The sequence below is a fragment of the Deltaproteobacteria bacterium genome, assembly GCA_021737785.1.
Lineage (GTDB): Bacteria > Desulfobacterota > DSM-4660 > Desulfatiglandales > Desulfatiglandaceae > AUK324.
In genome coordinates, this window is sequence record JAIPDI010000001.1 from 115,344 (window position 1) to 171,502 (window position 56,159).

63 protein-coding genes, 1 tRNA gene, 1 pseudogene and 1 CRISPR repeat array (3 of these 66 running past the window's edge) are annotated in these 56,159 nt (G+C 53.8%); of the genes and pseudogenes, 14 read left to right on the forward strand and 51 right to left on the reverse strand.

All coding sequences use genetic code 11. The features are described 5' to 3' along the window. Window positions 1-17, reverse strand: the beginning of a protein-coding gene (locus tag K9N21_00555) for a KamA family radical SAM protein (GenBank protein ID MCF8142387.1). 1,129 nt of this gene lie to the left of the window's left edge; only the first 17 of its 1,146 coding nucleotides appear in the window; it begins with the start codon at window positions 15-17; its stop codon lies off the left edge, out of view. Between K9N21_00555 and K9N21_00560 the strand changes: the two genes are divergently transcribed. Next, window positions 1-258: the 3' portion of a hypothetical protein gene (locus K9N21_00560; GenBank protein ID MCF8142388.1), read on the forward strand. It extends 90 nt beyond the left edge of the window; only the last 258 of its 348 coding nucleotides appear in the window; its start codon lies off the left edge, out of view; its stop codon occupies window positions 256-258. The genes K9N21_00555 and K9N21_00560 overlap by 107 nt on opposite strands. Window positions 259-342: 84 nt before the next feature. On the opposite strand, the gene K9N21_00565 is transcribed toward K9N21_00560, so the two are convergent. Further along, a complete protein-coding gene (locus K9N21_00565) occupies window positions 343-1,485 on the reverse strand; it encodes a cyclic nucleotide-binding domain-containing protein (protein MCF8142389.1) in 1,143 nt (380 codons plus the stop codon). Window positions 1,486-1,899: 414 nt separating this feature from the next. Between K9N21_00565 and K9N21_00570 the strand changes: the two genes are divergently transcribed. The 5 genes from K9N21_00570 (at window position 1,900) to K9N21_00590 (ending at window position 6,535) form a co-directional block, all read left to right on the forward strand. Next, window positions 1,900-2,934 (forward strand): potassium channel protein, encoded by a 1,035-nt coding sequence (locus K9N21_00570; protein ID MCF8142390.1) that lies wholly within the window; start codon window positions 1,900-1,902, stop codon window positions 2,932-2,934. A 119-nt stretch (window positions 2,935-3,053) separates the two neighbouring features. Beyond that, window positions 3,054-3,950, forward strand: a complete 897-nt coding sequence (locus K9N21_00575; protein ID MCF8142391.1) for a DUF3124 domain-containing protein — start codon at window positions 3,054-3,056, stop codon at window positions 3,948-3,950. A 59-nt stretch (window positions 3,951-4,009) separates the two neighbouring features. After that, window positions 4,010-5,374, forward strand: a complete 1,365-nt coding sequence (locus K9N21_00580; protein ID MCF8142392.1) for a TrkH family potassium uptake protein — start codon at window positions 4,010-4,012, stop codon at window positions 5,372-5,374. Window positions 5,375-5,493: 119 nt separating this feature from the next. Then, on the forward strand, window positions 5,494-6,150 hold the full coding sequence (locus K9N21_00585; protein ID MCF8142393.1) for a TrkA family potassium uptake protein: 657 nt from the start codon (window positions 5,494-5,496) through the stop codon (window positions 6,148-6,150). A 67-nt stretch (window positions 6,151-6,217) separates the two neighbouring features. Continuing rightward, a complete protein-coding gene (locus tag K9N21_00590) occupies window positions 6,218-6,535 on the forward strand; it encodes a hypothetical protein (GenBank protein ID MCF8142394.1) in 318 nt (105 codons plus the stop codon). 51 nt (window positions 6,536-6,586) lie between these two features. Here the strand turns inward: K9N21_00590 and arsB are convergent, their stop codons facing one another. From arsB to K9N21_00665, 15 genes are all read right to left on the reverse strand, one after another. After that, window positions 6,587-7,684, reverse strand: a complete 1,098-nt coding sequence (arsB, locus tag K9N21_00595; GenBank protein MCF8142395.1) for an ACR3 family arsenite efflux transporter — start codon at window positions 7,682-7,684, stop codon at window positions 6,587-6,589. Window positions 7,685-7,840: 156 nt separating this feature from the next. Next, a complete protein-coding gene (locus tag K9N21_00600; GenBank protein MCF8142396.1) occupies window positions 7,841-8,023 on the reverse strand; it encodes a hypothetical protein in 183 nt (60 codons plus the stop codon). Between the two features lie 267 nt (window positions 8,024-8,290). Next, entirely contained in the window at window positions 8,291-8,821 is a 531-nt protein-coding gene (locus tag K9N21_00605) for a SoxR reducing system RseC family protein (GenBank protein ID MCF8142397.1), read from the reverse strand. 117 nt (window positions 8,822-8,938) lie between these two features. After that, on the reverse strand, window positions 8,939-9,421 hold the full coding sequence (locus K9N21_00610; protein MCF8142398.1) for a DoxX family membrane protein: 483 nt from the start codon (window positions 9,419-9,421) through the stop codon (window positions 8,939-8,941). Further along, window positions 9,414-10,421: a cation diffusion facilitator family transporter gene (locus K9N21_00615; GenBank protein MCF8142399.1), complete on the reverse strand. Its 1,008-nt coding sequence runs from the start codon at window positions 10,419-10,421 to the stop codon at window positions 9,414-9,416. Before K9N21_00615 ends, K9N21_00610 begins: the two co-directional genes overlap by 8 nt. Beyond that, window positions 10,421-10,954 carry a rhodanese-like domain-containing protein gene (locus K9N21_00620; GenBank protein MCF8142400.1) on the reverse strand — a complete coding sequence of 178 codons (534 nt, stop codon included), beginning with the start codon at window positions 10,952-10,954 and terminating at the stop codon, window positions 10,421-10,423. Before K9N21_00620 ends, K9N21_00615 begins: the two co-directional genes overlap by 1 nt. Beyond that, window positions 10,951-11,178 (reverse strand): hypothetical protein, encoded by a 228-nt coding sequence (locus K9N21_00625; GenBank protein MCF8142401.1) that lies wholly within the window; start codon window positions 11,176-11,178, stop codon window positions 10,951-10,953. Before K9N21_00625 ends, K9N21_00620 begins: the two co-directional genes overlap by 4 nt. 15 nt (window positions 11,179-11,193) lie before the next feature. Beyond that, window positions 11,194-11,904: a sulfite exporter TauE/SafE family protein gene (locus tag K9N21_00630; protein ID MCF8142402.1), complete on the reverse strand. Its 711-nt coding sequence runs from the start codon at window positions 11,902-11,904 to the stop codon at window positions 11,194-11,196. Window positions 11,905-11,925: 21 nt separating this feature from the next. Beyond that, window positions 11,926-12,345, reverse strand: coding sequence for a thioredoxin family protein (locus tag K9N21_00635; GenBank protein MCF8142403.1), 420 nt, complete (start codon window positions 12,343-12,345; stop codon window positions 11,926-11,928). Beyond that, window positions 12,346-13,281 carry a thioredoxin family protein gene (locus tag K9N21_00640; protein MCF8142404.1) on the reverse strand — a complete coding sequence of 312 codons (936 nt, stop codon included), beginning with the start codon at window positions 13,279-13,281 and terminating at the stop codon, window positions 12,346-12,348. It lies immediately after the preceding gene. 19 nt (window positions 13,282-13,300) lie between these two features. Then, window positions 13,301-14,095: an arsenite methyltransferase gene (gene arsM, locus K9N21_00645; GenBank protein ID MCF8142405.1), complete on the reverse strand. Its 795-nt coding sequence runs from the start codon at window positions 14,093-14,095 to the stop codon at window positions 13,301-13,303. A 35-nt stretch (window positions 14,096-14,130) separates the two neighbouring features. Continuing rightward, entirely contained in the window at window positions 14,131-14,364 is a 234-nt protein-coding gene (locus tag K9N21_00650) for a thioredoxin family protein (protein ID MCF8142406.1), read from the reverse strand. A 58-nt stretch (window positions 14,365-14,422) separates the two neighbouring features. Continuing rightward, entirely contained in the window at window positions 14,423-14,680 is a 258-nt protein-coding gene (locus K9N21_00655; protein MCF8142407.1) for a thioredoxin family protein, read from the reverse strand. A gap of 440 nt (window positions 14,681-15,120) precedes the next feature. Continuing rightward, a complete protein-coding gene (locus K9N21_00660; GenBank protein ID MCF8142408.1) occupies window positions 15,121-16,293 on the reverse strand; it encodes a permease in 1,173 nt (390 codons plus the stop codon). 96 nt (window positions 16,294-16,389) lie between these two features. Beyond that, window positions 16,390-16,734 carry a metalloregulator ArsR/SmtB family transcription factor gene (locus K9N21_00665; GenBank protein MCF8142409.1) on the reverse strand — a complete coding sequence of 115 codons (345 nt, stop codon included), beginning with the start codon at window positions 16,732-16,734 and terminating at the stop codon, window positions 16,390-16,392. A 444-nt stretch (window positions 16,735-17,178) separates the two neighbouring features. Between K9N21_00665 and K9N21_00670 the strand changes: the two genes are divergently transcribed. Next, window positions 17,179-17,838: an MBL fold metallo-hydrolase gene (locus tag K9N21_00670; GenBank protein ID MCF8142410.1), complete on the forward strand. Its 660-nt coding sequence runs from the start codon at window positions 17,179-17,181 to the stop codon at window positions 17,836-17,838. A gap of 121 nt (window positions 17,839-17,959) precedes the next feature. Next, window positions 17,960-18,874, forward strand: a complete 915-nt coding sequence (locus K9N21_00675; protein ID MCF8142411.1) for a LysR family transcriptional regulator — start codon at window positions 17,960-17,962, stop codon at window positions 18,872-18,874. Window positions 18,875-19,358: 484 nt separating this feature from the next. Here K9N21_00675 and metG read toward each other — a convergent pair whose 3' ends face one another. From metG to K9N21_00700, 5 genes are all read right to left on the reverse strand, one after another. Continuing rightward, the gene (metG, locus tag K9N21_00680) at window positions 19,359-21,296 is read right to left on the reverse strand and encodes a methionine--tRNA ligase (GenBank protein MCF8142412.1); all 1,938 of its coding nucleotides are present in this window, start codon (window positions 21,294-21,296) and stop codon (window positions 19,359-19,361) included. An 11-nt stretch (window positions 21,297-21,307) separates the two neighbouring features. After that, a complete protein-coding gene (locus K9N21_00685) occupies window positions 21,308-22,156 on the reverse strand; it encodes a stage 0 sporulation family protein (GenBank protein MCF8142413.1) in 849 nt (282 codons plus the stop codon). 118 nt (window positions 22,157-22,274) lie between these two features. After that, window positions 22,275-23,249, reverse strand: a complete 975-nt coding sequence (gene holB / locus K9N21_00690; GenBank protein MCF8142414.1) for a DNA polymerase III subunit delta' — start codon at window positions 23,247-23,249, stop codon at window positions 22,275-22,277. A gap of 359 nt (window positions 23,250-23,608) precedes the next feature. Continuing rightward, a complete protein-coding gene (gene tmk / locus K9N21_00695) occupies window positions 23,609-24,250 on the reverse strand; it encodes a dTMP kinase (protein MCF8142415.1) in 642 nt (213 codons plus the stop codon). Between the two features lie 78 nt (window positions 24,251-24,328). Continuing rightward, window positions 24,329-25,822 (reverse strand): pyruvate carboxylase subunit B, encoded by a 1,494-nt coding sequence (locus K9N21_00700; protein ID MCF8142416.1) that lies wholly within the window; start codon window positions 25,820-25,822, stop codon window positions 24,329-24,331. Between the two features lie 135 nt (window positions 25,823-25,957). Between K9N21_00700 and xseA the strand changes: the two genes are divergently transcribed. Then, complete coding sequence (gene xseA, locus K9N21_00705; GenBank protein ID MCF8142417.1) at window positions 25,958-27,490, forward strand: exodeoxyribonuclease VII large subunit; 1,533 nt, start codon at window positions 25,958-25,960, stop codon at window positions 27,488-27,490. A gap of 92 nt (window positions 27,491-27,582) precedes the next feature. On the opposite strand, the gene K9N21_00710 is transcribed toward xseA, so the two are convergent. After that, window positions 27,583-27,840 (reverse strand): type II toxin-antitoxin system prevent-host-death family antitoxin, encoded by a 258-nt coding sequence (locus K9N21_00710; protein ID MCF8142418.1) that lies wholly within the window; start codon window positions 27,838-27,840, stop codon window positions 27,583-27,585. Window positions 27,841-28,062: 222 nt separating this feature from the next. After that, window positions 28,063-28,138, reverse strand: a tRNA-Thr gene (locus K9N21_00715). Between the two features lie 192 nt (window positions 28,139-28,330). Between K9N21_00715 and pyrF the strand changes: the two genes are divergently transcribed. Next, window positions 28,331-29,050, forward strand: a complete 720-nt coding sequence (gene pyrF / locus K9N21_00720; protein MCF8142419.1) for an orotidine-5'-phosphate decarboxylase — start codon at window positions 28,331-28,333, stop codon at window positions 29,048-29,050. Here the strand turns inward: pyrF and K9N21_00725 are convergent. Continuing rightward, window positions 29,039-29,488, reverse strand: coding sequence for a PaaI family thioesterase (locus K9N21_00725; protein ID MCF8142420.1), 450 nt, complete (start codon window positions 29,486-29,488; stop codon window positions 29,039-29,041). The genes pyrF and K9N21_00725 overlap by 12 nt on opposite strands. Window positions 29,489-30,158: 670 nt before the next feature. Between K9N21_00725 and amrA the strand changes: the two genes are divergently transcribed. The 3 genes from amrA (at window position 30,159) to amrS (ending at window position 34,431) form a co-directional block, all read left to right on the forward strand. Next, entirely contained in the window at window positions 30,159-30,734 is a 576-nt protein-coding gene (amrA, locus tag K9N21_00730) for an AmmeMemoRadiSam system protein A (GenBank protein ID MCF8142421.1), read from the forward strand. 84 nt (window positions 30,735-30,818) lie between these two features. Further along, window positions 30,819-32,918, forward strand: coding sequence for a hypothetical protein (locus K9N21_00735; protein ID MCF8142422.1), 2,100 nt, complete (start codon window positions 30,819-30,821; stop codon window positions 32,916-32,918). Window positions 32,919-33,198: 280 nt separating this feature from the next. Continuing rightward, window positions 33,199-34,431: an AmmeMemoRadiSam system radical SAM enzyme gene (gene amrS / locus K9N21_00740; protein MCF8142423.1), complete on the forward strand. Its 1,233-nt coding sequence runs from the start codon at window positions 33,199-33,201 to the stop codon at window positions 34,429-34,431. Window positions 34,432-34,663: 232 nt separating this feature from the next. On the opposite strand, the gene K9N21_00745 is transcribed toward amrS, so the two are convergent. From K9N21_00745 to K9N21_00830, 18 genes and pseudogenes are all read right to left on the reverse strand, one after another. Next, complete coding sequence (locus K9N21_00745) at window positions 34,664-35,149, reverse strand: DUF3368 domain-containing protein (protein MCF8142424.1); 486 nt, start codon at window positions 35,147-35,149, stop codon at window positions 34,664-34,666. Further along, on the reverse strand, window positions 35,139-35,393 hold the full coding sequence (locus tag K9N21_00750; protein MCF8142425.1) for a UPF0175 family protein: 255 nt from the start codon (window positions 35,391-35,393) through the stop codon (window positions 35,139-35,141). The genes K9N21_00745 and K9N21_00750 overlap by 11 nt, the downstream gene beginning before the upstream one ends. Before the next feature lie 91 nt (window positions 35,394-35,484). After that, complete coding sequence (locus K9N21_00755; protein ID MCF8142426.1) at window positions 35,485-35,688, reverse strand: ribbon-helix-helix domain-containing protein; 204 nt, start codon at window positions 35,686-35,688, stop codon at window positions 35,485-35,487. Between the two features lie 106 nt (window positions 35,689-35,794). Continuing rightward, window positions 35,795-36,076, reverse strand: a pseudogene (locus K9N21_00760) (UPF0175 family protein). Window positions 36,077-36,415: 339 nt separating this feature from the next. Continuing rightward, on the reverse strand, window positions 36,416-36,739 hold the full coding sequence (locus K9N21_00765; protein ID MCF8142427.1) for a DUF2442 domain-containing protein: 324 nt from the start codon (window positions 36,737-36,739) through the stop codon (window positions 36,416-36,418). Window positions 36,740-36,750: 11 nt separating this feature from the next. After that, window positions 36,751-36,936, reverse strand: a complete 186-nt coding sequence (locus K9N21_00770) for a DUF4160 domain-containing protein (GenBank protein ID MCF8142428.1) — start codon at window positions 36,934-36,936, stop codon at window positions 36,751-36,753. Window positions 36,937-37,030: 94 nt separating this feature from the next. Next, complete coding sequence (locus tag K9N21_00775) at window positions 37,031-37,432, reverse strand: HEPN domain-containing protein (GenBank protein MCF8142429.1); 402 nt, start codon at window positions 37,430-37,432, stop codon at window positions 37,031-37,033. Continuing rightward, a complete protein-coding gene (locus K9N21_00780; GenBank protein ID MCF8142430.1) occupies window positions 37,429-37,764 on the reverse strand; it encodes a nucleotidyltransferase domain-containing protein in 336 nt (111 codons plus the stop codon). Before K9N21_00780 ends, K9N21_00775 begins: the two co-directional genes overlap by 4 nt. Before the next feature lie 452 nt (window positions 37,765-38,216). Then, window positions 38,217-39,029 carry a DUF4065 domain-containing protein gene (locus K9N21_00785; GenBank protein ID MCF8142431.1) on the reverse strand — a complete coding sequence of 271 codons (813 nt, stop codon included), beginning with the start codon at window positions 39,027-39,029 and terminating at the stop codon, window positions 38,217-38,219. Between the two features lie 121 nt (window positions 39,030-39,150). Continuing rightward, the gene (locus K9N21_00790) at window positions 39,151-39,360 is read right to left on the reverse strand and encodes a hypothetical protein (GenBank protein MCF8142432.1); all 210 of its coding nucleotides are present in this window, start codon (window positions 39,358-39,360) and stop codon (window positions 39,151-39,153) included. Window positions 39,361-39,428: 68 nt separating this feature from the next. Beyond that, window positions 39,429-41,960: a CRISPR direct-repeat array (repeat unit 28 nt; unit sequence CTCATAACCCCTCATGGGGATAGATAAC). 123 nt (window positions 41,961-42,083) lie between these two features. Continuing rightward, window positions 42,084-42,386 carry a CRISPR-associated endonuclease Cas2 gene (gene cas2, locus K9N21_00795; protein ID MCF8142433.1) on the reverse strand — a complete coding sequence of 101 codons (303 nt, stop codon included), beginning with the start codon at window positions 42,384-42,386 and terminating at the stop codon, window positions 42,084-42,086. Window positions 42,387-42,388: 2 nt separating this feature from the next. Beyond that, window positions 42,389-43,357 carry a CRISPR-associated endonuclease Cas1 gene (gene cas1 / locus K9N21_00800; protein ID MCF8142434.1) on the reverse strand — a complete coding sequence of 323 codons (969 nt, stop codon included), beginning with the start codon at window positions 43,355-43,357 and terminating at the stop codon, window positions 42,389-42,391. A 17-nt stretch (window positions 43,358-43,374) separates the two neighbouring features. Next, window positions 43,375-43,917, reverse strand: coding sequence for a CRISPR-associated protein Cas4 (locus K9N21_00805; protein MCF8142435.1), 543 nt, complete (start codon window positions 43,915-43,917; stop codon window positions 43,375-43,377). Then, window positions 43,880-45,850: a DEAD/DEAH box helicase gene (locus K9N21_00810; GenBank protein ID MCF8142436.1), complete on the reverse strand. Its 1,971-nt coding sequence runs from the start codon at window positions 45,848-45,850 to the stop codon at window positions 43,880-43,882. Before K9N21_00810 ends, K9N21_00805 begins: the two co-directional genes overlap by 38 nt. Beyond that, complete coding sequence (locus tag K9N21_00815; GenBank protein MCF8142437.1) at window positions 45,841-46,419, reverse strand: hypothetical protein; 579 nt, start codon at window positions 46,417-46,419, stop codon at window positions 45,841-45,843. Before K9N21_00815 ends, K9N21_00810 begins: the two co-directional genes overlap by 10 nt. Before the next feature lie 59 nt (window positions 46,420-46,478). Further along, window positions 46,479-47,492: a type I-D CRISPR-associated protein Csc2 gene (locus tag K9N21_00820; protein ID MCF8142438.1), complete on the reverse strand. Its 1,014-nt coding sequence runs from the start codon at window positions 47,490-47,492 to the stop codon at window positions 46,479-46,481. Beyond that, a complete protein-coding gene (locus tag K9N21_00825) occupies window positions 47,489-50,356 on the reverse strand; it encodes a hypothetical protein (protein MCF8142439.1) in 2,868 nt (955 codons plus the stop codon). Before K9N21_00825 ends, K9N21_00820 begins: the two co-directional genes overlap by 4 nt. Next, on the reverse strand, window positions 50,353-51,081 hold the full coding sequence (locus tag K9N21_00830; protein ID MCF8142440.1) for a CRISPR-associated protein Cas6: 729 nt from the start codon (window positions 51,079-51,081) through the stop codon (window positions 50,353-50,355). Before K9N21_00830 ends, K9N21_00825 begins: the two co-directional genes overlap by 4 nt. 52 nt (window positions 51,082-51,133) lie before the next feature. Here K9N21_00830 and K9N21_00835 point away from each other — a divergent pair, with 52 nt between their 5' ends. Beyond that, complete coding sequence (locus K9N21_00835; protein ID MCF8142441.1) at window positions 51,134-51,985, forward strand: WYL domain-containing protein; 852 nt, start codon at window positions 51,134-51,136, stop codon at window positions 51,983-51,985. Between the two features lie 113 nt (window positions 51,986-52,098). Here K9N21_00835 and K9N21_00840 read toward each other — a convergent pair whose 3' ends face one another. The 8 genes from K9N21_00840 to K9N21_00875 all read right to left on the reverse strand — a co-directional run. After that, window positions 52,099-52,674: an ORF6N domain-containing protein gene (locus tag K9N21_00840; protein MCF8142442.1), complete on the reverse strand. Its 576-nt coding sequence runs from the start codon at window positions 52,672-52,674 to the stop codon at window positions 52,099-52,101. Window positions 52,675-52,756: 82 nt separating this feature from the next. Then, the gene (locus tag K9N21_00845; protein MCF8142443.1) at window positions 52,757-52,981 is read right to left on the reverse strand and encodes a hypothetical protein; all 225 of its coding nucleotides are present in this window, start codon (window positions 52,979-52,981) and stop codon (window positions 52,757-52,759) included. 284 nt (window positions 52,982-53,265) lie between these two features. Beyond that, window positions 53,266-53,724, reverse strand: coding sequence for a DUF1016 N-terminal domain-containing protein (locus K9N21_00850; protein MCF8142444.1), 459 nt, complete (start codon window positions 53,722-53,724; stop codon window positions 53,266-53,268). Further along, on the reverse strand, window positions 53,675-53,869 hold the full coding sequence (locus tag K9N21_00855) for a hypothetical protein (GenBank protein ID MCF8142445.1): 195 nt from the start codon (window positions 53,867-53,869) through the stop codon (window positions 53,675-53,677). The genes K9N21_00850 and K9N21_00855 overlap by 50 nt, the downstream gene beginning before the upstream one ends. Window positions 53,870-54,271: 402 nt before the next feature. After that, window positions 54,272-54,664, reverse strand: coding sequence for a hypothetical protein (locus K9N21_00860; protein MCF8142446.1), 393 nt, complete (start codon window positions 54,662-54,664; stop codon window positions 54,272-54,274). A gap of 312 nt (window positions 54,665-54,976) precedes the next feature. Next, window positions 54,977-55,327 carry a helix-turn-helix transcriptional regulator gene (locus K9N21_00865; GenBank protein ID MCF8142447.1) on the reverse strand — a complete coding sequence of 117 codons (351 nt, stop codon included), beginning with the start codon at window positions 55,325-55,327 and terminating at the stop codon, window positions 54,977-54,979. Continuing rightward, window positions 55,324-55,677: a type II toxin-antitoxin system RelE/ParE family toxin gene (locus K9N21_00870; GenBank protein MCF8142448.1), complete on the reverse strand. Its 354-nt coding sequence runs from the start codon at window positions 55,675-55,677 to the stop codon at window positions 55,324-55,326. Before K9N21_00870 ends, K9N21_00865 begins: the two co-directional genes overlap by 4 nt. A gap of 144 nt (window positions 55,678-55,821) precedes the next feature. Beyond that, window positions 55,822-56,159, reverse strand: the 3' portion of a protein-coding gene (locus tag K9N21_00875; GenBank protein ID MCF8142449.1) for a radical SAM protein. 598 nt of this gene lie beyond the right edge of the window; 338 of the gene's 936 nt are visible here — the last part of the coding sequence; its start codon lies beyond the right edge, outside the window; it ends in the stop codon at window positions 55,822-55,824.

A 56,159-nucleotide genomic window follows, 5' to 3' on the forward strand; every position in this document is an offset into this window, starting at 1 on the left:
ATCTCTTTATATGCCATTGAAGATTCTCCTTTGTATTCCTTGGGAACAGGCAGTCTGGGACCCGGGGGAAAAATGTCCCTGGCCAAAGGGGTCGCTCCGGTTTCCAGTTTTACCACTCGATTAATCGACGTACCAGCGGTTTTCTTGCGTTTTATGTCAAAAAACCAGCAAATACGGCACGACGCTTTTTCCTTGACCGCGCTCGGAAAAAATGGGGCCTTTGGGGCAGTCAAGGCACCGAACCCGTTGGGCGCGTAACAGTTGTCAGTCCCGCGAGCCGGCGGGAAAACCTGGCGCTCTTCGTTTCTTGCAACATGTCGTAAGTTGCGGGACACCAGGTGCCTAAGAGTAGGCGGCGAGGCGGGACTCGGCCACCCGGGTGATGTTTTCTCTAATTTGCGGGTTTTCCTCGATGAGCCGCCTGAAATCCTTTACGCCCAGGACAAGGAGATGGACCTCGGTGATGGAGATGACGGTGGCGGTCCGTTCCACGTCCTTCAACAAGGCGATCTCGCCGAAATACTGGCCTGCCGTAAGCCGCACCGGTCTGGGACTGATTTCCACCTCCACGTCTCCCTCCAGGATAAAGAACATGGCCTGTGCAGCATCCCCCTTGCGGACAATGACCGTATCGGCGGGGATGATCTGTGAGGTAAGGAGTCGCGAGATATCGCCAATGGCGTTCGCATCGAGGCCGGAGAAAAGCGGCAAGCGGGAGACCGTTTTCCATGTCACGAGAAAATCCCGTTTCCGTAATTCCTTGGCAAAGCCCGTGGCAAGTATCCCGGCAGGGACTGCAAAGACCGCAATGCCTAAAAGCATCAGAAAACCGGACAGGAGTCGCGCCATCGGCGTGATGGGGATCATATCCCCATAACCCACGCTCGCAATGGTCACGATGGCCCACCAAAGGGTGTGAGGGACAGAGCTGAAGACCAATGGCTGATATGGGTATTCCAGCGCATATATCAATCCCGATGCGAGGATGAGAAGCACCACCAGGACAATCAAGGCGGTCAGCAGGGAATGGCCTTCGTTGCGAAACACCGAGATGAAAATGCCAAGCCCGGGCACAAAACGGGCCAGCTTGATCAGGGAGAGAAAGGAGGCCATCATGATCCACCCATGGGGAACGCCAAAGAAAAAGCTGAGCCAGTAGGGAAAAATCACGGCAAAATCCACCAGACCGAGAAAAGAAAAGGCATAATCGCAAAGAGCCCTGAACGGGTTCTTATGGGATCCCGCAGGGGAGGCCCACAGCCTCACCGCATACTCCAGGGTGAAGGCAGAGAACGCCCCAAACGAGATGACCTTGAAGATCCGGCCGCAGGATGGCGCCAGATCGGGGACCGTGGAAAGGATGGCCTCAAAAACGATGAGGATAATGGCCACGAGTATGAGGATATAGGCCGGGTGACGGGCCAGTGAAGGATCGCCCACAGGGGCAATGGCTTTATACGTCTCTTCTTTTAAATCCAGACTCATAACCAGATGCCCCTCCGACATTACAAAGCCCGGCCGATCGCATGAGGCCGGCCCCTGTTTTTCCACCCCCCATCTCAGAATGGAGAGAATGCCCGATTGCAGGGACCGAGTCAAGGAAGACTTTCGCGTTTTCGCTATGATAGGCACCCCCCCCCCCGCTCCTTTTTGAACGCGCGTTATATTCTGAATAATCAGCAGCGCTGCCGAAACTGGAGGGCACCTACCAAAGGGGGAAACTCAGCTTTCTGGTGGTGTACAGATCACATCCTGTGCTATAAACATATTGTTTCGCCTCAACCATCAAGAAATGCTATCAAATCTTCCGGTTCGGCAGCTCAAGACCTGCCTTACGGAGAAAGAACATCACCGGCGCTTCCTGCGGGAGGGCGGCGCCGAGACCTGATTCCTGCAACCATGACGATGAACCGGCAACGAAAATCCTCGCGCCAGTCAAAAGCACTGGGGCATGCCCTTCGCGGGGCCATGCTGCTTGTGCTGATTCTCCTGGTCGGCACCATGGGATATGTTCTCCTGGAGGGCTGGCCGGTTCTCGATGCCCTGTACATGACCATCATCACCATCACCACTGTGGGTTTTGGAGAGGTGAACGTTGTTTCAAGTCCAGGCCGGGTCTTCACCATCTGCATCATCTTCATGGGTATGGGCATCATGGCCTACAGTCTCGGCATGGTTGCCCAGATCATGGTGGAGACACAGGTGCGAACCATCCTGGGGAGGAGAAAATTGGGAAAAGAACTTCGGTCCATCAAAAATCATTATATCGTTTGCGGATTCGGGCGTATCGGGAAGATTATTGCCCAGGGCCTGAAAAGCCAAAGGGTTCCTTTGGTGGTAATTGACCAATCCCTGGACTCGAAAGAAATTTTGGAGGAGCAGGATATCCCTTATATTATCGGTGATGCCACCAGTGATGACATCCTCATCGAAGCGGGGATAGAGAGGGCCAAAGGACTGATCACCGTTGTACTTTCCGATGCGGACAATCTCTTTATCACCATGACGGCCCGGGGCCTCAACCCGAATCTGTTCATCTTGTCCCGGGCCGATGATGGCGCAACAGAGAAGAAGTTGATGAGAGCGGGGGCCAATAAGGTAGTCCTTCCGTATCTTATCGGCGGCATGAGGATGGTCCAGACCATTCTGAGACCCGTGGTGATGGATTTTATCGATTTCACCATGCATGAAAAGAATATTGAACTGAAGCTCGAAGAACTCCTGGTAGGGGAACGGTCCAGGCTGAATGGTACAAGCCTGCTCAATTCGGGCATTCGGAAGGAAATGAACGTGATCATCGTGGCCATCCGCAAAAAGGGGGGCGAGATGATTTTCAACCCCTCGTCAGAGACGGTAATCGAGGCCGGAAATACCCTCATTGCCCTGGGTCCTGCAAAGGATCTGGATCAGCTCTCCAAGATGCTGCTCCATTGAACGGGGTCTCCGGTCTTTTCCGCGGTGAGCAGACACGGGGATTTAATCTTTGGCATCCTGAAATCTCCACGATAATGCCCAGACCCGACTACGTGGTCCGGAAAACAGGGAGGCAAGCAATGGAAAAAACGAGGAACAATCTGAATGTGTGGCTGTGGATCCTGATCGTCTCGGGGCTTCTTTTTATTCAGGCAGCCGATGCACGCGCCAATGGGGTCCTCAGTACGGGCCAGACCGTATATGTTCCGGTGTATTCCCACATCTACCAGGGAGATCGGGAAAGCCCTGTCTATCTTGCGGTCACCCTCAGCATCCGGAATGTGGACCCAAAAAAGCCGATTGCGGTCCTATCGGCTGATTATTTTGACTCCAAGGGCAATCTGCTTAAAAAACACCAGGAAGGGTCAGTTCACGTCCCCCCTGGCTCCTCCATTCGCTACGTGGTTCCGGAATCGGACAAGACCGGAGGGTCAGGGGCCTTTTTTATGGTCGCCTGGCGATCGGACGGACCGGTTAACCCACCCATCCTGGAGTCCATCATGATCGGGACCAAATCCCAACAGGGCATCTCGTTTACCTCCCGAGGGGAGGTAGTCGTGGAAGGCACGCCGGAGCAGGCCCCCATGGCCGAACATGAGAAGATTCTCCGAATGGCCGAACAATGGGCGCCTGCCCTGACATCCGGAAATATAGAGAAGGGGATGTCTTTTTATGCGGAAGACGCACTCGTGGCAGGGGCCGGAAAAGACGTGGTCTACGTCGGGCCGAAGAAGGTTCGCGAACTACTTACGCACCACCTGGACAATTACAATGTAACGGACTGTTCCTTCCGGGTGCGGTCCGTCACTGTTGCGAAGGACTGGGCCGAACTTAGGGGAGAGTTCAAGGCCGTCTGGAAACCCAAAAAGGAGGGCGTGGCCGAAGAAAAGGAGTTCAGCAACTATATCTGGGTCCTGAAAAAGCAGACGGACGGTTCGTGGAAGATCGCCCGCTTTTTATTCTATCCGGCAGAGTGAATCTGCACAGACTGTGATAACTTCTTTCCAATTTTAGTATTCACGGAGATCGCAACGAGATGCCGTCCTGGCTCAAAAGCCGATTCCACCACGCCCACCCAACCAGCTTGCTGCTGATGAGCTATTTGGCGGCAATTGCCTTCGGAACGTCTGTCCTGATGCTGCCGATCTCTACGGTGAACGGCCATATCAGACTTATCGACGCCCTGTTTACGGCCACCTCCGCCGTGTGCGTCACCGGGCTGATCGTGGTGGATACCGGCGCCTATTTCACGGCCTTTGGTCAGGCGGTAATCCTTTGTCTGATCCAGATCGGCGGATTGGGGATCATGACCATTTCAGTGGCCCTGTTCCGGATCATCGGCAAAAAGGTCGTTTTCCAACAGCGCATGGCCATGCAGGAGGTCTTCTCCCATACGCCCCGGGAGGACATTTATTACCTGATCCGCTCAGTGCTGTTTTTTTCATTTTTGATCGAGACTGTTGGCGCGATCATTCTTTTTTTATATTGGCGACCCGCGTATCCTTTTTCCGAGGCCCTTTACAAGGCCGTTTTTCACTCGGTTTCCGCCTTCTGCAATGCCGGTTTTTCTCAATTCAGCAACAGCCTTATGGATGCCCGGGGCTCCGTGATGTTGAATGCGACCGTGTGCGGACTGATCGTTCTGGGCGGCATCGGGTTTCCGGTGGTCTATGAACTCTATCGCCGCGGCCTCTTGCGGGAAAAGGGCAAGGTATCGATCCAAACCAAGAGCGTGGTGCTCACAACCGTCGGTTTGACTGTGGCGGGTGTCCTGGTCATACTGGTTTCCGAACGAACATTGGTTCCCTCCCTCGGCTGGGGCAAGGGCCTGTTGACGGCGGTTTTTCAATCGGTGACCTGTCGTACGGCCGGGTTCAATACGCTGGATATCGCATCGCTCAATACGGCCACCCTGCTGTTCATGATGTTTCTCATGCTGGTGGGGGCTTCTCCGGGATCGTGCGGGGGCGGCGTCAAAACCACCACTTTTGCCGTGCTGACCGCCTTTTCATGGAGCCGGCTGATGCGCTACAAATGCGTGAATCTGTTCGGCAAAACCGTGCCCGAAGATACGGTCACCAAAAGTATTTCCGTCCTGGTGTTTTCGGTGGCGGCCATCTGCATCGCCGTCTTTTTAATTCTGTTCATCGACCCGGATCATGGTGCGCGCGTCCAGGGAGATCGTCAGTTCTTAGGCTTTCTCTTCGAAACGGTCTCGGCATTCGGTACGGTCGGTCTTTCCATGGGCGTTACCCCGGCCCTCACCTTTTCTGGAAAACTGGTGATCATCGTGCTCATGATCATCGGTCGCGTAGGCGTCCCGGCCTTTACCTATATTATCGCCGGAGGCGGTTCGACCAAGGGGATTCAGTACGCCGAAGAAAACATGATGATCGGCTGAGAGGTAGCAGAGCGCGTGGAGCAGGGAGCAGGGGGTAGGGAGTTGTCGGTGATCTGTTTATCGGACCGGGTACTCCGAATCCAACATCCAGTATTCATCATCCAGACAGGAGCGTAAAAATGAAACGATTCGCCGTGATCGGCACGGGGAGCTTCGGCTACCATGTGGCCAAGGCCCTTTATGAGAACAAGAACGAGGTGATCGCCATCGATCGGAACAAGGATCGCGTGCAGGCCATCGAACCCTTTTGCACCAGCGCCATGGTTCAGGATGTTACCGACATGGAGGGCCTCAAAGGCCTGGGACTCGAGGAGATGGATGCCGTTATTGTGAGCACGGGCGCCAATATCAAGCCCAGCATTCTGATCTGCTTTTACCTGAGCCGCCTCGGGATCAAGCGCATCATTGCCAAGGCCGAGGACGATGATCACGGAGAGATCCTTATGCAATTAGGGGCCACGGAAATTATCCGGCCCGGCGTGGATATGGCGCATCGTCTGGCCATGCGCCTGACATCGCCGAACATCTTGGAATTTTTGCCTTTGGGAGAGGATTATACCATCGCCCATGTCGAGCCGCCGACGTCCTTCATCGGCAAATCGCTCAAGGACCTGGACCTGCGCAAGCGTTATGAGGTCAACATCATCGCTGTCAAGGAATCGGACCCGGAACGGTTTGTCATAGTCCCTAATGCCGATTTCACCGTAGAAGAGAACGATATTCTCATTATCCTGGGCAAGGAGACGGACCTGACCAAGATCAGGGAACTGAAATGAAACGCATCGGCTGCGGCGCCGGCCGAACCGATAACCATCAACCCCAAACCCAAAGGAGTACCCCATCATGACTGGAGAAAGAGACGCCTATGTGCAAAAACTGAAGGCCAAACTGGAAGAATGGAACGCCGAGATCGACATGCTGGCGGCCAAGGCCGATCAGGCCGAGGCAGACGCAAAAATTGAATATTATAGACGGTTGGAGGACCTGCGTGCAAAGCGCTCGGAACTTGAAGGAAAGATTGCAGAACTGCAACAGGCAGGTGAAGGGGCCTGGGAAGATCTTAAGGAAGGCCTTGAAAACTCCTGGGAGATTCTCAAGACAAGCTTCAGCAGGGCCAAGTCCGAGTTCGAGCGGGGCTACAGGGAAGGCCGGGAAGAGTAGACAGGTGTGCAGACAATCATAGCATGTCGGATCAGGTTTCAGGCCTGGCAATCAGGGCTCGCATTTCACGTAACAGACGCCTGTGGGCGTTTCCACGGCGTACGGGAAATACTTCTTCCGGATCCACAGGGAGAGATGGACCAGGTTGATAAGCACGGGCACTTCCACAAGGGGTCCGATGACCGCGGCAAAGGCCTGGCCTGAGTTGATGCCGAAAACCGCAACGGCAACCGCTATGGCAAGCTCAAAATTATTGGAGGCGGCCGTAAACGAAAGGGTTGCGGATTGACCGTAGTGAGCCCCCATCTTCCTGCTCAGGTAAAAGGAAATCACAAACATGAGAACGAAATAGATGAGAAGCGGTATGGCGATTCGTACCACATCCAGAGGGATCTTGACAATATACTCACCCTTCAGGGAAAACATCACCAGTATGGTGAACAAGAGCGCAATTAGGGTAATGGGGCTGATCTTGGGGATGAACATTTTTTCGTACCACTCTTTTCCCTTTGTCTTCAGACCGATGATCCGGGAAATGACGCCGGCAATGAAGGGGATGCCGAGATAGATGAAGACGCTCTCTGCGATCTGCCCGATGGTGATATCCACGACCCCCCCTTTGAGCCCGAAAAGCGGGGGGAGGACCGTGATGAAAATATAGGCGTAAACAGAGAAGAAGAGGACCTGAAAGATGGAATTGAAGGCCACAAGCCCTGCGCAATATTCCGTATCCGCCTTGGCCAGATCATTCCAGACGATCACCATGGCAATGCACCGGGCAAGACCGATCATGATAAGTCCTACCATATACTCGGGGTAGTTGCGCAGGAAGATGATGGCCAGGGTAAACATGAGAATGGGGCCGATCACCCAGTTCTGGACCAGGGAAAGGCCGAGGATCCTGTAATTGCGGAACACTTCCCCCAATTGCTCGTACTTGACCTTGGCCAGCGGCGGGTACATCATGAGGATGAGTCCGATGGCGATGGGGATGTTGGTGGTGCCCACCTGGAATTGGTGCCAGAAATCGACGACTCCGGGGAAACCATATCCCCAGCCGACCCCGATGAACATGGCCAGAAAGATCCACAAGGTCAAAAATCGATCAAGGAATGAAAGTTGTTTGGTGACGGTCCGGTCGTTGGGCATTTCCTTTCCTCCTCCTTGAATACCCCCCCCGGCAGTTCCCCGGTGAGGTGTTTTACCACCATGAGGGGCTCTTTACAGGTGATGAACCTGTATTCGATGAGAGTTTCGAGTCCTCGAATCAGAAGATTGCCCTCCCCTCTCAGAGAACAGGGTCTGCTACCGGCCGCTGCCGGATCGCTCCGTTAGGTACTTCCTGTATTCCTTCAGCAGGGCATACGCATACTGTCTGCGGACACGTTCGGACGAAGGGATAAAATTCTTTTCTTCTTCCAGCCGATGGATGATCTCTTGGGCGGTCTCATCAACCGGCTTTCTGTCTTCGGCGTAGAGTTCAGCCATGATACGGCCCAAACCCACAACGCCGACCTGTGAATCATCAGGGAATTTCAGCAGGTGCCGGCCAACTGCCGGTTGAGGGAAGTCTCATCCATCTTTTCACCCGTTCCCCTGGCTTTGTAAAATGATGTGGGTGTCTTGGAATATATCCTCAGGGTTCTTCGGTATGTGCTTCTCATGCCGCGTCATATTCCATCTCCTTATTTGAGGGGCCTCTTTTCCTTTCAGGCGCAAACGATAGGGTGAAAATTGAGGCCTCTCGATCCGGCTTTATGGGAAAGGGCCGGAACACCCATTGCAGGCCCTCTGGTCCGGTCCAATACAGAACGCGTTTTCGTCATGGCCTGAAGCCGCTTCAACGCGTGTCCTGACAATGCGGTCGATAACGGGCAGGTTATCGGTCGCCATCCGCCTGAACAATAGAACACCCAGGAAAATCCCGATCAGGAGGCAGAGGGCGGCAACCCCCACGCCGCCGATCATCGGAAATACAAAGACATGGTACAGGATGGTTGCAAGGGTGATGCCTATCATCAGGCATATTCCGGGAATGCCCAATAGCACCGCCGCATTCTTTACCAGCCCGGAAGTATCCCGACTGACAGAAACAACATCGCCGATATCGGCGCCCACCCTGTTCAGGGCCTCAAATGTGATGGTGGAGCCGTTGGTGGCGCAGTGGCACACGTGACGATTCACCCGGCGAGATGCTCCCGGGATACCGGAGCTGACCGGCTGAATAACCACTTCCGCTTTGCCATCTCCTTTGAGGGTGGTTACAAGACCTTCATTTTGTGGCATCCGAACGACTCCTTTTGCTTGGCATGATAATGGCGCCTGGCCCGACAGTGCGTATGCAAGGGACAGCGATACATCACTTGAAAAGCATTCATATCGGCCCGACCCGTGAGGAAATGCTCACATCCCCGCCTTCTGTCTCCTTCCCCGAAAGGTGCGAAAAAACAGGTAGAGTGCCGTCAGGAGGAAAAGGCTGTCCCTGAAAACATACCATGACATCGACGTGCTGTCCGTGAGTTGGGTGCTTGTGTGAAAGCACCCGCAGTGAATATCCAGGCCCCGTGCCAAATTGAAGATCACCGCGCCAAAAAAAATGGTCAGGAGCAGCGTCACTATGGATACGGTTCCTTCCCGGAACAGACCGATCACCAGGAAAGCACCTGTGACAAGCTCCAGCCAGGGAAGAACGATCGCCGTGAGATTGACCAGGGCGTCCGGAAGGATCTGGTAATTATGGACGACCTCTGCAAAGGCCTCGGGATGGGCGATCTTGTCCATGCTTGCGTAAATGAAAACGGCCCCCAGGATCAGACGGGCAACCAGAACAAGAAGGCCGTCCCGTTTGCACTGGGCCTTGAAAAAATGTGGTTTATCTTCATCCATTTCCAGCGACTCCGCAAGAATTTTCACAAAGGATCCCGCCATTTCCACATTCCGTGGTCTCGAACTGAAGTACGGGATGGTCGATTCCGAATTCATGAGAGAGTTCATGACGGATAGCCTCAAACAGCCCCCGGGTCTCACTTACGGGTTGATCACTGACCAGCACATGGCATGAAAACGCAGTGCTGTTGGATGAGATCCGCCAGGCATGCAGGTAATGGACCCCCAGGACACCCGGAATCTTTTCCAGCCGCGCCTTGACCTCGGAAAGATGGAGGTCTTCCGGCGTGGCGTTCATCAGGATATTGCTTGCCCCTTTGACGATGGACCAGCAATTCTTGAGAATAAACAGAACAATGAAGATCGAGAGGAGGGGGTCCAGCCAGTACCAGGGCCTGACCAGAAATATCGCCCCGCTGATCAGCACCATGACGGAGGTCAGGAGGTCGCCCATCATGTGGAGGAAGGCCCCCCGGACGTTGAGGCTGTGCTTTGAATCCCGATGGAGAAGCCAGGCGGAAAGGCCGTTTCCCGCAATGCCCACGCCGGCCAGGAGAATGACCACATTCCCAAGTACGGGCTGCGGGCGATAAAACCGTTCCACTGCCCCGTAGACGATGAAGGCCGACGCACCCAGGAGGATGGCTACGTTTATCAATGCGGCCAGGACCTCCGCACGCTTGTAACCAAAGGTATTTCGGGGCGATGCCCCTTTCTTTCCTATGAGATGTGCAAAATATGCGATGAGGATGGCCACGAAATCGCTGAAGTTGTGAGCGGCATCGGAGATAAGGGCCATGCTGTTGGCAACCACGCCCCCGATAATCTGGACAACGGGGATAATAAAGTTCAGGAGGAGCGTAATCAGCAACCGGGAGCCGCTCGTGTCATCCGCTTCTACTGCCACATGATTGGAGGTCTCGCCAGGGGGGCGGCCATGGTCCTCTCTTGAAATCTCTTCGAATTTCATGTCCTCTTGGGGACCTGGTTTCTTTTTCATCAGGAGGTTCTTTCTTTATCGGAAAGTGCATGCCGGACCCCATCGGTGGGAAATCCGGCTTCCTTCCATCTCGTCCAGCCGTTCACAAGGACCCTCACGTCTTGATAGCCCAGGGAAATGAGCTCTCTGGCCAGATCTGCGCTCAGGGAACACTCCTCCCCATCGCAATAGGTTACGATCCGGGCATCCTCGGGGATAACACCCCAGACGCGGTCCAGCCATGCGTCAAAGGACTGCCAGGGTATGTTTTGCGCGCACCGGATATGTCCGCGGGCATACGCCTCCGGTGATCGCGCATCCAGGAATACCGCCTCGTCATCCAGGCAAAGCCGCCTGGCCTCGTCCAGAGATACGATCATGCTGTCGCCCGTATCCGTAGTTAACCGGGCCTCCGGCGACCCGCCGGCCACCAGAGGAAGTCTATCCGATCGGCCTTGATTCGTCAAAAGGCCCACCGCAGCGGCCAGAAAAATAATGATGAGGGATTGCCGGACGGTCTTCCATATCTTCTTGGAAATTGGTTTGGTTTTCATGGAGTATCTTTTTTGCCTGACTGAAGTACCACGGTTTTCTGATGGATGGGATACACGTCGCCCGCCGGCGGGTCCCTGAAATATTCAAAGCGCCCCAGCTCGGCGTTCTGACAAGGAAGCGCCTCGGCGATATCCTGGTCCAGGTGCGCGATGCAGTGGAGAGGCTTAAAACTGGGATTGCACTCGGACCGAGAAATCTCTTTGGTATACCCTTCCAACAACATGACCTCTATCCCCCTCTATAAGGAGGAGAAGAACGGATTGATGACAAAATAGGCGCCCAGCAATGCAATCACCGCGCCCGCCCCCTTTCGGAACCAGTTTCCGGCCCCCTGCCAGGCGCTGTTCTCCATGACCCTTTTCACCGCGGCCGTTGAACTACCCGCCACGACAATGGGCAGACAGTGGCCGATGGCGAACAGGAGGATGAACAGGATGCCCGTGGCAATCTGCTTTTGAACCGTGATGATGGCCAGGATGGGGGCGATGAATCCGAAGGTGCAGGATCCCGAAAGGACCCCATAGGCCAGTCCGAGGACGAATGCGCCCAAGAGACCTTTCAAGTTCAGGCGATAAAGAAGACTTCCGGACATGGAGCACTTTTCAACGCCCAGCATGCCGAGGGCCACCCAGATCAGGATCAGCCCGATCAGGATCTGCCAGTAGTCCCCCACGTCGCCCAGCATGCGGCCCAGGAGGGCGCAGATAATACCGATGAGGGCGATGGTAATAAAAAGGCCCGATGTAAAGGCCACAGAATAGAACCCGGCCTCCCTCGGCTTCAGAAGCGTCTGCTGCCCGCCCACGTACGCCACCATAAGCGGGATGGAGGCCAGGTGGCAGGGGCTGAAGACCACGCTGATCATGCCCCACAAAAAACAGCCCAGGGCGGCGATCATGACACCGCCTGCAATCCATTCATTCACGGTCAGGAAGATGCTTTCGAGCATTCACGCCCCTCTCTGCATCGGCTAGCTCACGCCCATTTTCTTGAAGATTCGGTCGATGTCCGCCTCGCCCATGAATCCTTCATGGCGGTGGACCTCTTTCCCCTCTTTATCAAAAAAAATCTGAGTGGGGATGGCCCGGATGCCGAACCGTTTGGCCGGTGCTTTGTCTTTCCAGACATCGATAAAGACGATGGCGGCCTTTCCCCGGTATTTCTTCTCCACCTTTGCCAGGACCGGCACCATCATCTTGCAGGGGACGCATTCGTCGGCGCCCAGATCCACCATGGTGGGCATCCCCTTGATCGGAACATCGCCGGCCGTCGGCGAATGGGATGCCGGGGATTCGTCGGATGAACACCCGGAGAGTTGAAGACTCAGCACGCCGATGAAGGCTGCAAGGGCCGCAATACCCAGCACAACGGTCTTGATTCGCTTCTCCATCTACTTGACCCCCAGTCGCGCCAGTTGCTTCAAGACCTCTTCTTCTGCATAGAATCCCACATGTCGAAAGACCTCTTTCCCGTTCCTGTCAAAAAATGCCTGAACCGGAATCGAACGGATTCCGAACCGGGCACCCAGGAGCTGGTTCTCCCGCACGTGCACAAAAACCACGTTGAGCGTGTCGTGAAATTTCTTTCTAAGTTTGTCGAGTATGGGCTGCATCATATCACATGGGACGCACCCCGCAGCCCCGAATTCGACCAGGGTAGGTTTTCCGGACATGCGTGCCTTGTCCACCGGGTTGTCCCTGGCCGATTCCGCCTGTTTCTTCACCCAATCCCGGTTGACGCGGATATCCGTCCTCTTGCCCAGGCCCTCAATGCGGGCATCGAGGGCCGCCACCTTTTTCTGCTCGAGCAGAAAGGGTTCGATGCTCTCCTTGACCTGATCAAAGGGCATGCCGCCGACCATCGCTTTGTTGGTCTCATAAAATGCCTTCATTTCCGCCTCGTTTACCGTAATGCCGTCCGTGAGACGCTCCACGTACGCCTTCAACATCTCCTCTTTGGGCTGATCAGCAGAAATGCCCATGGACACTGCATCCTGTTTGATGAGCATTTCCATGGCCTTCTGTTCCAGCAAAAAGAAGAGATTCTTCTCCAATTCCTTTCGCATCTCAGGAGGCGCTTCTCCAAGTATTTTCCCGGCAAAATCCTCCCGGATTTCAACCTGGTAGGCTTGAAGAAGTACATCCTTTTCCATGTCCGTCAGCCTGGCCGATTTTAAGATCCCTGTTGCCAGGCCCGGATAGGCCTCTTCCACGGTTACGGGAACCGGTTCATCGGCCCCCGCCAATCCTCCCAGGCCTACCATGAGGGGGAAAACCGCCGTCAACACCATAGCCGGCATCCACACGCTTTTTTTCCGTATTTTCATCCAGTTTCCTTTCTTACCGTTAAGATGGCTTGACCGCCAGAATATAGGCGGAAAAAACCACCTTTTCCGCATTGTCCGCGACGTTCCAGCCTCGAATGATCTCCTCGCTCTGCTCCTTTTGCCGGATGGCGATTGCCTGAAACCCCAGGTCCGACAGAATCCCTTCCACCTCCCCGGGTGAAATGGCCCCGGCCACTCACCCGGTATAGGCGAGGGGGTTGTCTTGAAGCGCCTTTGGGATTTCTCCGGAGCGGAGGATATCGGAAATAACGATCCGGCCCCCCGGCTTCAAAACCCGATGAATTTCGCCGAAAACCGCGGTCTTGTCCGGGGAAAGGTTGACGACGCAATTGGAAATGACCACATCCACGGAATTGTCCTCAACAGGCAGGGCCTCGATCTTTCCCATGCGGAAGTCTACATTGTGGATATTCAGACTTTCGGCGTTGGCCCTGGCTTTCTCAACCATTTCCCCGGTCATATCCATACCGATCACTTTCCCTGCCGCACCCACCTGCCTGGCCGCCAGAAAGGCATCGAATCCCGCACCGCTGCCGAGGTCCAGCACGATCTCGCCCGGCTTCAGATCCGCTTTGCCGATGGGATTGCCGCAACCCAGTCCCAGGTTTGCCTCTCCGGGCGCCAGCAGGAGATCCTCATCCTGATAGTCAAGGATCCTTCCCATGGCCTGGATGTCTGTGATGAGCGTGGGACCGCCGCAACACGACGAGGCGCCCATGCCGCGCTTCCCTTCTGCGATGGCGGCATATTTTTCTTTGACCAGCCCATGTATCTCGTTGTCTTCTGGTTTCATGGAATGCACCCTCCGTTGTGCCGGGGACAGGTTGTCTAGCTGGTTATCCATGCCTTGATCTCTTCTTTGGAAGGGACCTTGCCCACACACTTAACCTCCCCGTCCACCACCACCGCCGGCGTCATGAAGACGCCGTGTTTGGCAATGTCCATGACGTCTTTGACCTTGCTCACCGTGACATCGACCCCTGCCTCATGTATTGCCTCTTTAACGCGTTTTTCCGTCTGCTCGCATTTGGGACACCCAGGCCCCAATACCTTGATTTCCATAATCCTTCTCCTTTCCGTTTCCCCGTGGCCTTGCGCCTTGGGCCTTACGCCTTGCGCCTTATTCCTTATGCCTTACGCCCTGCGCCTCCATGATCCATTCAACCATTTTTGATTTCAGCGGCACCTTGCCCACTGACTTGACCCGGCCGTTGATGAGCAGGGCCGGCGTTCCCATGACCCCGTAACGACCGATCTCCTTGATATCCCGAACGTGCTCGATGTCGGCCATGACCCCGGTTTCAGACATGACCTGCATGAGGTCCTGCTCAAGGCGATCGCACTGCACGCACCCCGGCCCCAAGACCTTGATCTGAATCCCCTCCGGCGTCTCCTCTTGTTCAAAGGGCTTCCCCACATATTTTTTAAATTCTCTGAGAAAGGCCTTACCGTACTGCCCCCTGACCTTATCAGGAAAATAATTCCGTTTTGCCAGGCGTTGGAGGAGTTCTGCTTCGGCTTCCGGGTCCGGCCTGTCAGCATGCGTCTCGGCCATCTCTTCCATGACCGCTTTGAGCCCTATGATGCCCACGCCCGAGCTCCCTACCCTGATCTGCGTCACATCATCCTGTGACATACACGTCCTCTCTTTCATTCACCGCAAAGTGGCAAAGTACGGTAAGGTTTTATCATGTTCAATCCTCTGAAATCTAATCGCGCGCCAGCGCTTGAGTATTTTGATCCTTGCTCTCTCTTCAAGGATCAAAATCAACCAACAAAAAACTCCCCTTCGCGTTCTTCGCGCCTTCGCGGTGAATCTTACCCAGAGATCCAGCCGTAAGTCATGCCCGCGATGGTACTTAAAATAACAATAATCACGCAAAAGACAGCTGTCTTCTTGACCCCCATGACCCCGCCGATTACCAGCATGTTGGGAAGGGAGAGGGCCGGTCCCGCAAGAAGGAGACTGAGGGCCGGCCCCTTGCCCATGCCGGATCCGATGAGACCCTGGAGAATGGGCACCTCCGTCAGTGTGGCGAAATACATCAAGGCCCCGGATACCGACGCAAACAGATTGGCCCACAGGGAATTGCCCCCCACCAGGGATGCCACATAGTGCTCCGGGATCAGAGCCGGATGCCCGGGTCTGCCCAGCATAAAGCCCGCCACCAGGACCCCGGCGCCCAGAAGGGGAAAGATCTGTTTCATGAATCCCCAGGTGGACTGGACCCAGGTGGTTCTCTCTTCTTTTACAAACCAGCGCTTCAGCATAAAGCCGAGAATAATGAGAAGCCCGGCCGTGATAATCCATTTGGCGGCAAAAACAGCCGGCCAGAACCCGGTGGACCCCGGGGCAGGTCTTGCAAAGGCGGCAAAAATAAGGATCAGCACCAAGGTCAGCATGAACAGCGCATCCTGGGCCAGGGTGCGGCCTTTCCCCTCTTCCTCCGGGAGGTAGATCTGCCCGGCTGCCCGCGCCGCATCGTCCTTTCTGAAGATGAAGGCCATGAGAAGGCCGGTGATGACGGCAAACAGGACTGCTCCGATGGCCCTGGCCAGACCCAGTTCCCACCCTAAAATCCTGGCCGTGAGCACGATGGCCAGCACGTTGATGGCAGGGCCGGAATAGAGGAAGGCCGTTGCCGGGCCGATGCCCGCTCCCCGCGTATAGATTCCCGCAAACAGGGGCAGCACCGTGCACGAACAGACCGCGAGGACCGTCCCGGATACGGAAGCAACCGAATAAGAAAGGATTTTCCCGGCCGTGGCCCCGAAATACTTCAGGACCGATGCCTGGGACACAAACACGGCAATGGCGCCGGCAATAAAAAAGGCGGGAATGAGGCAGGTCAGGACATGCTCGCGGGCATACTCCTGGAGCATCATGAAGGCCTCGAGGCCCGATCGCCGCACCGTCTCATTCGCCCAGGGGATATAATAGGCGGCCGCAAAAATCAGGATGATGTAAATGAGTTTTGTTCTCTCTTTCAATGTTCCGATTCTCCCTTCCTTAGCCGGAACCCGTTGTTTTCCGGCAAGACACCTATAGCCGCATTCTTATTCAGCTATATTAAAACCACACCGAAGCTATCTTCTGCAGATCTCCTCGCGACAAATGGACGGCAGTTTTTCCAAAAGGGGCGCCACCTGCTCATCCTTCTCCAGCCAGTGACGGAGGTTTCCCAAAAGCGCCGCTGCATAAGGGCTGCGGCCCCCGTCTGTCAGGTGATAATTCACCCAAAGACCGTCCTTCCTGTAATCAACCAGCCCGGCGTCCTCCAGCAATTTCAGGTGTTTTGACACGGTAGGCTGGGCAACCCCCAGGGCGGCCTGCACCTCGCAGACACACATGGATTTGTGCTGCAGCATCTTGATGATCTTGACCCGGTTGGGATCGGAAAGCGCCTTCATCACCTTGACAAATGATTTCATACCATATCCTCGGTAAATGTAATAGCTGATGGCCACATGTCTGGTAATAAAACCAACTTGTAAAAGCGTCCGCTGCCACAAAGGTCGAGGCTGAGAGCCTCTCTCACAGAGACCTCATGAACTCTCACTTTCGCCCTTTGGCATTCACTTGCAGTTCGGGTGCCAGACGATATATTCTATTTTAGGAATATAGTCGTTTGACGAGCGCCTGTCAAGGATTTATTTTCTTAGAAGCCGGCGGCCGCTTCAAGATGGGTATGGAGAAGCCTGCCTTCCACGGCGAGAGACTCCGGATCGAGGCCTTCCCCGGTGACGCGTTCAAATAACATATGATGAGAGACCCGAATCCCTTGACATCACAGACCCACCCTTCTATCTTGATTTCCAAGGGAAATTCGAATGAATCTTTCCGGGGGGTTTTATTTTCGACAAAACGGAGGAGTTATGGAGCTATTGGATAATCTGCACGTCTTTTCGTGGAACAGCATGACGGCCAACAACTGCAACGCTTATTTCATCGATAATGGAAAGAGGATACTGATAGACCCGGGCCATTATCATCTGTTCGATCACGTGCGGGATGAGCTTGACAGGCTTTCCCTCTCCCCTGAAGACATGGATATGGTCATTATCACCCACGGCCATCCCGATCATATGGAGGGAGTCAGGATATTTCAAGATACAGATGCGGTGGTGGCTGTCTCATCCCGGGAAATGGAATTCATCCAGACCGTCGCCCCCCACTATGGCGCGGCCCTTGGGATCCCCGATTTCGAACCGCAGATTCTGCTCCAGGAAGGGGACCTGAAGGTGGGGGATCTGGTTTTTGAGGTCATCCATACACCAGGACATTCTCCGGGTTCCATATGCCTCTATTGGCCTGAACGAAAGGTCCTTTTTACAGGCGATGTGGTATTTAACAACGGAATCGGGAGGACCGATCTCCCGGGCGGTAACGGCGAGGCTCTCAAGGAGAGCATCCAAAAGATCTCCCGGCTTGATGTGGAGTACCTGCTGACAGGCCACGGCGATATCGTGTCGGGCAAGGAGGCCGTCCGGGAAAATTTCAAGGCCATCGAGGCCTACTGGTTTGCGTACCTATAGGTCCCTGGAGAGGAAGTGCCTAAGGAGAGCGGGGAGCGAGGAGGGGGAAGCTGAAAGCTCAAAGGTGAAAGTAACCATCAACCAGTAACCCGCCAAAGCCATGTCCCATCAAACATCATCCATGGATTTTGATCTGCGCCAGCTGGAAATATTCCGGAAGGTGGTGGACCTGAAGAGCTTTTCAAAGGCTGCGGACGCCGTGTTTCTGGTTCAGGCCTCGGTGAGCGAACGGATCAGCACCCTTGAAAACATGGTCGGGACCCGGCTCCTGGATCGTCTGGGCCGGGAGGTGGTCCCCACCAGGGCCGGTGAACTCCTCTACAAACACGCGGTCCTCCTTCTGGATATGAAGCGGACAGCGGCCCTGGAGATGGCCGATTTTCTGGGCATCAGACGGGGCGAAATACGTCTTGGCGGGAGCACCATCCCCGGCGAGTACATCCTGCCCAGGGTGATCGGCCGGTTCTGCCGGGATTACGCTTCTTTGTGGGTAACCTTGACGGTGGGAGATTCCGTCGGTATCGAAAGCCGGGTCCTGGCCGGGGGCCTTGAGTTGGGCGTGGTGGGTTCCAAAGGGTCCCACAAGAGCCTTATTCAGCATGAACTCTGGAGAGACGAACTGGTTCTGGCAGTCCCTGCCGGACACCGCTGGGCCCAAAAAAAGGAGGTCCCTGTGAATGCCCTGAATGAGGAGCCTTTTATCTTCAGGGAACCCGGATCAGGCACCTTCAAGATTCTTGACGGCTATCTCCAGTCCGCCGGATCAGCCGGCCTGAGCGCCCTCAAACCGGTTGCATGCTTTGGAACATCGACCGCGATAAAGGAAGGGATAAAGGGGGGGCTCGGGATTTCGGTGCTCTCATCAAGGGCCGTGGATACCGAACTCGAGACCGGCATCCTCAAGGCCCTCAGAATCCAGGGGCTTCCCATGTACCGGAATTTTTTTATGATCAGGGACAGGCGGAGGATCGTATCCCCCCTGTGTCAGGCCTTGATCGACTTCCTGTTAACGACCACTCGGACGGAAAGAGAATAACCGCCATTATGCCATTTGACATCATGGACTACAGGGGAGACTGCTGAAAGGCCTATCTGGACATAGGCCTATGTCTCAGGATACTCCCCCCGGATAAAACCTTCGAGTTTATTATCGAGAGCGAAAAGCTGGAAAAGGTCAAAAAAGTAATCTCCCACAATCACGGCGAGGTTATCGCAGAGATCCCCGCGGATAACGACGTCCGGGTGGAAATTAGAAAAAAGGATTGACGGATTAAGGAATTGAGGCATGCCGGAATGCTGAACTGACAGGATGGCGGCGAAATTTATGTATCCTGCGCCCAACGCCTTGAGCCTTGCACCCATCTTCAGATTGGGTATTCGCTGCTGAGTGGTGGGTTTCTTTTTTTGTCTCTTTGTGTCCCTGTGTCTTTGTTTACCCCGTAGCTTCGGAAAATGGTACTGGGGTGTGAGTCGTTTTTTGGAGGTAGTTGTATTGCTTCAGCTCACTTCAGTGAATTCCCCTATTTGACCCGGCTTCCCGCAACCGTCTCGGTGTCCGGGACCAGGAGGTGGAGACCGGACCTGTCCGTGGCGGCCAGGACCATGCCGCGGGACTCCACGCCCATCAAGGTCGCCGGCTTCAGGTTGGCCACCAGCAGGACCTCTTTCCCGATCAGGGCCTCTTCGGTATAGTGGCCCTTGAGACCCGCCACCACGGTTCGTTCTTCGCCGATATCGACGGTCAGCTGTATGAGTTTTTTGGATTCCGGAATCGCCTCGGCCGCCCGTATGACGCCGATCCTCAGATCCATCTTCTGGAAGTCCTCATAAGAAATCAGGGACGGCTCTCCGGACGATCCCCCGTCTCGGTCCTTGGACGGAGAGGATTTTTTCTCACGCGTTATCGGCGTTGCCGAGGGTTCCTCCTTCTGCTTCTCTATACGGGGGAAGAGGGAAGACGCCTTTGTCATTGTCCGGGCAGGTCTTTCAGCCCCCCACGTTCTGAGGTCTTGAAGGGTGACCTCCTTCCCCTGCTTGGGAAGTCCCAGCTGGCTCTGGATTTTTTCAGCGGATTCGGGGATAAAGGGCCACAGGAGACCGGCGACTATCCTCAGGGTCTCAAAGATGTGGCAGATCACGGTGGAAAGGCGCTCCTTATCGGACTTTGCCAGAACCCAGGGCGCCATCTCGTCGATGTACTTATTGACCCTGGCAATCACCTCCCATACGGCCATGAGGGCCTTGTGCAGGCCCAGGTCCTTCATCAGGTCTTCGTAAGTATCCACCAGTTCGAGAGCGCTTTGTTTCAGGGCCTCATCCGGTGCATGGGACTTCCCCGAATCCGGCAGGTTTCCCTTGAAATATTTCTGGACCATGGTGAGACTTCGGCTCACAAGGTTGCCCAGGTCATTGGCCAGATCCGCATTCAGCCTGGACACCAACGCCTCTTCACTGAACTCGGAATCGAGTCCGAAAACCATCTCCCTCAGGAGAAAATACCGGAACGCATCCAGACCGTAGATATCCACCAGTTCGAGGGGTCGAACCACGTTTCCCAGGCTCTTGGACATCTTGTCCCGGCTGATATTCCAATACCCGTGCACATTGAGGTGCCGGTAAGGTTCGATGCCGGCGGACTTGAGCATGCAGGGCCAGTAGATGCCGTGGGGTTTCAGGATGTCCTTGGCAATAACGTGCTGGGCCCACGGCCAGTATGTCTTAAACCGGCTGCCTGAGGGATACCCCAGCGCCGAAACATAGTTGATGAGCGCGTCAAACCATACGTAAGTCACAAAATTTTCATCAAAGGGAAGGGTAATCCCCCATGTCAGGCGCGACTTGGGCCGCGAGATGCAGAGGTCCTCAAGGGGCTCGGACAAGAAAGAGAGGACCTCGTTTTTGTATCGCTCGGGCCGGATGAAATCCGGATTCGACCGGATGTGATCGATGAGCCATTGCTGATACCGGCTCATCCGGAAAAAGTAATTGGCCTCCTTGATCACCTCGGGCTCGGTCTGATGATCAGGACACTTCCCGTCCACCAGTTCCTTTTCCGTGTAGAACCGTTCACAGCCAAAGCAGTAGAGGCCCTCGTACTCGCTGAAATAGATGTCGCCCTTTTCCTTGACGCGATTCAGGATCAGCCTTACGGTTTCCTGGTGATCCGAGTCCGTGGTCCGGATGAACCGGTTGTATGAGATGTTCAACCTGGGCCAGAGGTCCCTGAACATCCGGCTGATCCGGTCCACATACGCCTTTGGAGACTGGCCCGATTGTTCAGCGGCCGAAACGATCTTATCCCCATGTTCATCCGTGCCCGTCAGGAAAAACGTATCCATGCCCGACACCATGTGGAAACGATTCAAGACATCTGCCACAATGGTGGAGTAGGCATGGCCGATATGGGGTTCTGCATTCACATAATAGATGGGGGTGGTGACATAAAATCGTTCGGACACGGGTTTGTTGGTTACTCCTTTTTTGATTTTTTTCGCTTGAACAGCCCCTCTTTCGGCGCGCCTGAACCGGTCCCAAGCTCCTTGACCGGGATCTCGAGTTCCGTGCCCGAGTCCAGGGTCACGGTCACCGTCTCCTTCATGACGTTTTGCCGGATGACCTTTCCTTCCCCCTCTTTGGTCATGATCCGTTTCCCGATCTTGGGGAAGTTCTTCTTGATCTTTTCGTAGTACTCATGCTCAAAAGTGAGGCAACACATAAGTCTCCCGCACATCCCTGATATCTTGTTGGGATTGAGAGAGATGTTCTGTTTCTTGGCCATCTTTATGGTTACCGGATCAAAGGTACTGAGGAAAGAGGTGCAGCACAAGGGACGGCCGCAGGTCCCCAGTCCACCCACCATCTTGGCCTGATGGCGGACCCCGATCTGTCTCATCTCGATCCGGGTCCTGAATTTTCCCACCAGATCCTTGACCAATTGTCTGAAATCGACCCTTCCATCCGCGGTGAAATAGACCACGATCTTACCACCGTCAAAGCGTCTTTCCACCGAGACAAGACGCATGGGGAGGGATCGTTCCTTCACCTTCAGGTGGCAGTATTCATATACTTCCTTCTCCAGGCTGCAATCGCTTTCGTACCGTTCAATCTCCTCCCGTGTCGCCAGGCGAAAGATCTTTTTGAGGTTTTGATCGGCGTCCCCGCCGGTCAGGGTCTGAGGCATGGTGCAGACACAGCCGATGGCAGGGCCTTCTTCGGTGACAACCATCACCCTGTCCCCTTTGTTGAGGACAAAGTGACCCGACTCGAAATCATACACCTTTCCATGGGGTCTGAACTGTACACCGACGATTTTATTCATAGTTCATTCAAGTGACTAAAGCGAGCTGAAGTGACTAAAATTTAAAGTTCTAAAAGATCGATCGCGCCTTCTTGCCTGTCCGGTCCAATTGACGTCATTACTTGACAGGGCGGTCATATCATGTTTCGTTGCTGCAAAGGCTTAGAAGCCTCAGGATTGCGTGTCCCATCACCAGCTGGGCATTTCCCATCCTGCGAAGATCCCGGACCGCCTGATCCACGGTCATCAGGCTGGCCGTCAGGTTTTCTATGGTAACGTATCGGGCAGCATCTTTCAAGTGTTCCCGAAAGTCCACATTTGTGAGCAGATGCTCCGAACCCCCGATTTTGATGATCAAAAGATCCCTGTACCAGCTCCCCCACAGGGCCAGCATTTCCAGCAGCCCCGGTTCGCCGGCCTCCCCCTTGTCCGATCCCCTCCCCTTTTCTCTGGTGGCCGATTCCATGGCCATTTCCAGGGCGTCTCCTTTGGACAGGCAGGGCAGTTTCAGAAGACGGGAGATCCACGCCTCCCTTTTCTCAAAAAACTGATGGTTACTTATCCGAAGGGCGCTTCCCAGGCTTCCGCCCGATGCCTTGGCCGCGATGGTTGCCTTCTGCCGATCCAGCTTCTTTTCCGTGACAAGCCAGTCAATCATCGCCTCAACAGGAAGCGGCTGAAAAGGGATCCTCTGGCAACGGGATACGATCGTGGGCAGCAGATTCAAAGGTTCGACCGCATTGAGCACCAGGATATTGCCGGGCGGAGGTTCCTCCAGGGTCTTCAGAAAACTATTGGCCGCTTCGCTTGTCACGGCATCGGCCTGCTGAATAACGCAGACCCTGTATTTTGCCGATACCGGGGCGTAACTGAGCCTCCGGTTGAGTTCTCGTATCTGTTCGATCTTGATATTTTTTCCATCCGGTGTGATGGAAATAAAGTCCGGGAAATTGCCCCCCGCCATCTGACGGCATGGGGGGCAAATCCCGCAGGCCTCGATGGCTGTCGGCCTCCGGCAGTTCAGGGCCATGGTCAAGGCTATGGCCGTGCTCGTCTTTCCGATTCCCGGAATCCCGGTAAACAGATAGGCATGGGGAATCCTCTCCTCAGCCATCACCCGCCTGAAATAGCGTTTGGCCTTTTCCTGGCCTATAATCTCGGAAAACCGCATCGCAAATAAGTGTTTGAAATGAGCTAAAATACCTGATGATCACACAGAGCCGCAGAGTCCGCAAAGAAAAGCATCAACATCTATGCCCTTAGGGGCCTCGCAATCGACAACATGCTGTAAGAAAACAAAAGCCGATTTTTCATGGCGCGGTCCCTGAAAATAGTCCCTGTAGTTAAGAAATTTTCCAAAAAATCAGAAAACCGGTCCTCTTTGTGTCTTTGCCTGCCCTGTGAAACCTTTCTTTGCCGTTGTTTCACCGGGGTGCCTTTGTGTAAGATATTTATGGCTGTGGCGGTGCCGCGTCAGGAACTGCTTTCTCTCAGATGGGGGCGAACGTGCTCCAAAATGATCTCCTCCAGCTCGTTTTCCCCGAGCGCGCCGTCCACCACCACAAACCGATCCGGCTCCTTTTCCGCCATTAGGAGATATCCCTTTCGAACGGCCGCATGAAACTCTGTGTTTTCCTTTTCAAACCGGTCCTGGCCAGGGTCCTCAAGGGAGGCATTTCTCTTCAACGCCCTTGCAATGCCCACCTCCACCGGGCAGTCGATGAGCAACGTCAGATCGGGCGTGATCCCGAAGGAGGCCTTTTGGTTCAGGAATCGGATCATCTCGAGGTCCTGGCCCCTGGCATAACCTTGATAAACCGTGGTGGCATCGAAAAACCGATCGCATATCACCCACTGTCCTCGGACCAGGGCGGGCCGGATCACCAGTTCCATGTGCAAGGCCCTGTCCGCCTCATAGAGAAACAGCTCGGAAAGGGGGGGCAGGTCCTGATGGTCCTGGTCCAGAAGTATATGCCTGATCTTCTGGCCGATGGCCGTCCCTCCAGGTTCCCGCGTAAGAATGCATGCCGTCCCCAGATGTTGCAGCCGGGCTGCAAGGCGTCTGGCCTGGGTGGACTTCCCGCACCCCTCTATCCCTTCAAAGGTTATAAACAAGCCTGCTCTCCAGGGGCCATTAAAAAACTGTCCCGCCTGCCGGCGGGACAGAACGGACGCTCCCCATGCTTCGTCCTATTATGCGGTCTTGCACACCTGCTCGATGGCCGCGGCCATGGCCGCATCCTCTTTCCGGATATCTTCCAGGGTCTTGGGTTTGACCGAGGCCGGCCTTTCCTCCAAACCATATTTCCATTTCAGGAACTTCTCCCCGGTATTGGGATAGAGGGCATAGATAAGGAGATCAAAATCGTCTTTAGCCAGGTCCCCGATCTTTTTTCGATCCCCTTCCAGTTCAGGCTCCAGGTAATCGGCCGCGCGGCCGGTGACAGGGGTCTGGCCCCGCTTATATCCCTTCAGAACCTTTTCCTGGATCTCGGGATCCACCGGTATGGGGGTCTTGCCGTAAAGCCCGTAAACCAGGTCTTTCACCTCATTGGTGACCATCTTGTATCTCCCGAACAGGACATTCAATACCGCCTGCACGCCCACAATCTGGCTGGTTGGGGTCACCAGGGGGGGCATACCCAATTCCTTCCGGGTCACCGCCACCTCTTTATACACCTCCGGCAGGCGGTCCAGGGCCTTGGCCTCGGAAAGCTGACTCACCAGATTTGAGATCATCCCGCCGGGCACCTGGTGCGCCAGGACGCCTGTATCGATCACCGACATCCGATTTTTCGCCAGGTAATCCCGGTATTTGGGTGCTATGCTCTCTATATAGTCGCCCAACTCCAGCAGGAGGCTCAAATCAAGTCCCGTATCCCTGACCGTTTCGTAAAGGGTTGCAGCGATCGGCTCGACAGCCGGCTGCGATGTCCTCAGGGCAAAGGGGGCCAGGCATGTATCCACGATATCCACCCCCGCCTTGATGGCCTCCAGATAGACCATGGAGGCCATTCCGCTGGTATAATGGGTGTGGAGGTGAATGGGGATGGAGACCACCTTTTTGAGTTCCGTAATGATCTTGGCGATATCAAAGGGCGCCATAATGCCGGCCATATCTTTCAGACAGAGGGTATCGGCCCCCATCTCCTGGATCTCTTTTCCCTTGCTGACGTAGTATTCCAGATTGAACACCTCGCCGCCCATCCGCCTCTGGGTCAGCGAATAGCAGATGGTGCCCTGAAAGTGCTTGCCGTTGGCCTTGATCCGCTCCACAACGGTCTGGAAGTTACGGAAATCATTAAGGGCGTCGAAGACCCGGAAGACATCCATGCCGGCCTCGCAGGCCTTGTCCACGAACAATCTGGCCACATCGTCCGCGTAATTCCGGTACCCCACCAGGTTCTGGCCCCTCAGGAGCATGGAAAAAGGGGTTTTCCTGATATGTTTTTTCAAGGTCCGGATCCGGTCAAAGGGGTCCTCGCCCAGAAACCGGTGCATGGTGTCAAAGGTCGCTCCCCCCCATACCTCCATGGCCCAGAAGCCCACGCTGTCCATCTTCTCGGCAATGGGAATCATGTCCTCGGTCCGCATTCGGGTGGCCAGGAGGGATTGATGACCGTCCCTGAAGGTGTTGTCCTGAATCTTGAGCGGGTTTTTAGCCCCCTCTTCCAAAAAAGGGTCCATGTAAAACCTCCGTGATGGTTGTGATGAATCAATACAAAAGGGATCGGTTAACCAAGGATCCCCAAAAACAATCTGTGCCGGACGTGATATGGTTTGAAATATATGGCAATTTCAATCCAATGGTCAAGGGAATTCATGTCAGCTTCGCCCCATGGCACAGAGAGGTTCCACCAAAGATTCCAAAGCCGATTGCCTTGCCTGAAGGATGATGTTATCCTGATCCGCATTCATGCAGGGTTTCGATATTTATGTTTACGGTTCAAGGCATTTTTAATTGTTAATCGTCAGCCGTCGATTTTAATTGAGGGGAGGTCATTTCCGATCGTGTCCGAGACACCCGACGGCCCCAGGATCTACACCGTCAGCCAGCTTACCGAGGCGATACAGGGGCTCCTTGAAGAACAATTTGATTTTGTGTGGGTGGAGGGGGAAATATCCAATTTCAGAGCCCCGGCCTCCGGACACTACTATATGGTGATAAAAGACGACACGGCCCAGATGCGCGCGGTCATGTTCCGCCTTCAGGCCCGGTATCTCAGATTCCTTCCCGAAGACGGCATGAAGGTGATTGCCCAGGGAAGAGTCAGCATCTATGCCCCCAGGGGGGAATACCAGATCGTCCTCGATTATCTTGAACCGCTGGGCGCGGGCGCACTGGCCCTGGCCTTTGAACAGGTCAAGCAGAAACTGGCCCAAGAGGGCCTCTTTGACCCGGCGGTCAAGAAGCCCCTCCCCTTCCTCCCCAAAAAGGTGGTTGTCATCACCTCCCCCACCGGGGCGGCCATCCACGATTTTCTAAAGATCATCCGCAGACGGTTTGCCAACATCGAAATTCTCATCGTTCCGGTCAGGGTCCAGGGGGATCAGGCATGCGAAGAGATGGTAACGGCCCTCGACCTGGTCAATCGCGAACTGATCGCGGATGTGATTGTCCTGACCCGGGGGGGCGGTTCCCTGGAAGATCTTTGGGCCTTTAACCAGGAGGCGCTTGCACGTGCCATCCGGCGTTCCCGGATCCCGGTCGTTTCCGCCGTGGGACACGAAATCGATCTGACCATCTCCGATCTTGCGGCAGATGTCAGGGCCCCCACGCCGTCTGCGGCCGCGGAACTGCTGGCCGCCGAAAAGGAAGGTCTCATCAACTGCCTCAATCAGGCCGGCACCCGACTCGTTTCAGCCATGGGATTAACCATCAGACGCCGTGCCGATGAGCTGAACCGTCTGAAGAACCGGATTCAGGACCCTAAGAAGCGGTTGACCAACCTCTGGATGCGGCTGGATGAGCTTCACGGCCGACTCATCCGCCTGACGCAGCAGATCATCCGGGAGCGGCAGGCGGGACTCTCATCGGAGATGCGCGCACTGCGCCTTCATTCTCCGGTCAACAGAATACGAACCAGGGAGCAACAGCTTGGGTTCCAGGTGGACAGACTTTTCCGGGGTATCGAGCGAAAGCTCAGAGAGGCCGCCATGAAGCGCTCCCTCATGGAAAGACGGATCACGGACCTGAGCCCCCTGTCGGTCCTCAAACGGGGATACAGCATCGCCCTCAAACTGCCTGAAAGACAGGTTCTGAAGGCCGCTTCGGCTGTAAAAAAGGAGGACCGGATAGAGGTCCTCCTAGGGGAAGGGGGATTGGAATGCCGGGTCGAAACAGTGAAACCGTAACCGAACATGTTTGATAGAAAATCAGCCACAGTATGGCGGGGACTTAGCCTGGGGATCACAAGATTTTGCAGCCATATTGCGGAAATTCCGGATCATCGGACATGAGGAAAAGTTGGTTTGTCAGGGCTTGCGCTATCAATGGCATTTATTTCGGCATCGTCATTCAGAAAATCATCCGGGATATTGATTTTCCCTTTTAGCAAACCCAATTTGCGTTTTGCTTTCGGCTTATGCGCCACTAATTCAACCAGGGGCAGATTATTCTTTGCGATAATCACTTTTTCGCCGTGATACGCCATATCGATGAGTTTCGAAAGATTTGTTTTCGCCTCAGAGACGTTGACAATCATTTCACCCTCCAATTAATGATAGAAATGATTCAAGTATATCCATTTAGACCAGGTTGGTCAATGGGGTACTTCCAACTGGGATCCTCAGTTTTATAAAGGGATATTTGCTGGTGTAGGCGTGGGTGTCGCCCCTTTGGATCTGCGCCGTCGGATAGCGGAGTCATAGGGGGGACTGCGGAAAATTTCTACGGAACCCTTCAATGGGGAATCTACTGATTTTACTGGAGCCACCGTGCGGAATCGAACCGCAGACATCCTCATTACGAGTGAGGTGCTCTACCAACTGAGCTACGGTGGCGCGAGATTTAACGGGTGCAATATAGTTGCTTTTTGACCGGATGTCCATTAATTTCTGTGGCGAAATGTTCGGAATCCGGAGTCGCACGAGAGGAGCGACCAAAGAGCCGCAAGGCATGAGGCGCAAGGCGCAAGGCGTTCTCCGGCAACCAGAATCGAGCAGCCCATAACCGGCTTTATCCGAGGATAACCCATGAAATCCCCCGAAGATTACATCATCTTTCCACTGGATGTGCCATCCTGCGATCAGGCCATCTCATTTGTCGAAACACTGAACGGCCATGTGGGCCTGTTCAAGGTGGGCCTGGAATTATTCATCGCCCAGGGCCCTGACCTGCTCCGGGAAATACGCAAAAGGACGACCGCGGGGATCTTTCTCGATCTCAAGCTCCACGACATCCCCGCCACGGTCCGAAGGGCATTCCTGGCGGCGAGCCTGCACCGGCCACAGTTTGTGACCGTGCATTGCGACGAGGGGGACGGCGTCCTGGAAGACGTGGCCCGGGAGAACCCCGGCAACACCGGCATATTGGGCGTCACCGTGCTGACGAGCCTGGATCGGGAAAAACTGAGGAAATCGGGATATGCGGAAGAATACGCGGAAGATATCTCCGAACTGGTCCTGTTGAGGGCGCGCATGGCAAAGGCGGCAGGGTGCCGGGGCGTGGTATGCTCCGGCCTGGAGGCGGCCAGGGTCAGGCAAGAGATCGGTCCGGATTTGATTATTGTGACGCCGGGGATTCGACCCGCCTGGACCGTGGTGGACCGGGATGACCAGAAGCGGATCGTCACGCCCGCAGATGCAATCCGGAACGGTTCCGATTATGTGGTCATCGGCCGCCCCATCCGGGATGCCGCATCTCCCCGGGATGCGGCCAAGCGGGTGGCCGGGGAAATCGCGTCAGCGCTTTGAGGTAAGCCTGTCCCTGTGTACGGCCATGAGGGTCACCATGGCCTTGGCCGCCAGGGTTTCTGATCCATCCAGGCGATCGAAGACCTCCGACTCCGCGATGATGACCTGTTTTCCTTCCCTGATAATCCTGGAGCGACAGACCAGTGCATTGCCGTGGGCCGGTCTCAAGAAGTTGATCTTAAATTCAATGGTCAGGATCTGGTACTCTTCGGCAACCGTTGTAAATGCGGCATATCCGGCCGTATGATCCGCCATGGTGGCCATCACTCCTGCGTGGATAAAGCCGTCCTGCTGCCGGTGATGGGGCTCGATCTTCACCCTTGACTCAAAAAATCCCCGCTGAACCGTCTCAGCCTCCAGCTGACAGTATTCTGTAAACCCACAGCTGTAATCCCGCGCCAGGAAGGCTGCCCTCTCTTCAGAAATCTCCTCTACCATCTCCATGCCTCTATAAAGCGGTTGATATCGAGCCGAAACAACCTATATGCCCGGCTTCTCTCTTCCGTGTCGATTTTATTATAGCACCTTACTCGCTGGTCTTCTGGCATGAAAAACAAGAAAACATGGCTCATCCTTCCACTGCACGTTTACCCTTCCGTCATTCCGGCACGGTTTTGGCCGGAATCCAGAAAACCGGCGGACTGGATTCCGGCTAAGGGCATGCCGGAATGACGGGACAGCACACGGCCGTTTTGGTTGCGGTTATCCGCTTCAGGGCCCCTCTGGAAATCGTTTCTATAACCATTATCCTTTCAAGTCAATAGTCACCTGTTCGGCCGCAGGTGCAGCCGGCCGGAAAAAACGCCTTGTAAAGAATGGAAAAAGGTTCCGGTTTGACGCTCCCGGAATTTTGTCATATACTCGAAATATCGTTTGGAATCCATGTAGCGTCCCTTTGGAGAGCATCTGTTATTTGAGGTGCATCGGGCATGAGCATAAAATGAATAATCGATATGTGATGCTGCTGATCCTGCTGATGGTTCAACTTCCGTTCTTGACGACTGCCGACGGCAATGACAGACCCTTGAAAATATCGAACACCACCTCGCTGACCGCCCTGGATCAGGAAAAGTCTCGGTTGGATCAAGAAAGGGTAAAGGAGAAAGACATGACCGACATGGAAAAATTGACCGAAGAGCAGGGAAAATATCTCTTGGAGGAGGCCCGGAAGACCATCCAGCAGGCCCTTATGGGCGACAGGGAACAAACCGCGGACGATGTCCGTCTGGATCCGATTTTCAACCAACGAAGAGGGACCTTTGTGACCCTGACCATCGGAGGCAATCTGAGGGGCTGCATCGGGCATATCATCCCGCAGGAATCGTTGATCGATGGCATCCGGATAAACGCCATCAACGCCGCATTCAAAGACCCCCGGTTCAGGCCCCTCGATCAGGAAGAGTGGAAACGGATCAGGATCGAGATCAGCATCCTGACCGATCCGAAACCCCTGTCCTATTCAGATGCGGATGATCTCTTAAGAAAACTGAGATCCGGCATTGACGGCGTTATCCTCAAAAAGGGATACCACCAGTCCACATTCCTTCCCCAGGTCTGGGACCAGTTACCTCAAAAAGAGGAATTCCTGAACCACCTCTGCCTCAAGGCGGGTCTCGATGGGGACGAATGGAAAAAGGGAACACTGGAGGTGTCCACCTACCAGGCCCAGGCCTTTGAGGAGTAAGGGGTTCCCGCTGCAGCGGGATTAAGAGGCTCAGGGGAGTATGGATCGGCACCTTGTTTTTAATGGAGAGGAGCGGCCAGGCCGGTGAACCTGAAGCGTTTGATCGTCTGGAGCATCATCGGGACCGGCATATCCTCCGTCACGACCCAGCTCCTCACCATCCGGGAGTTTCTGACCCAGTTCAGCGGAAATGAAATCACCATCTCCCTGTTGATATTCTGCTGGCTCATGGTGACAGGGATGGGGGCATTTGCCGCAAAATTCCTGAAACGGGATTCAATAACGGCCTACACCCTCCTCCTTCTCATCATCGCCTTCTGGCCTCTTGTGCAGATGATCGGCATCCGGGAGTTCAGGGAGATCTTCTTCACCCACGGCGTTTCCCCGGGATTTTATTCCATACTTTTCTATATCCTGCTCACCATCTCCCCCTATTGTCTCCTTACCGGATTTATTCTTCCCTATTCCCAATATGTTCTCAACAGGGCGGAGTATCCCTTTGATAGCGGCGATCTCTATGTCACCGACAGCATCGGCGACATCTCAGGGGGGGCGATTTTCAGTTTCATCCTGGTCTACTGGCTCAAGCCCTTCGCCATCATTGCCGTTACATCGTCCCTCCTGATCCTGATCGCCCTCCTTGTTCTGTTACGCCGGAAGCGGCCCTTTATGCTGGCGGCCGCCCTGTCGGCCTGCTCCCTGTTTTATCTTTTTTCATTCAGTCCCCGTTTCGAGACATCCACCCTTGCCGGACAATACGGCAACATCGTCCAATACATCGAGTCTCCATATGGGAGGATTGTTATTACAAAAGAAGCGCGTCAATATACCTTCTGGGAATCCGGACTCCCGCTCTACTCGGATTCGAATATCATTGAAAGCGAGGAAAAGGTGCACTATCCCCTTTCCCAGTTGGACCGAACGGATCAGTTACTGCTGATTTCAGGGGGCCTGGGACAGACCCTTAAGGAGGTCTCCAAGTACGGGCCTGCCCATATTGACTATGTGGAACTGGATCCCGCTCTGACCGGCGCGGCCGAGGAGTTAGGCATCATCGAAAAATCTCCTTCCCTCTCCATCATCCATACCGATGCAAGACGGTATATAAAAAAGACACCAAAGACATATGACGCCATACTCGTCGACCTCCCCGATCCGGACACCTTTCAGCTCAACCGGTTCTTCACGCACGAGTTCTTTGCCCTTGCCAAACGGGTTCTCAGAAAGGGGGGGCTCCTTTGCCTCCATCTGGACTACTCGTCCAACTACCTGAGCGAAATTCGAAAACAGAAACTCTCCACCCTTTACAACACCGCTCAGGGGCGATTTCAACATGTCCTGATCGTTCCGGGTGAGCAGGCCTATTTTCTCATGAGCGACAGGGAGTTGGATCCCGATATCCCATCGCTTCTCAAGGAAAAAGGGATTTCCACCGCCTACATAGAAGGGTTTTTTTACGGCAATGTGACCGGCGACAGGATGACACAACTCCGCAACAGTCTGGACAAAAACGAACCGCTAAACACCGATTTTGCGCCGAGGCTGATGCATATCGTATTTCAGGAGTGGCTGATCCGCCACGGCGCCCATCCGGGCTATTTTTTTGCGGCCATCCTGGGACTTACCCTCCTCTATCTTGCATTTATGAAAAAGGCGGAATATATGCTGTTTTCAACAGGATTCGCCACAATGGGGATGGAGATGCTCATTATATTTGCCTTTCAGGTGATTTACGGCTACATCTATCTCGAAATCGGGGCCATTATCACGGCATTTCTGTTAGGACTCCTCCCCGGGGCCATGGCCGGTCAGCGCTGGCGGGCCGGGCTGGGGCTTCGGACAGCCGTCTCGGAAACGATACTTTTGTCCTTATTGATTCTCTTTTTTTTGTGGGTTTCATATCTCAAGGCCGAGCCTCACCCCCTCCACTTTCTCCTGTTCTGTTTTGTTTTTTCCTTTTTTTCAGGCTTCCAGTTTCCGGTTGCAGCAGAAATCATCGGGGAAGAGACAAGCCCGGCAGCAGGCTGTCTTGCAGCTGACCTGTGCGGGGCGGCTGCCGGCACCCTGGCCACGGGAACGCTCCTCATCCCCCTGTGCGGAATCCGTGTGGCCGCGGTTTTTTTGATCCTTGTGAAAATTTCGAGTATGATGCTTATCTTTTTGAGAAGGTACGCCGGGGTCTGAGCCAACGCCCGGCCCTGATTAGCGAAACATGAAGGCCGGGAGATGGGCCCCTTCAATCCAATCCTGAACCCAATTTAGGCCCTTATTGCCAGGTTTTCTGTCGTGAATAACAAGAAAATACAGCCATTCTTCCGCTGCACCTTTACACCTCCGTCATTCCGGCACGGTTTTGGCCGGAATCCAGAAAACCGGCGGACTGGATTCCGGCTAAGGGCATGCCGGAATGACGGGAAAGCACCAGCTGTTTTGGTTGCGATTATCCGCCTTAGAGGAAATACAAATGATATTGCCCGATAACCATCCGGCCGCGCCACCCTTCGACCGTTCAACGTCCCCCAAATTGATGACCCGCAAGGAATTTCTCAAGACAGCCGGCCTGGGTGCTTCGGCATTTCTCTGTGCAGGTGCCGGTTACGGGTTCTTGCGGAAAAAGAGCGATATGGGAGAGAGCATCAAGGGGCACATCTTCAAGAATGATGCCCCTGAAGCAGCGTGGAAATGGTCAATCGAGGGATTTTACTATACCACGCACGGAAAGGCTGTCCGATGTGAGGTATGTCCGAACCACTGTTTTCTTGAACCGGGCGACAGGAGCATCTGCCGGTCAAAGGTCAATATCGGGGGGAAGCTTTACTCCCTTGCCTACGGGGACCCGTGCACGGCCCATGTGGACCCCATCGAGAAAAAGCCCCTTAATCATTTTCATCCCAACTCGCTTGTCTTTTCCATCGCTGCCACCGGCTGCAATTTCAGGTGCCTCAACTGCCAGAACTGGGAAATCTCCCAGAAAAAGCCCGAAGAGGTGAGGCACATGGAGCTGTTTCCGGAACAGGCGGTCCAGGAGGCCAAAAAACGACGGATCCCGTCCATCGCCTATACCTATTCAGAACCCATCACCTATTATGAATACATGTGCGATACGGCCAGACTGGCCAGGGCGGCGGGCATCCGGAATGTTCTGGTTTCAAACGGTTACATCAACCGTGAGCCGCTTCTGCGGCTCTGCAAATACCTGGACGCCGCCAATGTGAACCTGAAGTCCTTTGACAACGATATCTATGGCGCCCTCAACGGCGGGACCCTCCAGCCGGTCTTGAACACCTTCAAGACCCTCCATGAACAGGGGGTGTGGTTTGAGATGACGACCCTGGTGGTGCCCACCTATGTGGACGATCCCGAGATGATCCGGCGCATGTGCGGGTGGATACTCAAGGAGCTGGGGCCGGGCTATCCCCTCCATCTTCTCCGGTTTTTTCCACAGTACAAGCTCACGCGGCTGCCGGCCACGCCCATTACAACCCTTGAAAAACTTCGGGACATCGCCCTTCAGGAGGGAATCCATTATGTCTACCTGGGCAATGTGCCCGGCCACGAGGGGACCCAGACCTACTGCCCCCAATGCCGCAAGGTCATCGTAAAGCGGAACGGCTATCTGATCGATACGGTCAACCTGAAAGAGGGCCGGTGCACCTTCTGCGGCACGTCGATTACCGGGAGATGGGGAGAGGTTTAGGGGGCTTCGAGTGGTTAGTCTCCATCCAAGTCGTTGTTCTCCTGATCAGACAGGGATTGGGCGCCTTTCTGCTGGAGTTTTTCCCGGGGGCGATCCTGCAAAGGGATGTCGGAAATTCTTTTCATGGAATCCTATCATCTTTTTCCGTCCGGGTCCGGCCTTCACGATAGCTGCGTATGCTATTGTTCCAGGCAGTTTATGCTGATGCGGCCTAACCCGACTTGGTCAGCCCTCATTCTCCCGCTTCGGAAATGAGCAATCGGACAACGGAATCGGAGAGATACAATCCTGCATCCGTAAGCGATTTGACCCCGTCTTTCACTGAATGAATCAAACCGCGTCGTTTGGCAAGAACCAGAAGGGCGCCGGTGCCTAAGGTCGGAATTCCAAAGGCCTTGGCACATCTGCGTGCGGCAAGATCATCCACAAGCGCTCTGGCGCCGGGGTTTTCCAGGGCATACGAAAACACCGCAGATTCCCCATTTCCCAGGTTCCAGGCAGCTACAGGAAGAGTGATCCCCACCTTTTTCCTGATGACCCATTCTGTCCGGGGCAGTGATATCCTTGCGGCGTCATCCATTTTCCCAGGCAGGACCTCAGCGTATACCTGTTCAGGTACGATGACTTTCCTGAAGAGCTTCGGAATTAAGTCCGCCTGCCCGCTTCTGAAAAGAACGATCAGAGGGGAACTGTTCACCACAACATTTTCAATCCGCATCAGCGAGTTCCTCGCGGAGTTGTTCCGGGCTAATCTGCAATGGAGACACACTGGCCTCTGATAACGCATCTATGAATTCAGATCTGGAAAGACCTGCGATCTCCGCCCCTTTGTTTTGTGAAATCCTGCCCAGTTCATACCATTTAATAGCTGCGGCAATCCGCATTTGCCGGGTGAACTCCTTTGGGTCCGCGTGGAGAGCTGAGAATACGGTTTCGGGCAATTCCATGATCAGTGTTGTCACGGTGTACCTCCTTATCATTCCGGATGCATTGGTTGCAGAGAGTTGGCCCCATAAAGGTGGATGATCGGTCCGGCATCACAAACGATGGTTCTCATTGGCCAGCATGGGCCTCATTCTTGGCCCACGCAATGTCTTCGCAGGCAAAACGCTCCATCAGGTCAACCCGGTTGCGCCGGATGAATTCCGAAATCGCCGCCACAACAACGTCCGGTTCAGACATGAAGAAACCGGAGCGAACATAATCGTGAATTTGCTCGGCCAGATGGTCCGGAACGGTGATTGATAATGTTTTCAATTGACGATACCTCCCCTTGTCAAGATCACATAACTATTATTTATCATTTTTTGGAGTAACCCTCAAGCTCCGCCACTCCCTCCTTCCTTGAACTTAACCATTGTCTTCACGGAGTTCCCAATCCCTTTCCGTCCGCATCGGCCAGCTCCTCGCGGAGTTGTTCCGGGCTAATCTGCAACGGAGACACACTGGCCTAGGATAGCGCATCCATGAATTCAGATCTGGAAAGACCTGAGATCTCAGCCCCTTCATTCTGTGAAATCCTGCCCAGTTCATACCATTTAATAGCTGCGGCAATCCGCCCCAGATCCGCCTCTGCAGCCCGAACAACATATTTCTCAATCGAAAACACGGGACTGGCACAGATGCACTGATTCCTCACAACCATTCCCTTAAAACCATACTTATCCGGAGAAACCTAAAAACCTTAGAACGTCCCCGTCTGTCTAACGTCTGTCTCCTATCCGCCTTCGAAACCCAATGCGGATAACCGCAACCAAGATCCAGTGTGCTGTCCCGTCATTCCGGCATGCCCTTGGCCGGAATCCTCGCCATCGTATTTCTGGATTCCGGCTAAAACCGAGCCGGAATGACGGAAGGTTAAACCTGCAATTCCATCGTGAGGGTTGTCATAGCGCACATCTTCTGCTCTCATTTCAGACTATTCATAGGGAAGAATAGCCACCATCTTCCCTTGGCGTGCTCTACTGCAAGCTCAAATGCGGTACTATTTGTTATGGTCAAAATCCGCCTGAGACTCAGCAACGCCGATTGGGATACGATCGGTTTCCCAGTCAGAGCTGTCCAGGATTTCGGAAACGGGTTCGCTGTCCATATAGAGCGTATCCGGACAAAGGTCCTGACCGTCCCTCCACTGGATGCTGCCCAGGAAGACCTTCACTGAGTTAAAATTCTTCAGCGCCCGAAGTTCCTTGAATACCCCCTTTTCAAGATAGGGTTTCACATCAAAGCGTCTGGTTTCTCCATTCTCGAAGACGATGGTGAGGGTATAATCCGGATTAGGGCGTACCGATTTGACTCTGGGGTTCATGGATTCACCTCCTATCGGAGCGGATCAATCGGAAAAACAGTCTCTCCCTGGCTTGCCAGCTCCCAATCAGCCATCAATTCCTCTCTATGCAGCTCGATCCAGGCAGCCACAAGCTTCAGTTTTCCTGCAGGGATGGCCCCTTCGCCAGGAGCTGATACTGTGTCCGGCACATATTGGTTCTCTGCACGCTTATCCATGATCTCAAATAGTCTGGTATGTCAGGTGAAAGAAGCAGGTATCGGAATTCACAACATTCCCGGCCTATTTAGTGATTTGTAGTCTCGCATAATTTTATGGATTGGATTTTATCAAGGGCCGGAGTTGTTCTATAAGCTGTTCACATTCATTCAACTGGGTCTCTACGTAAGTCGGCTCAAAAGAAATGAAGACCATATAATCCCCCTCCTGCCGATCCTCAAAAAGCTGATCATAGAGCCGGCCCCATTTCCGCTCAAGCCGACCGGGCTTGATGAATTGCTGATGAAACGCTGCGCGTACCCCGGAATGCTTTCTGAAAAACAAATTGTGCGCCATTAACAACGCCGATGCCGCATAAAAGGCCGCATAGTAAATCCGATTTATTGCAAAGGTTAAAGATCCTGCTTCAAATTCTCGCCGAGCAGCGGATAGGCTTTCTTCTGCCTTTTCAAACCAGAATGCGATAACAGCGGAGCGTTTCTCCTGATTGTTCATAGACGTATCCCATCTCTAATGATCTCGTCTCTCAGTGGGAGCACGGATAACATCCCCGTTTCCCAGGAGTCTTGATCCACTACCAGCGTGCTGAAGTTGGTCCCGAACTCCAAATTGACATCAAAAACAATGTCTGTAATTTCGTGGCGTTTGAAGCGGGAAATGGGTTCAGAGACCACGATCATCAGGTCGAAGTCTGACTCCTCATGTGCCTCCCCTCTCGCAGCAGAACCGTACAGCACAAAATCCACCACGTGAAATGCCGCCGTCACCTTTGCCTTGATTTGGCGTAACGCTTCAGATTCTCTCTCCGAAAGCATCATTTCAGCCATTTAACGCCTCCTTTTTTTGGCAGTGTATTGGACCTTTGCTTTGCAGCTTGCTCTCCCATTCATAGTGAGGCCCAGTACGGTTCGATAAAGCGAACTTGGTTACTTTTGTGCCTTTCATTTCCGAACCAGAAGACGACATCCGGGCAATTCACCAACCCAAAACAATGGCCCGGCTCTTTACATGCCCCGGCCTTAATGTAAAGAAAACCCACTCAATTTTACATGAAATATCTGAGATGTAAAGTCGATGGTCTCGTAAAAAGTCAGGAAATGTCATTTTTCGTCATTCCGGCGAAGGCCGGAATCCAGTCCCGCAACAGCGGGATTCAATCAGTTACAAAACCCATGGACCCCGTTTTTCAACGGGGTGACGACTTTTTACGAATGCATCAAAGTTGATTGGAATACGCTCACAGCCCCTCTTTCTTGATGTTCCCTGCTGCGACAGCATCTCAAATTCCGGTCAACTCACCGACTCGCGAATAAGGGATCAAAGCGCCAGTTGGCAACTGTTTCCAGATTTCTTCTTGATGTGCGGCCTTGTAGACATCCTCATCATTTGGAAACCGTTCAGCCACCTTATCGATGATACGGAATTCTTCAGCCGAAAGGGGCTCGGCATCGTTCCCATTAGCGTCCTTAATCGGTTTAACGAGGTCCCTATAGTTGTTCAATTGTGGTCCATAGGGAAGCGCAGCGTAACTGGCTCCTGTCAACCCTTTTCCGAGGTGTCGAAAGGCAAGCATATCAACGTACCACAAATATTTTGCCAAAAACAAAAACTTATCCCCTGCTTTGAGCAATCGCCTGCCGAGTTCTCTCTCTAATGTCACAGCGACGAGTTTAATCCTGGGCAAATTCATTTTCCGATTGCCGGTATAGTTGTCCGAATGGGTGTTGCACTCCAATGCGATCCGCAAGGCCTGGTCCATGGACTTGCTCTGAACCAGGCCCGTTTCCCAGCGTTTAACACTGGCTATCCCCACGTTCATGGCATCCGCTAATTGCTGTTGCGTCAGACTCTTTGTCTCGCGTAGAGACTTGATTTCCCGGCTGGTCAAAAGCCCGACTTTCTCACGGTAGCTGTCCGCAATAGCGCATTGTACAGCTCCGGCGGTTTGTACTGTCCCCGCCTCAAGCCCGCAGACCGGGCACACAAAGAGGTCTGCCTTATACTCAATATCAACGCCTTTGAACGTTTTCTTTTTGCACAGTTGTTTAAGCGCCATTGGGCCATGTCCCTTAGGGCAAGGTATGATTTTCATGCTGACTCCTCTATGGGGCGGTCCTGATGAAGGGACACCAACCAAAGTGCCTTTCGGTTAAGGCAAATTTGAAATAGACCCTGCATCTGAAACGAAGGCTGCCCACCACGAAGAAAAAAAGCTACAAGCCTTGGATCTCCTTCTTATAAGACCGTTGCGGCGGATGCGACCCGGCATATTGAATCACTGACATTTTCTCCAGGAGTTCCCCGAGCACCTCCAGCAGTTCACTCCCGATATCATACCCAAGTTCAATGGCATCTTCCGCGATCACGTCCGGATCGATCAGAAAAATGTCCGCGCGCCGAACTGCTGCTCTGGCATCTCGCAACTTCCCAAACAATTCTTTATTGGATGGTCTTACCATTTATTATGGTATCAATTGATACTTTGTCAAGGGTTTTGTCCCCTCATTGGGATAAATAACGGGCGGGATCGTGGGCGCGGCGGCGATCGCCATGATCTCATAACCCCTCATGGGGATAGATAACTATGGCCTTAATTGACTGCCCGGATTGTGGAAGAAACTCATAACCCCTCATGGGGATAGATAACCATGCAACTCCGATGCCCCCAAAAGTGCTATCCAACCTCATAACCCCTCATGGAAATAGATAACCCGCAGGCTGGTCAAGGACTACCGGGCCACCGACTTCCTCATAACCCCTCATGGGGATAGATAACCAAGGAAGCCTACCCGGACGAGTACGCGGCTACGATCTCATAACCCCTCATGGGGATAGATAACGAGGGTATGAATTCCAAGTGCCCTGCTTGTTCTCGTACTCATAACCCCTCATGGGGATAGATAACCCCCTCCCCCCGTTTGCCGTGATACCTCGTATTTGTCTCATAACCCCTCATGGGGATAGATAACTGGGTGATCCCCTGGACGGCCCGGTCCATGTCTGCCTCATAACCCTTCATGGGGATAGATAACCATTGTGGGCAAAACCAGCAAATGCAAATCCCGCATCTCATAACCCCTCATGGGGATAGATAACTGGAATAGCTCAACCCTGTATTACAAGGGGGACATCTCATAACCCCTCATGGGGATAGATAACCCGTGACGACGGCGACATCGTCATCAACCTGCAAGTCTCATAACCCCTCATGGGGATAGATAACTGGGCTGATCGTACCGATCCATAAGCGCGGCGATGAACTCATAACCCCTCATGGGGATAGATAACGGTGCTGGACATAGGCATCTATGCCGAGGCCAAGGACTCATAACCCCTCATGGGGATAGATAACAGTACACGGCCCAGAGCGCGGCCCACACCGTGACCTGCTCATAACCCCTCATGGGGATAGATAACCATGCATCCCGATCATGACCTTTTTCAAATAGTTATCTCATAACCCCTCATGGGGATAGATAACCGGCGACCCGCTGGCATCCAACAGCAACTATCACGGCTCATAACCCCTCATGGGGATAGATAACGGGCACCAAGAGCAAGGGCAAAATGTCCGAGCAGCGCTCATAACCCCTCATGGGGATAGATAACGATTGTCATGGCCGGGGATACGTTCGATTCCCGGATCTCATAACCCCTCATGGGGATAGATAACGCGGACCCCGCCCCGCTGGAGGGCCAGGAGCTGGGGCTCATAACCCCTCATGGGGATAGATAACGCCTGGCAATTTACATCGTCGCCCGCGTCAAAATATCTCATAACCCCTCATGGGGATAGATAACGTTTTTCTCCATCCGGTCGATGGTGGCCGCGATTTTCTCATAACCCCTCATGGGGATAGATAACAAGAACTATGCGGACGGGGACCGGCGCATTATCAATCTCATAACCCCTCATGGGGATAGATAACCATCAACACCGAACAGGACGAAGACACTTCCCTGTTCTCATAACCCCTCATGGGGATAGATAACTGGACCCGGTCAAAGAGGCCAACGGTAAAAAGATCGACTCATAACCCCTCATGGGGATAGATAACAATCCCGGAAGGCCACCGGCCCATATACCTGGACAACTCATAACCCCTCATGGGGATACATAACGGCCACCCGGGGCAAGCGATCGTCGATGGTGGAGGCCTCATAACCCCTCATGGGGATAGATAACTCTGTACTACGAAGCCGGTCAGGACCTGGTCAGCATCTCATAACCCCTCATGGGGATAGATAACGGGATCCTCGCCCGGCGTCACGGTAACTGACTCCTCCTCATAACCCCTCATGGGGATAGATAACCGGCCTTGCGGGTGCAGATGTCCACGGCCCCGGTGATCTCATAACCCCTCATGGGGATAGATAACCTGGCGTGAGGACGGTGACGGCCTTGTTTTCGACGTCTCATAACCCCTCATGGGGATAGATAACGTTGCTCCGGCTCACGTCCAGGTCGTCGGCAATGGGCTCATAACCCCTCATGGGGATAGATAACGAGAAAGATGGCGATCATAAACAGGCTCATGTACGCCTCATAACCCCTCATGGGGATAGATAACGTGTGCGTGGAGCTGATTTTCTGGCTCGGATATGCAGCTCATAACCCCTCATGGGGATAGATAACCGGTGCTGCCGGGCTGGCCGGGTCGCTGTTCGGCGACTCATAACCCCTCATGGGGATAGATAACCGATATTATTTGACGTTCCTGGTGAAGGTTGCACGATCTCATAACCCCTCATGGGGATAGATAACGCTGTTGGACGCAGCGGCCCAGAGCCTGGGATCCGTCTCATAACCCCTCATGGGGATAGATAACGCAAGCAAGGCCGGGAAATAGCCGCTGAGATTGGCGTCTCATAACCCCTCATGGGGATAGATAACGATCGACGGCGGCTGGGAGCCGACCGATACCATCAACTCATAACCCCTCATGGGGATAGATAACCGGACGGAACCCATTGCACCTCAATTTGATGTTGCATCTCATAACCCCTCATGGGGATAGATAACCCTTCATTTCATTGGCTTTTTCCGCTAGAATCGGGCAAGGGGAGGCTAAAACCATTCGCTATCCCAATAAGAGTTACGTCATCCCACAGACACCAAACCTTCTTTCCAGATCGAAGTCAAAATCTACAGCACACCAAAATCTGTTGAATGGGAATTGTCTCTGCATTGCTTTGCCTCCCCTTTGCCGCTTTCCCTTTTCACAAAATGGACGACATCGACGTTTTTCCGATTGGCTGCCGTCACCTCCGTAACCCGTTCTCCCGGTTGCAAAAGTCGGCTTATAGAACGTCGCAGTTCGATCAGCTTGGCTTCCGACAGATCACCGCTGAAAACTGAATACTGTATATGATCCAGGTATTTTCGGAGCAGCTTTTTGAACTTTTCCGTACGTTTAGCTTCAACATCATAGGTCATTAGAACATACATGTTTAAAGTCTTCGCTTGAAGGATTCATACTCGGCGATCCCCATGACATGCCGTTCCAAATTTAGGGCTTCCCGATAAACCCACTCCCGGTAGGTACGCTTTTGGACGGTCTCCTCCAATCGGCCCGAAAACTGTTCAGCCACATGTCGACGCCCCAACTCCGTGAGCAGACAAACGCCGTCGTGCTGTTCAAACCAATTATCCTTGATCATTCTCTTCCGGGTCATCCGAAAGATCAACACGTCTGTAAACAAAGGCTTAAACGGTTCCGACAAATCCAGACTGAGAGACGAGCGACCGTTTCCGGGGGCGTGCAGCCAGCTCAAGCTCCCGTCCAAGTGGGTCTTGCAGGTCTCGTGACGCACGACAGCGTAGGTCATTTGGTTCAGGAATGAAATCAAACAGTTGATCGGATTATTCGGCGGACGACGAACCCGCCGTCCGAAATCGAGGCCTGGATCTATATGCCGCCATGCGGCGTAATACTGTTGGTGCAGTTGGCCTTCCATACCCATTAAGCCGGGTGGATCGGGTGCCTTCCCGATCCTCTCCATGAGCGCATCCATCTGTTGGACTGCGCTGTTCACCCCCATCTCGCCCCGATATCGATAATACAGCAAATTGGCACGCATGTTGTGCCCTGCTCCCCGGACCAGCTCCCGTGCAATTCCCATCCGTTCCGATGGATCGAGAATGGACCTGGCCTGTTCCAATTTCACGCGGCCAGACGCGCTCTGGTCAATAGGTTCGAACGCTCCCTTGAAATAGCCATAATAATCAAACACGGAGATACGTACACCATTGGCGCCGCATAGACACAGTAGCCGTGAATTCAACCTGCTTTCCGACATGAGGACGATATGGCGGATCTTTTCAATCGGAAACGGTCGTGCCTCCCCGTTCACTGAAATGAACAGGGTGTTCTCTTTCCGTTTCAGGACCGCATCGCGGGAGACGAAAAGGGTTTCCACCTCAGATATCCTTTCCTTTACTCGAATCCACAAAAACCCGACAAAGAGCAGGTATCGCAAAGTCGGATTCGCGTTGCCTGTGGGGGCGCTTCCAAACGGGCGAGTTCCTCCAGCCGCTCCGAGGCCCGCCATAGCGATTCAAGGCGATTTGCATCCAACGGGACCTCCCGTCCTCGCCGGGTGGACAGGACGTGCGTCACGGCCCGCCATCCCTTCCCGGTGGCGATGGAGAGCATCACGGCATAAAAGGCCGTCTGGTTGTCGGATGCCTCAACTGCACCGCCTGTTCCCTTGTTTTCATAAACGATGCGATCATCCCAATTGATCCGGTCAGGGGCAAGGCCCATCAGTCCTTCGACCGAATGATCCCTGGCATAACTCGATTGGTGCTTGGCCGTCCCCGTAGCTACCCTGGCGTGCCACTGGGCGAAATTGATCCCGTGAAAATACATCCAAGCGCGCCGTTCGCACAGAGTAACATGCTGGAAATGTAGCCCATGGAGTCCCAGCCGTTCGACACGCTCATAAAATGGTTCCGCACGAATCCACCGCCATCTCATCGGTCACCACCAGTCCCGTCAGCCGGACAAGGGTTTCGGTCGCAGCCATAGCCTCTGGATGTTTTTCCCATGCGAGGGCCCCCAGACCCCTTGCATCACGAAAAGCCCGACACCAACTATCGATTAGAAAGGCATCGTCATCCAATTCCGCTACGTATTCAGTATGGGGGAATCGGACCCGGCGATTTGCTTTGATGAACTGCGGACGGTCCAAGAGGCTGTCGCCCAAGGTCCCCCGAATATGCACCTCCTCCTGGCCATCCTCGCCCATCACAACCGGAAATCGATCCAAGATGTCGGTGTTGCGACGCAGCCAGATCTCGGATGCGCGCCATTTTTCACCGGATCCGTCAACCACTCGCACACCTTTATCGATATCCCGAAGCGTGCGGGCCTCTTCTTCGAATCGGTCGCACCAATCCTTGACGATCGGCCCGATTCGAGCATCCGTTTCCATCTTTCGAACTTTCCTAATCAAGGCGAAAACCGCCTTGGCCGGTTGCGGCTGAAACTCCTTCAGGTGCTTCCAGCGATGACCCTGGTTGCTGAAGTGTCCCATCAATACATTCCAGAAGAGACCCGCCGAATAAGCTGCCTGGTTGGGCAAATTGCCGAAATAGCGCCTTCCATCTTGAGGGCGATCTTTAAATCGCTGCCGCATTTGACGGCTCAACGTCTCTGTCAAATCATTAATGCTAAGTCTTTCACCACTGTGGGCTGAAATCCATTTTTCCAATGAAACGAACCAAGAGTATTGGTTGCGAAAATCGTCGTCAATCCGGACGATCACCCGGCCATCGTGGTCGCCCCTTGCAGCCCGGCCGTATCGCTGAAGGAAATTGAGCGGCTCAAAACCCGGCTCCATGAACAATAAGTTAGCCCGAAAAGTTACCCCCATTTCTACGCTGGCCGTGGCGATCAGCATGTCGAATTGTTCAGGGAGGTTATTCCGACCGGCCGAAAAATAATCAGGATGAGCGATGTTGATCCTTGAGTCGTCAATGCTGTCGATGAGAAGAACTCGGCCTTCCGGAAGCCCTGCTGCCCTCAGCATCGCCTCCAGTTTAGGCAAATCCCGCTGAAGGTCGGCCAGCCGATTGTAAATCACGACCACCTGACGGTCCAACCGAATCTCTTCGCGGATGGCCGCGGTTTCACTGTGAAGCAAAGAGACCATGTCCCCGCAATCCCGGAGCGAGAGCTGAACATGGCCATGGACGGGCCGCCCAGTGGAAGTCAAAGTCTCCTTCAGATGAACGATCTGACTGTCTGGAATCTCGATCCGACGAAGGACGGCCTGGATATCCAGCGGAGTGGCAGACAAGAAACTGACTCGTGCCCGGCTTCCGGGATATTCAGTGGCCAATTTGGCGAAGACCGCGGCTAGCCCGAATCCTCTCGGGGCGATGGTGTGGAATTCGTCAAAGACAATATGCTCAAATTGATTGAGTATCTCAAAGACGCCCATGTCGGTCTGGCCTTTTTCCCTTCTCCGTCTCAATAGCAAATGACTCACGACTTCGGGCACTGCAACGATCATTTCACCGCCTTCGAGAGCGATATTAAGCCCAGATATCTCGCGGACCCGGCGTGCGCCCACGTTTGTTTCACCACCGGCCTTCAATGCTTCAGTGGCGTCGGAGGTCCAAAGGGCCAGCTTTTGCGTTGCCGCTTCTGCCCGCCATCCTGCGTCCCGAATCAGGGATTCGTGCAGTCCTGCAATAAGATTTTGGGCCAATCGCCGCGTAGGTACGACAAAGAGAATGCGTTCGCCCGCCATCATGGCCCGCTGGAATGCATAACTCTTGCCGGCCCCTGTGGGCGCATCGGCGATTCGAACCTTCTCCTGCCGGTTCAGCAGTTCCTGCTGCAGCGGAGAGAGTCCGGATTCCGGATCACTCTCCACGCAATGCCTCGAAATAGTCACATCCATTGGATCACTTCCATTGCCGCATCATCGAGTTCCATAGGGGGAGTCAATTGCATGGAATGGAGGCAGTACCGCTCCACCGACAATTCACGGTCGAACATGGCAGCAGTGGCAGCATTGAGGCGGACCGGTTCGTTGCCTTCCGCCCTTTTCAACAGCACCATGCCGTTGCGGTGCAGCCCCACACGAATAACGATTTCAGCCTGCCCTGACGCATCAAAAGGATCGAAGCCCTCCAGCCCAAATACTGCGCCCTTGAACTTCTGTTCCGGAGGGACTTCCTGGACATGGAAGAAATCCTTCAAGTTACCCTTTTTGGCCACGTCCTGGATCTTGCGCTGGAGTCCGGCCTCAGCGTCCAGGTTCAATCGGCGAGTTAATGGAGGCAGTAGCAGAGGATGTTCCGTGATGAACACAGATGTCCGATACGGCATGGCGGCAAGATGATGGCGGTAGTTTTTGGGGGGAAGGCCCAGTCGGGCCGCAGTCATGCCCAGAGCGGCAGCCAACGCAAAAGCGGCCGCCCGGTCTCCGATCAATTCGGGAAGAGTGGCTGTGCCGCCTTGAACCATCAGGCTGTGGTAGCAAAACGGCGACAGGGTCCTTGCCATCACTGGAATTGCCTTGATAGTCATGATGATTTCCCCGTACCGAACCAGCTGTCGAACAGTTCCGCCACTTTGGGCGCGGCCTTGATATATTGATCCTTCAACTCGGGATCATCCGCTTCGAACCGTTCCACCAGGTTGCGTTGATAAGCCTGGGCTTCGTCGGGTCCCATGGCCGCTTCATGGAGAGGTGACAGCAACTCGTGGAGCTTTTCAGTCACCACGTTGGGACTCTTCAGGTCTAAGCCCTTTCCGGTCATGGCCTTTACCACCTCGTAAGGAGATGTCTCGGCCCTCTCAAACCGACTGCCATAGAGTCCCACCAGACGGGAATGGATGTTGACGCCGGTGATGGAGGTCTGCCCGCCATAGGAACCGGCAAGCCCCATGGAGAGCAGCAGGTGGTCCAGTCCTTCCAGAGGCAGCACCTTGCCCCGAGTGGACAGGACCTGCACCATCAAGGTCCCCGGCAGGATGAAATAGCGGGTAAACAGATGTTCGCTGTTCTTCTTGCTTTCGGCATCGAACAAAGTGCCGTCCTCCATGGCCCGATTGTGAAAGCTTTCATCCACACACAGATGTTTAGGCAAAAGGCTCAGCCCGTCGGAATAGTTTACTCCGGCCCGCACCGGCAGAATCCGCGTGTCATGGGTGGTGGAATCGCCGAAAACCAGAGTATTCAGATCATAGGCGTCCGACGGCTTCTGATCCTTGCGGAGGATCGTCTTGTTCTGAGGCAGTCGTCCCCCAACCCCATAAGCGCGGAGAATTTGAAGGCCGCGGCCTTTTTCCGGATATTTAAATTTGTTGGGAACAGCGCGAACGTAAGGCTCATCCAAAACCTCAATATCCGTAATTTCCTGCTCCGCATTCCGGAACACCACCGGGGCGATGGCTTCCCGGATCACTACAAGATTGATGCACCCAAGGTTTTTTAGCGCTGGATGGATATATTCATCTTTCTTGCCCTTGCTTTCGCTAGGGCTGGCCGTCACCAATAAGTCGATGTTGCCCAGATAAGGGATAAATCGTTTCATTCGTTATCCTCCTTTTGGATGTTATTCCGATTTTCATTCACACGGTCATGATGCGTTTTCAAGAAAGCCATGCGGTAGATGCTGGAAAGAATCCGTCGACTTTTCTGGGTGGGACTTTTGCCGGCCAAGACCCCAAACCAGACATCGTTGACGAACAGTTCGGCCACCGCGAGGCAATTATCGATGAAACCTTTATCCTTCCATGCCTTGTTTTTCCGAATCAGGTTGGTCTCCAGTTCCCCCGCGATCGCATAGCCGAGGGATGCGGCGTCCTCCTGTCCGATGCGGCGTGCCTCGTTGGCGGTATCCAGGCAAATCTTGAAAACCATCAATTCTTCATTGGCCGAGGCCGCGCTGCCAGGGTTTCTCTGAATGCCGGCCGCGGCCCTACCTAACCTCACCAATGCACCATCTTGTTCATTCATGAGTCCTTCATCCTCCATACAATTAGTGAATTCCAAATATAAACGGTTTGACAACGCAGACCTTTTTTCCTCACGATCCTTCAAATGGCACCACGCGAGGCACATGGCACCAAACCGAGTCCTATTCCCGGCATACTGCATGAGCACCTCATATCCCAGACCGTTGGTTTCGAGCAGATCGGACGCCATGTGAAGCCGATCAAGGGCAAGTGGAAGTTGTTCCAGATACAATCCGTTATCGCCTAGAAGTTCCACTAAAACCCGGGGCATGGCATCGAAATAAAAATACTCTTTCCGAAGGATAGGCAGGCCACGAAACAGATGAATTGGGCGCCCCAAGCGCCGGGCGGCGGTGATCAGCATCCGAAGAAAATCGACTTGCCCCTTAAGGGTTTCGGGAATCCTTTCCAGGCGGGCCATTCGGTGGCGACCCTGATATGCTTCTATTCCCTTCAGAACCCGACCCTTTTTCATCTCATATCGGGTCAGATCATAAAGGGACATGGCCCCCATGGCCCGGTCTTCGGTCAAACCGAGGCCACCAAACAGTCCGCTGGTGGTAGGAGATGAAATCAGCGTGGGCACCCCGCTTTCTCTTCCACCCTGAATTTCGTGAACGTCCGATCTCATTCTATGTTCCGCTATGGAGGTGAACCCGACATTGGTGTGAGACTTTTCTGAGGTGATCAGTTCGGGACGTCCCTCCCGGCCGGAAAAAGCCGAAACCTTGACACCGTAGAGCCCGGATGCCTGATTGATGGTGCATTTAAAATCCACTGGTTCATCCGTGAAAAGACATCGCCCTTCCGCGGACTCATCTTCTGCAACAACCCGTGTGCCGGCCAGCAGACGCGCCAGGCGGTTTCGGACACCGTCGACCACTGCGGCGCCTTCTCTCTGGATAAATTGGTTCAGGCCAGGAGATTGACCCTGACCTTCCAGCCATTTTTGTAACAGGCAAGCATCACTCTCCCATATCCGCTCAAGAACACCACCGTCTTCTGTGGCCAGGGCGACAGCCCACAAGGCCGTCACAGTCCGGCGGGAGGTGTCGTCTGAGATATTGGCGATCCAGTGTGGGCGCTCCATATTAACAGCAACCAATAGTTGGTTTTCCCGTTCAGTGGGTTGTAAAACACCGTTCTTGGGTTTCGCGTTCACCTTCAGATTAAGCAGCAGCACCAGATGGGCAGCGAGGTAAAGCCACTCTCTGTCGCTTGGCTCAATGCCGTCGAAGGACGCATAGAGCGTCGTCAAGGCACCAGTGGGATTTTTCGGCCATACCGGCGCCAGTCCGATATCCGACAGCAGATCCTTGAGCAACGGTTTCAGTGAATCTCTCAATTCGTTTTTGATCTTGAACAAATCTGTGAGATCTTTGGACGTCAGTCGATTTACAATGAATTCTATCATCTCTTCGTGCGTGGGCTGGCCTTCATAGAGGGAAGGGACCCCTCGGTTGGAGACATCAAGCCTCATTTTGAAAGGGAGGTGATGACACAGTCGATCCAGCGCACTCGTCACGATATCATTGTACGAAGACTCCGGAATCAGCACAAACAAATGGCCATCCTGATGGACTTCAATCAATGGGGGCATCCCTGCCAGTTCCAGGCTCATGAGCGACAGCCATCGCTGGAGTTCATCCAGGAGAAACGGATGGTGCGGATCGAAAATATGAATAGCCTTCCAATTTCTTAAAATATCCGTGTGAAGACAGCTTTGATCGCTGGAAAGCAGGCGGATAACACCTTCCAAGCCACCTGTTTCGGGCTCGGTCGAAAGCCATGTACCGTCCAACCGGTCAGCAAGTCGCACATAAAGGGGAAGGGACTCGTATTCACGGGGGGGTAATTCATCCGGGGGCGTTCGATGGGCCTGGGTGGCTTCCACCTTCTCCAACAGATATCGAAGCGCATCAGGAGTCAGTGAAGCGTCAACGGCCCCCAGAAATGCATGGATGCCGTACCGAGCCATCCTTTCTGAGACCATGTCCGTTTCCAATGGCGCGTTTCTCTTCAATTGGAGATCCTTGTCCAGATCATGGCAGAAGCCGATGACCGCCAGCACGCACAACCGCTGTTCCAGAACACTCGGGTCCATCTCAGGATTCTGGCACATCCAATCCAGTGCAGCCAACGTAATGGCCCCTCGGGCGACGGAAAGAAGATGATCGAGCATACTTACGTTAGAAAACTTGCTGTAAATGTCTTGCTTTTCTTGGGTTGGGGCTATCCCCCCCTTGCCGCTGATAGACATTAAACGCGGAATTCTGGGATCGATCATGAATTTATTTTCCACTTTCTTCCGCGTCTCTTCACCCAACGGCCCACCCAAACGATCATTAATCACATGGCGCTCGACCACTTCGGCTAAAAAGCGTCTGTAAACCGACGCGGCTATCTGGGACGCGGTTTCCCCCCACTCCTTTTGGATCATCGTCCCACCCCCTTTTCCACCAAGCCGATGCACCCAAAACCAAAGCGATTTTTTTCGCCGATTCCCGCGTACCAGGCCAAGCGGAGATCTTCTTCGGCACCCTGGAGAACCAAGGGGACGCGCATGCCTATGACGAAGCTTTTTCGGCCGTCCGCAAACTCTTTGAGCGGTATCAGCGAGTCGTGTTTCTGGTTGCAGCGGACATAAAGTCGATCAGGCTCAACCTTAAGCTGAACCGGACGATCCGCCACTCTTGAAAGCCGCGCACTCACCGCGGAACTCAAGTCCACCTCGTTCACATGTGATACCCATTGCCGCTTGCTGTTTTCCTTTCGGGACACGGCCAGAGGCGAAAGCATGACCACGCCCAGAGATGTCAGACCCGGTGCGATAGGGTCGGGGTCGATTCGCACTTCTGCAGCGGAAAAGTCAACGGCTTCGCCCGTAGCCGCCCTTGCATGCCGGATATCGGCTGGGTCCATCTCCGACAGCCAGGTCCCTAATTGCGGATCCGGGCTACCGACCACAAGGGTATGCACCTTGTTCCCTTCTTTCTGACGCCATCCCAGAGCAGCGAAATGCCACATGCCGGCATTTGGGCCGACCACTGCTTCTGCGGGGGCTCCTCCAGCTGTCCAAGCATTGACCAGGGCGTCATGAAGGGTATCGATATTGCGATAGTCAACGCTTTTCCTTTTTGGTAATGTGATTCGGACGCGATGCATGGTGATGTCCTCCTGTTTTTATGTTTCGAAAATACCATAGGCGATGGCAGAAATGAGAGTCAAGAAAAAAGAAGGACCTATAAGGAATAAACATGTCAAGAAACTTGACATGTTTATGCTCGCTCGGTTTGAGTTTATCGAGACGCGGCTATTCTGGGGGGAGGGCCTTAGAGCCAGCGACCTAGCCGAAGCCTTCGGGATCACACGACAATCGGCTCAGACCACTATCGATGATTACCGGCGCCGACATCCCCGACAAATGCGATATGATCCGAAACGCAAAAGACATGTTCCCGAAGATTCTTTTTCGCCAAGCTATATTCGGACTGCACCGATTCGTTTTCTCGATTACCTCCGAGGGCAAACGCTTGCCGGGTTTTACAGGGAAGAGCGAGGGTGGAGCGACATAGAACTGACCGATGTGGACAGATTACTGCGACCAGAGTTGCCTCTGGAAACTATCAGAACGGTTCTTTCTGCGCTGCTGCGGAAACAGGTAGTTCAAATCAATTACCGCAGCAAAAACCTAGAATCCCTGACGGTCCGGTCCATATCGCCAAATCACTTGGTTTTTGCCGAGGATCGTTATCACTTGCGGGCCTACTGCCACCAGAAACAGTATTTTCTTGATTTCGTTCTCTCGAGGATTTTGTGGGCGGAAATTACAAACGAGGAGTGGGTGTCTTCTGCAGAGGACAAGATATGGAATACATTTACTACATTACGATTTCGTCCAAACCCGAAATTACCTATGGAAACCCAGGACGCGGTGTTGAAGAACTATGAAACCCAGGAAAGTGGGTATCGGATAGTGAGATGTCGAGAAGCGCTGGCGTATTACATTAAACGAAAACTCCTTTCTTCCAACAATAAGTATGGCACTCCGCTGTGGGAAGAAGTATAAGTCCTTGCGTGAGACGGGGCTAATTTAATCATCTAGGTATACCGGCATTTTTGCCAGGCGTGAATCTGATCGGCACACATCTCCTCTATGCGACAGTCTCGATGGTCCTGCCATCAACCCTCCGTTTTCCTGGATCGCTTGCCATACCGACCTTTGGGTTCATTGACCTCGAAGCCGATCTTTTTTCTCGGTTTTTCTGGTAGCGTCATGAGCTGCCGGATGGCCTCGAAGATCATCTGAATCTGTTCATCGTGATCTGTGATGCGATTTTCGAGATCGCTGACTTTGGCAGCAAGTTCCTTGTGGGTGGCCAAGATTTCCCTCAATCTTACAAATGCCCTCATGATCTCTATATTTACCTCTATCGCTCGTCTGCTCCTAAGGACACTTGAAAGCATGGCAACCCCCTGCTCTGTAAAAGCCATCGGCCTATATCGCGAGCCTCCCCAACCATCGGAACTTGAGGTCACAATTTGTGACCTCAAGTTTATAACCTCTTGAGATGTGAGTATAAACATGAAATCCGAAGGGAACCTATCCGGATTTCTTTTCACTGCCTGCTTCAGACTCTTTGTTTCAATGCCATATAATTCGGCCAAGTCTTTATCCAGCATAACCTTCAGGCCACGTATAACGAAAATGGAGTTCTCGATGATTTCAATTTGAACCGGGGATCTTCTTCTCGGCATTTTTCAACTCCTCGATTATCCGGCTGTCTGCCCACACCCCAATGTGTTGGCCTTGACCTCCTTGATCGCCTTGTGTGGGTTATCAACCCCCGCCTTCCAAATCCGTGCAGTCACCATGCCGCAGATCGAATTCTTCCCCGGCCTTCCAGCTTTGAATACCAGGGCGTGCATCCAGCCATTCGGCAATCCGCTTGAACCTGTCATCAGGGTTGTCGGAACGTCGGCCCAGCTCCACGACAAAACTGAGTTTCTCTGCGGTCTCGCACCCGCCGCAGCAACATCCGCTGGCCTCGATGGCTGCATCAATAGATTATGGAGTGCGCGTCTTTTCTGATGGGTGGGTCCATGGGGTCCATGCTCTTATGCCTCTTTCCTCTATGAGTTGTCCCCCTCTCAATTAGACTCCGCTGTGCGCCCTCGGGTGCTGATAAAAACGAACGGCCGGCAGACTAATCCCACTCTGCCAAACAAAAACACCCCTCGGTAGAGTAACCCAAAGGCGTCTGATGATGACCTGGGCAAGCTGAACCGCCCTTTTGGACGGATTGCCGGGTCCTGTTCATTCCTTTTCCCCCCGGCGCACCACGGCGTTTAGTTCCCGCTCAATGGTATCAACCGCGGGAAGACTGAGACGGAGAGACTTGGGCAGGGCGCGTGTAAACCGGGTGCGCCAAAAGGATCCTTCAACGACTGTTGGGCAAGATCGGACTGCGGAGCCGGCAATGTTCGCGCGAAATTGGTAACCGCCTTGCCCTTTCGGGCGTGAAGGTCGGAATCAATTTGAAGGGCCAGGACATCCCGCGACCAGCCATGCTCGACCGCGGCCTCGGCATACCAGAGGCGGGCGGCGGTATTTTTGACTTTCTGAAGAAGAACAACATGATGCCCCCACGGCAAGCGCGTCACGGCCAGGGGCAGGGGGCATGAAGCGATTTGTCTCACGCGCTGTGCGACGATTTCGCTTTCCGATTGTCGCACAGCCCGTGCGACGATTCCCGAATCATCCAGCCAAGCCAGGTAATTCATCCGGGAGATCTGAGAAGGCGGCATCCACGCTCGCGGGGAGTTCCTTATCTATGAACCGTTCCACCTCCTCCCGTCTGGCCGCGAACAGGCGATAGATCGCGAAATCCAGATCCGCCGTATCCAGTTGAAAACAGAGCACGAAGATGCTCCTGAAACCGCTCAAGTCCACTCATGTCACCCTCCTGACGGGATTCTGTCTTTCACCATCGCTCACTGGCTCCCCGAGCCTTTTCCGTTGGCTGATCCGGACTTTGGGATCCAGAATTTGCAGCCCTCGTCCACAATGTTTCTCGGGATATCCTTGTTGGGTCTGCCAATCTTACTAAAATAGGTGCAAGTGCCAAAAAAATTATTCCCTGCGATTTGCTGATACTTGCATGTCCAGCAAGATTTTTTTTCGGGAATTCCCCGGGCTTTCGATACCCGGCCCTTTTCATCCTTGTATTCAAGGAGAAGGTCATTATCGATGCCCTTGGACACATCCAGGCTTGCGGCGCCGGTCGCGTCCTTTTCTACGGTGGGTGGGGATGGAATGGTGTTTATACTAAGGAGCCTTCTTTTTCCGTTGGAATCAGTCCCCCGCGAGCACAATGGGCTCTCCTGTCCTGAACTGCCAGAACAACGTCTTCCATAGTACCCCCATCCATTCCCCGACAACTCCCAGGCCCCGCCAGAGATTGACTCTCAAGGCCAGTTGCGGGTTGAGGACGCCTATATGGAGGAACAGGCCTTCGAGGACCGCGGTTTTTCCAACGCCATTGATGCCCGTGATGAGGTTCACACGGCTGAAAGGCCCTATCTCAAGGAACTCGAAACCCCGGAAATGGTTTATTTCGAATCTTGTGTATTGCAAGGCGGGACTGACCGGTCTTGAGGGAGGTGAGTATGGGACCGCAGCCTCTCCAATTCCCGATGATCTCTTCTTGGGCTTCTGTTGTTTCTTGCCTGCAGGTCGCTTATTCATGATGTCTCTCCCCTCTGAAAAGCCTTAGAGCCCAAACCTATAGAATGACCATCTTGAATATCGCTTAACTCAGTGGTCCTTCTTAACGCAACTGTCTGTCTCAAGTCAAGAACTCGCCAGACTCATGGAAGTGTAGCTGGTCTGTTGAGGTCCAAATCAAACGGCGTTTCACCTCTGGTTGTTTCAACCTCCTGAATTTGACAGGTTATTCCCGTGCGATTAACCTCTGAACCCCGTAAACGGTTACGATCACTGCTATTTGATCCAAAACCCAAGCGTCTTCTGTCTGCATCGGCAAGGGAGACATAGGCATCATTTCTTATCATAAACAGGCGTCGCTTCAGCTACGGCTGCCTGGCCGGAAGCGTCTCTTCGTCGGATATCCACGTGGACGGTCGCTCCGAGTACCGCTGCAATACGGCGCAGCATGCTCAGGGAGTGACCTTCATAGGAAGGGGATTCGAGGCGACTGATCTGCTGTTGAGAGGTCCCCACTTTTTGGGCCAGTTCCTTTTGGGACAGTCCTGCCTCCTTGCGTAAGGCAGCCAATTTCATAGCCACGTCCCAGGCTTCACCCGCCCTTTCGAAACGGTCCCTGAACTCGGCGTCTCCCAGTTGTTCATCAAGATATCTGTCAAAATTGGTTTTGCCGTTGCGTTTCATTGGGTAAACCTCGCGTGCCAATCGCGCTTTCTATCCAGAGCAACCTTCCGATCTCCGGGGGCAATGCTTCTGGCCTTGTTTCGAACCCCGTGCAGTATGATAATCCTCTTCCCTTTTGAAAAGAAATAGAGCATCCGTGAATTCAACTTGCCCACGTGTCTGAGTTCAAAGAGATTATCCCCGATGGGCTTGGAAAGGGGCGGCTTATGGTAACCCCTGTTTCGAAGTTTGGCCATGCCGGCCATCAACGCCGCAAAGTCACCCGGGTCGGATTGCTTTAACCCGTCCAAGAAGTCTTGAACCGGGCATGCCCCGGAGCGGGTTTCATAGAATTCTATGGCAAATTCCATTGGAAGTCAACATCAATATTGATGTAATAGGGATGGTCTGGTTAATACGACCTGTAACAGCTTGATCAAGAAAGCGTTGCCTTTGGTCGCCCGCCTCAAGGCAGAGATCTTTCAATCCTCCCTTCTTGCCGATGTCTGGAAGGATCATGGCGCGGTTCCTATATCGCACCCCCGAACCCGCAATTCAGGGATCATCAGGCCCAGGATCAGCCGCAGGGTCGGGTAGTCAACCGGCTTGAAGGCCCCCCGGTAGGCCGCCACGGCCGCACACCCGCATCGGGAACAGTCGGCCGTGTCCCCATAGGTGCAGGCCTTGGGGTGGCCATTTGACTTGAAACAGCGAATATGGCGGCTCACCGGGCAGTCGGCGTAGCGGTTCCACTTGAAAAAATCACCTGTGGTCAGCAGCTGGCGGGCCATGGCAGGCGTAAAGCCGATCTTCTCCCCATATCTTTTCCGCAGGGAGAGCAGTTTCATCACCA

Excerpts from the sequence above, each read along its gene's own strand:
- K9N21_00565 (MCF8142389.1), bottom strand. The coding sequence starts at position 1,485 with ATGAGTCTGGATTTAAAAGAAGAGACGTATAAAGCCATTGCCCCTGTG.
- K9N21_00570 (MCF8142390.1), top strand. The coding sequence starts at position 1,900 with ATGACGATGAACCGGCAACGAAAATCCTCGCGCCAGTCAAAAGCACTG.
- K9N21_00575 (MCF8142391.1), top strand. The coding sequence starts at position 3,054 with ATGGAAAAAACGAGGAACAATCTGAATGTGTGGCTGTGGATCCTGATC.
- K9N21_00580 (MCF8142392.1), top strand. The coding sequence starts at position 4,010 with ATGCCGTCCTGGCTCAAAAGCCGATTCCACCACGCCCACCCAACCAGC.
- K9N21_00585 (MCF8142393.1), top strand. The coding sequence starts at position 5,494 with ATGAAACGATTCGCCGTGATCGGCACGGGGAGCTTCGGCTACCATGTG.
- K9N21_00590 (MCF8142394.1), top strand. The coding sequence starts at position 6,218 with ATGACTGGAGAAAGAGACGCCTATGTGCAAAAACTGAAGGCCAAACTG.
- arsB (MCF8142395.1), bottom strand. The coding sequence starts at position 7,684 with ATGCCCAACGACCGGACCGTCACCAAACAACTTTCATTCCTTGATCGA.
- K9N21_00600 (MCF8142396.1), bottom strand. The coding sequence starts at position 8,023 with ATGGCTGAACTCTACGCCGAAGACAGAAAGCCGGTTGATGAGACCGCC.
- K9N21_00605 (MCF8142397.1), bottom strand. The coding sequence starts at position 8,821 with ATGCCACAAAATGAAGGTCTTGTAACCACCCTCAAAGGAGATGGCAAA.
- K9N21_00610 (MCF8142398.1), bottom strand. The coding sequence starts at position 9,421 with ATGGATGAAGATAAACCACATTTTTTCAAGGCCCAGTGCAAACGGGAC.
- K9N21_00615 (MCF8142399.1), bottom strand. The coding sequence starts at position 10,421 with ATGAAAAAGAAACCAGGTCCCCAAGAGGACATGAAATTCGAAGAGATT.
- K9N21_00620 (MCF8142400.1), bottom strand. The coding sequence starts at position 10,954 with ATGAAAACCAAACCAATTTCCAAGAAGATATGGAAGACCGTCCGGCAA.
- K9N21_00625 (MCF8142401.1), bottom strand. The coding sequence starts at position 11,178 with ATGTTGTTGGAAGGGTATACCAAAGAGATTTCTCGGTCCGAGTGCAAT.
- K9N21_00630 (MCF8142402.1), bottom strand. The coding sequence starts at position 11,904 with ATGCTCGAAAGCATCTTCCTGACCGTGAATGAATGGATTGCAGGCGGT.
- K9N21_00635 (MCF8142403.1), bottom strand. The coding sequence starts at position 12,345 with ATGGAGAAGCGAATCAAGACCGTTGTGCTGGGTATTGCGGCCCTTGCA.
- K9N21_00640 (MCF8142404.1), bottom strand. The coding sequence starts at position 13,281 with ATGAAAATACGGAAAAAAAGCGTGTGGATGCCGGCTATGGTGTTGACG.
- K9N21_00650 (MCF8142406.1), bottom strand. The coding sequence starts at position 14,364 with ATGGAAATCAAGGTATTGGGGCCTGGGTGTCCCAAATGCGAGCAGACG.
- K9N21_00665 (MCF8142409.1), bottom strand. The coding sequence starts at position 16,734 with ATGAAATCATTTGTCAAGGTGATGAAGGCGCTTTCCGATCCCAACCGG.
- K9N21_00670 (MCF8142410.1), top strand. The coding sequence starts at position 17,179 with ATGGAGCTATTGGATAATCTGCACGTCTTTTCGTGGAACAGCATGACG.
- K9N21_00675 (MCF8142411.1), top strand. The coding sequence starts at position 17,960 with ATGGATTTTGATCTGCGCCAGCTGGAAATATTCCGGAAGGTGGTGGAC.
- K9N21_00685 (MCF8142413.1), bottom strand. The coding sequence starts at position 22,156 with ATGAATAAAATCGTCGGTGTACAGTTCAGACCCCATGGAAAGGTGTAT.
- holB (MCF8142414.1), bottom strand. The coding sequence starts at position 23,249 with ATGGCTGAGGAGAGGATTCCCCATGCCTATCTGTTTACCGGGATTCCG.
- K9N21_00700 (MCF8142416.1), bottom strand. The coding sequence starts at position 25,822 with ATGGACCCTTTTTTGGAAGAGGGGGCTAAAAACCCGCTCAAGATTCAG.
- xseA (MCF8142417.1), top strand. The coding sequence starts at position 25,958 with ATGTCAGCTTCGCCCCATGGCACAGAGAGGTTCCACCAAAGATTCCAA.
- K9N21_00710 (MCF8142418.1), bottom strand. The coding sequence starts at position 27,840 with ATGATTGTCAACGTCTCTGAGGCGAAAACAAATCTTTCGAAACTCATC.
- pyrF (MCF8142419.1), top strand. The coding sequence starts at position 28,331 with ATGAAATCCCCCGAAGATTACATCATCTTTCCACTGGATGTGCCATCC.
- K9N21_00725 (MCF8142420.1), bottom strand. The coding sequence starts at position 29,488 with ATGGTAGAGGAGATTTCTGAAGAGAGGGCAGCCTTCCTGGCGCGGGAT.
- amrA (MCF8142421.1), top strand. The coding sequence starts at position 30,159 with ATGACCGACATGGAAAAATTGACCGAAGAGCAGGGAAAATATCTCTTG.
- amrS (MCF8142423.1), top strand. The coding sequence starts at position 33,199 with ATGATATTGCCCGATAACCATCCGGCCGCGCCACCCTTCGACCGTTCA.
- K9N21_00745 (MCF8142424.1), bottom strand. The coding sequence starts at position 35,149 with ATGCGGATTGAAAATGTTGTGGTGAACAGTTCCCCTCTGATCGTTCTT.
- K9N21_00765 (MCF8142427.1), bottom strand. The coding sequence starts at position 36,739 with ATGAACCCCAGAGTCAAATCGGTACGCCCTAATCCGGATTATACCCTC.
- K9N21_00770 (MCF8142428.1), bottom strand. The coding sequence starts at position 36,936 with ATGGATAAGCGTGCAGAGAACCAATATGTGCCGGACACAGTATCAGCT.
- K9N21_00775 (MCF8142429.1), bottom strand. The coding sequence starts at position 37,432 with ATGAACAATCAGGAGAAACGCTCCGCTGTTATCGCATTCTGGTTTGAA.
- K9N21_00780 (MCF8142430.1), bottom strand. The coding sequence starts at position 37,764 with ATGGCTGAAATGATGCTTTCGGAGAGAGAATCTGAAGCGTTACGCCAA.
- K9N21_00785 (MCF8142431.1), bottom strand. The coding sequence starts at position 39,029 with ATGAAAATCATACCTTGCCCTAAGGGACATGGCCCAATGGCGCTTAAA.
- cas2 (MCF8142433.1), bottom strand. The coding sequence starts at position 42,386 with ATGTATGTTCTAATGACCTATGATGTTGAAGCTAAACGTACGGAAAAG.
- K9N21_00805 (MCF8142435.1), bottom strand. The coding sequence starts at position 43,917 with ATGAGATGGCGGTGGATTCGTGCGGAACCATTTTATGAGCGTGTCGAA.
- K9N21_00810 (MCF8142436.1), bottom strand. The coding sequence starts at position 45,850 with ATGGATGTGACTATTTCGAGGCATTGCGTGGAGAGTGATCCGGAATCC.
- K9N21_00815 (MCF8142437.1), bottom strand. The coding sequence starts at position 46,419 with ATGGTTCAAGGCGGCACAGCCACTCTTCCCGAATTGATCGGAGACCGG.
- K9N21_00820 (MCF8142438.1), bottom strand. The coding sequence starts at position 47,492 with ATGAAACGATTTATCCCTTATCTGGGCAACATCGACTTATTGGTGACG.
- K9N21_00825 (MCF8142439.1), bottom strand. The coding sequence starts at position 50,356 with ATGATCCAAAAGGAGTGGGGGGAAACCGCGTCCCAGATAGCCGCGTCG.
- K9N21_00830 (MCF8142440.1), bottom strand. The coding sequence starts at position 51,081 with ATGCATCGCGTCCGAATCACATTACCAAAAAGGAAAAGCGTTGACTAT.
- K9N21_00835 (MCF8142441.1), top strand. The coding sequence starts at position 51,134 with ATGAGAGTCAAGAAAAAAGAAGGACCTATAAGGAATAAACATGTCAAG.
- K9N21_00840 (MCF8142442.1), bottom strand. The coding sequence starts at position 52,674 with ATGCCGAGAAGAAGATCCCCGGTTCAAATTGAAATCATCGAGAACTCC.
- K9N21_00850 (MCF8142444.1), bottom strand. The coding sequence starts at position 53,724 with ATGCCGCCTTCTCAGATCTCCCGGATGAATTACCTGGCTTGGCTGGAT.
- K9N21_00860 (MCF8142446.1), bottom strand. The coding sequence starts at position 54,664 with ATGAATAAGCGACCTGCAGGCAAGAAACAACAGAAGCCCAAGAAGAGA.
- K9N21_00865 (MCF8142447.1), bottom strand. The coding sequence starts at position 55,327 with ATGAAACGCAACGGCAAAACCAATTTTGACAGATATCTTGATGAACAA.
- K9N21_00870 (MCF8142448.1), bottom strand. The coding sequence starts at position 55,677 with ATGGAATTTGCCATAGAATTCTATGAAACCCGCTCCGGGGCATGCCCG.